The organism is Bacteroides sp. 224 (assembly GCF_010500995.1).
In the GTDB taxonomy this organism is placed as follows: Bacteria; Bacteroidota; Bacteroidia; order Bacteroidales; family Bacteroidaceae; genus Bacteroides.
Window position 1 is genome coordinate 1 of sequence record NZ_QVMK01000018.1, and the last position, 51,621, is coordinate 51,621.

Consider the following 51,621-nt stretch of genomic DNA (forward strand, 5'->3'; position numbering starts at 1 on the left):
CTTAATGCTTTCAAAATCAAATTCTTCTTTCATAAAAAAAACTGTGTTAGTAAAGTTAATAATTTATTCTTTACTGACACAGTTTAAATTACAGTCTCCAAAGACACAGAGTTTATATTCTTTCTCTGTGTCTTTGTGACTCTGTGTTCAAATAAAAAAAATCTGCCAAAACCTTAAAGTGCTCTGGCAGATCCTTCTTATACATTATTCAACTATTTATTTCTCCAACAATTCCTTTAGGAAATCGTCAAGTTCTTTATCCAATCCTTTCAATAGCTCCTCATTTACCAACATCATATCATCATCAATAATGAGTAGTTCGGCGATGGTTTCTTTTTCTTCATCTACCAAAACAAAAGAATAAGGTTGCAGAATGGATGGCTTATCGAAGATACATTTCTCTTTCATCCTGTTCAGGATAGAAGTGAATACTCGTTCCATATCTTTAAAGAAGTCGGAACCATTGTAATCTATCCATTCTTTGATTATGCAGTTAGCCAATACCTCGTCTTCATCATTAAAAATGACTAATTCGCCGGCACTTTGGTTGGCCTGCAAATAAATATCAGTGACAATAGACCGCTCGCATCCACACGGAAAATTGTCCATAGCTTTTTGAATGGTTGATTCAATGAGTGATTGCGATTGTTGACTTAGTTTCATAGATCCTCCCTTGTTATTTGTTTCAAAGGTATAAAAAAAACAATTATCTATTCTTTATTTTCTGTTTTTTCCTCATTAAAGCGACCCATTTGTATCTCTAAATAGCTGTTTGCTTTGTTTCTTTTGTTTAATTGTCCGCCATAATACCTGTACATAACCTGGTTGGATGTTGTACTGTGCTGGTTTATTGCAGGAACATATCTATGATCTATAATCTCGGCTGCCAGTTCTATTGCTTCCTTCAGCCATTTCTGTGCTTCCGGAATGCTATCGCTCATTTCATGGTATAATGCGATGTTGAAAGCAGCGAACATCCTCTTTTTATTCTTCTTCTTGCTGTTTTTGTCATAAAGTTGTTTCCAGCGGGCGTATGCTTTATCCCATTCTTCGTGCTTTACCATGATGGCAGCATCGCGCAGGTATGAGTTTCCTCCCGAATAATAGAAGCGGGCACCCTTCGTCCAATGCGGCAGAAGATACTTAATGGGAATGGACCCGGCATATTCGGAAGCCTCTTTAATGATTTCCTCATCGGTTATTTTCAGCGTACTAAGGCGTGAGTGGTTAACGCCGGAGTCTTCCCAGAAAATGCTGTCCGATTTGCTGACCTGTACCAACGGTAGTGTGCGCTGTGGAATATACAGTGTGAGCAAAGGCTGAATCTTGGCATCGATGGTGCCCCAATAGCCACCTTGTGCTGCTGCACTGATAACTCTTGAGATTTTTATTTGTAGATTCTCTAAAGCAATGAGCATGTCAACCCCAAGGTCTTTGGTTAACTCCTGAACTTCTCTTTTTGAGAGTGTTTCTTCTCTGGGAATTCTATCATTAGCGCGCAAGGCCGAGTCGCAGATGATTACAACATCGAAATAGTTTTGTTCAGCGAGAGCTTCGGCAAAACTTTCTGTGGCAATTACCGGGTCGCCGTTATGGAAAGTAACCCTACGTGCGTTTTCATACCTTCTGAGGATTGTGTCTTTAGATACAATGCGATGATTATCCGGTGTATTACTCATATTATTAACTATCCCTACCTTTTTGATTTGGGCGGGAAAGTTTACATCGGCAGGAAGCAGATAATCAATAGACATTTGTTCCAGTGAGTAGCAGGAACTTAATGCAATAAGGCATGATGATATCATGCAGATGGTGAACAGCTTCTTCATAGCTTGTGGCTTTAGTTTTGGACAAAAATAAAAAAAATCCCGAATAAAAGACAATTATCCGGGATCCTTTTTTATGTAGTGGTGTATTATACTTTACCGTGACAGTTTTTGAACTTCTTACCGCTACCACAAGGGCAAGGGTCATTGCGTCCTACTGTCTTCTCTGCACGTATAGGTTCACGTTTTACTTCGCGGGTATCTTGTTGGGCAGCAGCCTGTTGATTAGGATCATTCAGGTCTTGTTTGCTCTCGCGATACTTGCTCATGTCTGAGCGTTGTTCGGGGGCAGCCTGACGAACCTGGCTTGGCTCCTGGATAGGAATTTGTCCGCGCATTAAGATAGCAATGGTTTGGTTGTTCAGCTTGTTAACCATTGTATCGAACAGCGTTACCGATTCGAGCTTGTAAATCAACAGCGGATCTTTTTGCTCATAGCTGGCATTCTGTACGGAGTGTTTCAGGTCGTCCAGTTCGCGCAGGTTCTCTTTCCAACACTCGTCGATTACGTGTAATAAGATAGACTTTTGGAAGGCTTTGATTACCGCTCTACATTCGGTGTCGTATGCTTCTTTCAGGTTGCAAGAGATGTTATATACACGTTTACCATCTGTAATAGGAATCATGATGTTTTCGTACATGTGTCCTTGGTTCTCGTATACTTGTTTAATAACAGGGTAAGCTACCTGAGCCAACTTATCGGTTTTGCGCTTAAAGTTTTCCATGGCAATATCGAATGCTTTCTCTGCCAGATTCTCTTTCTTTTCGCTGCGGAATTCTTCTTCATCGAATGGAGCATCCATAGCTAAGGTTTGCAGCATGTCGATTTTGCATCCTTCGTAATCGTTGTTTTCGATAGATACGGCACACCTGTCCCAAATCATATTGGCGATATCCATACCGATACGTTCACCCATCAATGCGTGGCGACGCTTGGTGTAAACTACGGTACGTTGTTTGTTCATTACGTCGTCATACTCAAGCAAACGTTTACGAATACCGAAGTTGTTTTCTTCCACCTTCTTCTGGGCACGTTCGATAGAGTTGGAGATCATTTTGTGCTCAATCATCTCACCTTCTTTGAATCCGAGTCTGTCCATTACGGAAGCAATACGATCGGAAGAGAAAAGACGCATCAAATCATCTTCCAAAGAAACGAAGAATATAGAAGAACCCGGGTCACCCTGACGACCGGCACGACCACGCAACTGGCGGTCTACGCGGCGAGACTCATGACGCTCTGTACCGATGATGGCCAAACCGCCTGCATCTTTCACTTCCTGACTCAACTTGATGTCGGTACCACGACCCGCCATGTTGGTAGCGATGGTAACAATACCTTTCATACCGGCTTGAGCTACGATGTCGGCTTCTTTCTGGTGCAACTTGGCATTCAATACGTTGTGTTCTATCTTACGCATAGCCAGCATCTTACCCAGCATCTCCGAGATTTCTACCGAGGTGGTACCTACCAGTACGGGGCGTCCGGCTTGTACCAGGCGTTCAATCTCTTCGATAACGGCCTTATATTTCTCGCGTTTGGTTTTGTAAACGCGGTCGTTCATATCAATACGGGAAATTACACGATTGGTAGGAATTACCACTACATCCAGTTTGTAGATATCCCAGAATTCGCCTGCTTCTGTTTCGGCAGTACCCGTCATACCCGATAACTTGTGGTACATACGGAAGTAGTTCTGCAAGGTGATGGTGGCAAACGTCTGTGTAGCAGCTTCTATCTTTACGCGCTCTTTAGCCTCGATAGCTTGATGCAGACCATCGGAATAACGACGACCTTCCATAATACGACCGGTTTGCTCGTCTACGATTTTTACCTGTCCGTCGATTACTACATATTCATCATCCTTTTCGAACATGGCATAAGCCTTCAATAACTGATTGATGGTGTGCACACGTTCCGACTTGATGGCGTAGTTAGTCATCAAAGCATCTTTCTCTTCGAGCTTTTGCTCTTCTGTTAAACCTTCTTTTCCTTCGAGGGCAGATAGTTCGGCAGCTATATCGGGCAAAACAAACAGTGTTTGATCTTCGGCGTTTCCGGTAATCATTTCGATACCTTTATCGGTAAGGTCTACGCTGTTTATCTTTTCGTCGATTACGAAGTATAGAGGTTCTGTTACTTCGTGCATACGTTTGTTGTTCTGCTCCATGTAGATTTCCTCTGTTTTGAGCATACCGGCTTTTATACCTTGCTCACTGAGGAATTTGATAAGTGCTTTGCTCTTTGGCAAGGCTTTATGGCTACGATACAGGGCAAGGAAACCTTCTTCCTGTTCTTTCTTATCCGATGAGGCAATTAATCTTTTCGCTTCGGTCAGGTATTTGGTAGCCAGTCCTTTCTGGGCTTCCATTAGTTTTTCTACCAACGGACGGAGCTGTTCGAACAGTTGATCTTCTCCTTTAGGAATCGGACCGGAAATGATAAGCGGTGTACGGGCATCATCAATCAATACGGAGTCAACCTCATCAACGATGGCGTAGTTATGCTGGCGTTGTACTAAATCTTTCGGGCTGATAGCCATGTTATCGCGCAGGTAGTCGAAACCGAATTCATTGTTGGTACCGAATGTAATATCGGCAAGGTATGCTTGGCGACGTGAATCGGAATTAGGTTGATGCTTGTCGACACAATCTACACTCAATCCGTGGAACATGTACAGAGGTCCCATCCATTCGGAGTCACGCTTAGATAGATAATCATTAACAGTTACCACATGAACACCGTTTCCGGTAAGTGCATTCAGGAATACGGGGAGCGTGGCTACCAATGTTTTACCTTCTCCTGTTGCCATTTCGGCAATCTTGCCTTTGTGCAATACAACTCCACCAAACAACTGTACATCATAGTGAATCATGTTCCAGGTAATCTCGGTACCTCCGGCTAACCAGTGGTTTTGGTAGATGGCTTTATCGCCTTCTATGCGAACGAAATCTTTGGTTGCTGCTAAGTTGCGGTCGAAATCGGTAGCGGTAACTACAATCTCGCTGTTCTCTGTAAAGCGGCGAGCTGTATCTTTAACGATAGAGAAGGCCACCGGAAGTACTTCGTCCAATGCCTTTTCGTAGATTTCGAGTATTTCTTTTTCTATCTTATCGATTTGTGCGAATACTTCCTCACGATCTTCTAATTCGATGTTTTCGATTCCTGCCTTAAGTTCGTCTACTTTGGCTTGTTCTTTTGCAGCCGAATTGCGGATATATTCCTGTAGTTCTTTTGTCTTGGCACGCAGTGCGTCATTATCCAGCTTTTCTATTTCGGGGTAAGCAGCTTTAATCTTGTTTACCCAGGGCTGAATCTCTTTCATATCTCGCGCGGCTTTGTTTCCAAAGAGTTTGCCTATAAATTCGTTGAATCCCATTATATATTTAATTTATTATATTTTAAAAATAAGTTTAGAACACAGACGTACAAAGTCTTTTCTTGTATTAATTCTCTGTGTCTTTGCGTCTCTGTGTTCTATTTAGATGTTTCACGCAAATCTGTCAGAGGAGTAGCTCTCGATGCATTCGGTGCACGTATCCTCATGAAGTAAGCCAGTGTAGGTGCTATGTGATCTACGTTGGTAGGCTCGTGAATAATCTCGGGCTTTACGTGACTTCCCATAAATACCAATGGCATGGGAGTATGCGTATTTCGTACTACCTGATTGGTGGTGGAGTTCTCGTCAACGATGGTCCATCCGGGAAGTACGTCGATTACCAAGTCGCCCGAGTGTTTGCGATTAAAACTATTTCTGATTTTATGTATTTCGGGAGTCCAAGCTCCTAATAGCAATCTGTGGGCGGAGTACACCTCATTCACGCCACTAAATTGAATCAGGAAATCTGCCGATTTATTCTGTATCTCAACAAGATTGAGCTGTTTTTGTTCTATCAGCTTATGGTCCAGATAAATTTGCTGGTTATGATAAGCTTCTACATACTGCCCTTCTCCGTAGGTTGCCATTAAATACATATTGAGCAAGGCAGCGCATCTGTTCAGGTGAAAGTCTCCACCGGGAACGCGATATCTTTTCAGGTCGGGGCTGTCGGAATCAGTATATCCGGTAGATGTAATGAATAACAATACATTACTTAAACCGACTTTAGCATCCAGTAAATCAAGCAGTTTGGCAATGCTCTGGTCTAATCTTATATAAGTGTCTTGTATTTCCAGCGGGTATTCCTGTATGCTTTGCCTGTTGAAGTTGCCTGCGTAATAAGTTACAGACAGAAAATCCGGGATGCGATCTACCCCAATGGAGCTATTTCTAAGGCATTCGTCAACTAATTGGTTGACTTCATCATTCACAAACGGGCTGGTAATGAATCTCTTGAATTTATTCCTTCGGGCATCATCGAATTTATGCTTAAATGCTTCTTTAGCACCTTCGGCAGTAATGTAGGTATAGCTTTCTGTGGGGAGTAAGGGCTCCCAGGTCATTTCTGTTATTCGGAAGTCAACGGCTTTTCTGTCGTTGTATTGACTTACCCACCAGGGAAACTCGCTGTAGTAGGTGCTGCTACACCACTTACCGGTGATGTCGTTAATCCAGAAAGCACCGTCGGCAGCATGTCCGGCACTAATTACGGCGGCATCTCGAAAAGGTGCAATGGCATAAACCAATCCTTTGCCTTGGGTGGCTATTTTAAGTTCGTCGGTAATAGTAGACGTTAAAAGTTTGGCGGCCGAAGAGTATTCGGCAGTATTGTAACCCATAAATTCGGAATCCTCCACACATTCTACGGGGCGCAGGGTAGATGCATCCAGCCATATATTACCAACAATGCCATTTACCGCAGGCGTAGTGCCTGTATAAATGGCAGCTATGGCAGATGATCTGTCAGGGTTTGCAAATTGATGTTGCGCATTGCGAAATACTTTCCCTTCTTTCCAAATTCGCTTAAAACCTTTATCGCCGTATAAAGTAGAAAAGGCTTCTATGTAGTCTGTACGCAATTGGTCTACCGTAATCCCCACTATCAACTTAGGGGATGCAGGAACCGTTTGAGCTTGTAACCCGGTAAAGGTTAGTACAGTAATAATCGAAGTGAGAAGTCCTTTCATCTATTTTTTTTATAAGTCAGAATAAGATTGCTTGCCGAACGTACCAACAAACAAAGTGCCAAAGGTAATACTGCTAAGTTGAAAATTTGCGGAATTGCCCACCAAAGTAGTATAAAGAGTGTTAAAACCAGAGCGTTTATTGTGTGATAGATGCTTCTACGACCCTTTCTCTCTTTTCGCAATACCCAAGGAAGCAAAAGTAGATGCAGGGGATGAAATACAATGATCAGGAAATTAGAGTCTACCGCCGGATGCTCGGAGAAGAACATCAAAAAGAAGATAATAGATCCTGCCAATCCGGCTGCTGTAAAGAGAATCAGGTCGATGCCCCAAAGCGATTTTCTTTTTTTGATGCCATAGATGGTTGCTGCGGCTACAATTATGAAAAGCAGCAGAAACACTCTCATGGGGGTGAAAAACTTCGAAGGTACCTGGTGTTCTTCTTGTTCCAGTAAAACCTGTTTTTCGGATATTAATGCACGACTATCTCCTTTGCTATCAGTGATATGAGCTTCATCGAATATCGTTTCCAGAAGAAAGGGAGCAAACATTTCTTCATAATACTGAATTGGCTGGTCGGCATCTGCCCCAATGCAGAAGTCCATGCCGAATTGTTCCCATTCATAACCTTTGGTATGTCGATGCACAATGCTGCGAAAGGTTCTTCCAATTTTACGGGGTGGATTGTTGTATTTCAACTGCTCTTGCTGCTTGCTGATAACCTGTTCTATTTTATCCCTTGGGCGGGTAGAACAATTGTCGTAGAAAAAGCTATATCGGTAAATCCGGTTCTCGGGGCGATAGTTGTCGATGAGTAAGCGATACAGTTCTTCTTTCTCTTCAAGAGTCAGGTTGAGGGTTTGCTGAATAATTCCTCTGCCGTGAAAAGCATATTCTCTTTTGAAGTCGTCGAAATGATTGATACCCAGTTGATAATCAGTCTCTCCCTTCACAAATCTCCAAATGAAATTGGGGGTCTTAAAGCTGAATATCCCGTAGTTGAATACATAATCAACTCCTTTCCGAAGGTCTTCGTAGCGGATAGCCGTATGCCCGAAAAGAGAATAAATCTCTTCTCCTGCCGTACAGGTAAGCAAGCTCACTCGTATGGAATCGGTTTTTGTTTCTTGCTCTTGCGCCTGGATACCCGAAGCCACGAACAGGAAAAGTAAGACTATTATGTGTTTGATATACGTACTCATTCAATGCCTGATGAAATATTCCAGACAAAGATATAGCTTTTTCCTGGGATGGGCAAATGGGGGCAGAGAGGATTTGTGGCGGATTTTGTAAAGCCGGTAGCAATTGCTCTCAATGCCGGTTGCATTTGTTCTTGGTGCCAGTATCATTTGCTTTTAGTGCCGGTAGTATTTATTTGTAGTTTGAAAATATATTGATTTTAATTTTATTTTTTATTGTTAGTTACTACTACTACAGTAGTATCATTATATATTGTTATAGGGTCGTTATAACGAACGCTATTTGGGGAGTAGTGCTTTTTGTTTAGTTTTTTATTAGGGATGGGTACGCGGAAAAAGCGGAATGAGCGGATGAACGCGGAAGATAGATTTTCGTTCTTAGCGGTGCAAGGAAAAGAATTCCGTGTTCATCCGCTCATTCCGCTCATTCCGTGTATCTATCCCCTTTTACTTTGATTTCACTTTTTTTCAAATCATTGCAATGCAGATATTGAAATGACTTTAGTTGAAATTTACACATCACAAATTAGTGAGAATTGGCGATTTTTATTTAAGTTTGTCGGTCGATATCTGAAAAATAAGTGGATGAATTTAATAATTGATGTAGGTAACAACCGCGTAAAAGCTGCGGTTTTTGAAGGTACTGCCTTGGTGGAGCATGTAAATGAAAAGGGGCACGAATTGTTGTTTTTAGATGATTTATGCGGCAACTTTGCTATCAGCAATGCCATTATAGCCACTACCATTGATCTGTTACCTCACACTGTTGAGCGCTTAAATCAAAAGCTCCCTTTCCTGCTTTGGCTAAACGATAAAACGCCATTGCCAATTATTAATCTTTATGAAACACCGCAAACCTTGGGTCCCGACAGAATAGCTGCTGCCGTAGGAGCCAACGATCAGTATCCGGGGCGTAATATCCTTGTTATTGATGCAGGAACGGCCATCACTTACGAATTTATAGATGCAGAAGGACGATACCAGGGAGGCAACATCTCGCCCGGCATACAAATGCGTTTTAAAGCCCTGAATCAATACACGGGGCGTTTGCCGTTGGTAAATCCCGAAGGGCGTTTGCTGCAGATAGGCAAAGATACCGATACCGCCATTCGGGCAGGGGTCTTAAAAGGAGTTGAATATGAAATACAAGGTTATATAACGTATCTAAACCATAAATATCCTGACCTTTTGGTTTTTTTAACGGGTGGAGATCAATTTTCTTTTGATACAAACGTAAAAAATATCATCTTTGCAGATAGTTTTTTAGTGCTGAAAGGATTAAATAGAATCTTAAACTTCAATAATGGTAAATTATAAACCGATAATAGGGGTGCTTTTGCTCACTATATCAACACTCTTTGCTACTGCTCAGAATAATACAAACTCTCCTTACACGCGGTTTGGTTATGGGGAATTATCTAATCAAAGTTTCGCCAATAGCAGAGGAATGGCAGGCGTAGCTTATGGAATGCGCGATAGATATCATATAAACGCGGTGAATCCGGCGTCTTATACGGCAGTAGACTCGTTGACTTTTCTTTTTGAAGGTGGAGTTTCTATTCAGAATACCAATTTTGTAGATGGAATAACCAAATTGAATGCAGGTAATTCCAGTTTCGATTATGTAGCTATGCAATTCAGGTTGCACCCCCGGTTTGGTATGTCTTTGGGATTATTACCTTACTCCAATGTGGGGTATAGTATGAGCCAAAGCAATGAAGATGCAGAAGGCGTAAAAAACACAGAAAGCTATTATGGCGAAGGAGGATTGCACCAAGCGTATCTGGGTTTAGGGTTTAAAATTCTTAAAAACTTTTCGGTTGGAGCAAATTTTTCCTACTTTTGGGGAGATATAACAAGAACACGACAAGTAGTTATTGACAATGTGACGGATGCTTATCCTTTTCAGGAGGTGAATTATTTGGACGTAAAAGATATTAAACTGGACTTTGGAGCTCAGTACACACATAATTTCGATAAGAAAAGAGAATTGACTTTGGGTGTTGTGTTTTCTCCGAAGCATGATTTGAATAATGATGCTTATTTGGTTAGAACAACAAGCGTTTCAGAAAAAGAAGATACACCGGCTACGTATGAAATCCCCATGTCTTTGGGTGCGGGGCTTTCTTATCGCTACGACAGAAGATTGACTGTAGGGCTGGATTATAACCTTCAAAAATGGGGAAGTGTAACATATATGAATCAGAAGAATGCTTTTTACGATCGTTCAAAAATTGCAGTCGGATTGGAATTCTTGCCTACACTTTATCCTCGCAACTTCTTTTCTGCAATTAAATATAGAGTAGGAGCTTATTATGCTACACCTTATTATAAATTGAAAGATGCAAACGGAGCAGAATTCCGGGCAACTAAAGAGTATGGAGCATCAGCAGGACTTACTTTACCTATACCAAAATCATTATCAAGAGTAAGTTTAGCTGCACAATATGTCAGAATCGACGGACAACGTGGAATGATGAGCGAAAATTGCTTTAGATTATCCATTGGAGTAACATTCAACGAACGTTGGTTCTTTAAACGAAAAGTAGATTAACAAGTCTAACTAATAAATACACACTAATATCACTATTGAAATGAAAATGAAAATGTTTGTCGTTACACTACTTCTTTCGGCCGGAGTAATGACTGCTTTTGCGCAAGACGACGACCAATGTAAAACAAACAGTAGTATATCACACGAAGCTGTTAGAGCCGGAAACTTTAAAGATGCCTATACACCTTGGAAAGCTGTATTGAAAGATTGTCCTACCCTCCGCTATTACACCTATACGGATGGTTTCGCTATCTTGAAAGCTCTTTTAAAAGAATTGAAAAAAGATTCTCCCGAATACAAAGCTTACTTTGAAGAGTTGATGGCAGTACATGATCAGTTGATACAATATCAACCGGAGTTTGCTAAAACGTTAAGAGGTGTTGCTTCGCAAGCCAGACTAACATCGAACAAAGGGATGGATTATATGAATCTTGCTCCCGAAGTAGATGCTAATTTTATCTATGATCTGTTTAAGAAATCGGTAACAGAAGAAAAAGAAAAAGCTTCTGCCGCCGCTCTTTTCTACCTGATGCAAACTTCGTACAACAAACTGCAAGCAGACGAAAACCATAAAGAAGAATTTATTCAGGATTATCTGAATATTACCGAATGGACAGACCAAGCACTTGCTGCTGCTGAAAAAGAAACTCAAAAAACAGCTTACGAAAGAGTAAAGGGTAACCTGGATGCGCTGTTCGTAAACAGTGGAGCTGCCGATTGTGCATCTTTGCAAGGTATTTACGGACCTAAAGTAGAAAGTAATAAAACAGATCTTGTGTACCTTAAAAAGGTAATCATTATCATGAAGAATATGAAGTGTACAGAATCTGAAGCTTACTTCCAAGCATCTACTTATGTGCATGCTATTGAACCTTCTGCCGAATCGGCTGCCGGATGTGCTGCTATGGCATACAAAAAAGGCGATTTAGATACAGCCGTTAAATTCTTCGACCAAGCAGTGAGCCTGGAAACAGATGAAGCCAAAAAAGCAGATATGGCTTACAGAGCAGCAGCTATCTTGTATACTGCCAAGAAGTTCGGACAATCAAGAACGTATGCTCAAAAAGCTCTTAATGCTAATCCTAATTTGGGAGGTGCTTACATCCTGATTGCTACACTGTACGCAAGCAGCCCAAAATGGAGCGATGAACCAGTACTGAACAAATGTACCTATTACCTGATCATTGATAAATTGCAAAAAGCGAAAGCGGTAGATCCGAGTTTGACCGATGAGGCTAACAAGTTGATCAATTCATACTCAGCTCATTTACCTGCTGCTTCTGATTTATTTATGTTGGGTTATAAAGCCGGAGACACCATCACTATTGGTGGATGGATTGGCGAATCAACCAGAATCAGATAAATAGAGATATGTTGCGACGAAAGCGGGATAGCAAATTCTGTTGCAAGAATATATATAGCATAACACCAGCCTTTATGGTCGGTGTTATGCTTCTTTCTTTTCTTTCTTGCATCGGACAGAAAAAAGAAATAGGAGAGGCAATAACTGAACGAGACTCTTTACCCGTGATGAAAACCGTTGGGGTTACTACCTTTATTTCGGACTCGGGCATTACACGCTATCGCGTTGATACAGAGGAATGGGCGATCTTTGATCGTAAAGAACCATCTCATTGGGCCTTCGAGAAGGGAGTTTATTTGGAGAAATTTGACACCTTGTTTAATGTAGATGCCAGCATTAAGGCTGATACTGCCTATTATTACGATAAACAGAAACTCTGGAAACTAATTAGTAATGTAGAGATTCAGAATATCAAAGGAGAGAAATTTAATACGGATTTGTTGTATTGGGATGAAAACAAAGAAAAGGTTTATTCAGATCAATATATCCGTATTGAACAAACAGATCGTATAATAGAAGGATATGGCTTTGAGTCGGATCAGCAAATGACCTCATACAAGATATTGAATATACAAGGTATTCTTTATTTTAAAGAACAACCGGCTCCAATGGATACTACTTCTAATCCTGTAACTACATCCTCAGACTCATTATAGAATTTTATGGATACGTTTGTGTACCTGATTATTACTATCTTACTTTCCGCTTTTTTCTCCGGAATGGAAATCGCCTTTGTTTCCGTTGATAAACTAAGGTTCGAAATGGAGAAAAAGAATGGACTATCAGGTACGATACTTTCTTATTTCTTCAGGCATTCCAATAACTTTATTTCTACCATGTTGGTAGGGAATAATATCGTATTGGTGGTGTATGGTATTTTGATGGCTCAGGTCATAGAACAAAAATTGTTGGCCGGAATTATTCAAAATCATGGTTTGATGGTATTGGTACAAACCATTATTTCTACCTTAATTATTTTGGTTACGGGAGAGTTTCTGCCCAAGATGCTGTTTAAACTGAATCCCAACCTGATGCTTAAAATATTTGCTATACCACTAACTGTATTTTATATTCTTCTTCTTCCTTTTTCTTATCTGGCATCTGGCATATCTTCGCTTATCTTGCGGGTTTTCGGAGTGAAAATAAATCGGGAGACATCTACTCGTGCTTTTACGAAGGTTGATTTGGATTACTTTGTTCAATCCGGTATCGACAATGTAGAGAATAGGGAAGACTTGGATGCCGAGGTTAAGATTTTCCAGAATGCGCTCGATTTCTCTAATATAAAAATCAGAGATTGCATGATACCTCGTACCGAGATTGTTGCAGTTGATTTAACTACCTCCTTGGAAGAGATTAAGATAAAGTTTGTAGAATCGGGCCTTTCTAAAATCATTGTTTATGAAGGTAATATAGACAATGTGGTGGGTTATGTGCATTCTTCGGAGATGTTTCGTAATCCTAAAGATAGCAAAGACTGTGTAAAAGACCTGCTCTTTGTGCCTGAAACAATGACTGCCTTGAAGTTGATGAAAAGACTATTGCTGCAAAAGCGTAGCATGGCAGTGGTGGTAGATGAGTTTGGAGGAACGGCAGGTATTGTAACCTTAGAAGATTTAGTAGAGGAGATTTTCGGTGATATTGAAGATGAACATGATAATACATCCTATATCTGTAAGCAAATCAACGAAGACGAATATGTATTATCCGGGCGTTTGGAAATAGAAAAAGTGAACGAAACGTTTGACCTGAAACTCCCCGAATCGGATGATTATATGACAGTGGGTGGACTGATCCTTCATCAGCATCAAAGCTTTCCGAAGCTGCACGATGTTATTGCAGTAGATAATTTTCAATTTAAAATAATTAAAGTAACAGCAACCAAAATAGAACTTGTACGTTTGAAAGTTACAGAATAATAGAACAATGGCTTATTTTTTTAATAGATAGGTAGATACATATCTGCATTTTTTGTATCTTCGTGCGCTTTTAAGTTAAACTCAAAGAACTTAAAACAAATAAACTCAAAAACTTAAAAACTTAAATAAAAATGGCAACATTACAAAACATTCGCTCTAAAGGACCTCTATTGATCATTGTTATTGGTCTGGCGTTGTTTGCCTTTATTGCGGGCGACGCATGGAAAGTTATTCAGCCACATCAATCACAAGATGTAGGAGAAGTTAACGGCAAAGCTGTTTCAGCACAAGACTTTCAGGCTTTGGTGGAAGAATATTCTGAAGTAGTTAAAATGACAAATAACTTTAGTTCATTAACCGACGAACAGACTAATCAGATAAAAGATGAAGTATGGCGTTCTTATGTAAACAATAAGCTGATAGAAGCTGAAGCCGCAAAAATTGGTCTTGTTGTTTCGAAAGAGGAAGTACAAGCAATGATTGATGCGGGAACAAACCCAATGTTGCAGGCAACTCCCTTCCGTAATCCTCAAACAGGTGCTTTCGACAAAGATATGTTGAAGAAGTTCTTGGTTGATTACGCTAAAATGGATAAAAACACGATGCCTACTCAGTATGTATCTCTCGGCAAGTTATGGGCTTTCGTCGAAAAATCGTTAGTGCAGAATCGTTTAGCCGAAAAATATCAGGCATTGATTTCGAAAGCACTCTCTTCAAACTCGGTTGAAGCAAAAGCTGTATTTGATGCAAGAGTAAACCAGATGGACTTAATGCTTGCTGCCATTCCTTACTCTTCTGTTCCTGATACTTTAGTTGGAGGAGTGAAAGTTTCGGAAGTGAAAGAACTTTATAACAAAAGAAAAGAACAATACAGACAGTATGTTGAATCCAGAGATGTGAAATATATCGACGTACAGGTTGTAGCAAGCGAAGAAGATAAAGCTGCTCTTCAGAACGAAGTAACCGAAGCTGTAGAACAATTGAATGAAGCGACTTCTGATTACGCATCTCTTGTTCGTTCGGCCGATTCGGAATATCCTTATATGGATTTGTTTTGCAACCAAGCGGCTTTCCCGGCTGATGTAGCTTCTCGATTGGATTCTGTAGGTATGGGCGAAGTATATGGTCCTTACTTCAATGCTGCTGACAATACTTTAAATGCTTTCAAAAAAATAGCTAAAGTAACTGCTGCCGACTCTGTGGAGTATCGTCAAATTCAAGTATATCATCAGGATATGCTTAAAACCAAAGCTCTGGCAGACAGTATTTACGATGCCTTGAAAGGTGGAGCTAAATTTGAAGACTTAGCAACTCTTTACGGACAACCCGGAACTAAAACATGGCTTACTGCTCCAAGTTATGAAGGTGCACAACTTAACAGTGATGACCTTAAATATATCACAGCTATTACCAACTTAAGTGTAAACGAAACTGCGAATGTGTCTATTGGTGTGGCTAATGTAATAGTGCAGGTTACTGCTAAAAAAGCAATGAAAGAAAAGTATAAAGTAGCTGTAGTGAAACGTACTATTAACTTCAGTAATGATACATACAATAAAGCTTATAACGATTTCAGTCAATTTGTTGCTGCTAATTCTACATTAGAACAAGTAGAAGCTAATGCCGAAGATGCTGGTTATAAATTATTAGACAGAAGTGATCTTAATAGCGCAGAATATGGTATTGGTAGCATCAAAGGAACAAAAGAAGCTTTAAGATGGGCTTTTGCTGCAAAACCAGGCGAAGTTTCGGGCTTGTATGAGTGCGGTAATAACGACAGATTGCTGGTAGTAGCTTTAAGCAAAGTAAACAAAGAAGGCTATCGCTCATTAGAATCAGTTCAATCGCAGTTGAGAGCTGAGGTTATTAAAGATAAGAAAGCTGCTTTGATAATGAACAATATGAAAGCTGCCGGTATTAGTTCATTCGATCAATACAAAGCAATGGAAAATGCGGTAAGCGATTCGGTTAAACATGTATCATTCTCTGCACCTGCTTATATATCTTCTTTATACAGTAGCGAACCTCTGGTAGGTGCTTATGCTTCGGTAGCTCAACTTAACCAATTGAGTGCTCCGATTAAAGGTAATGCCGGTGTAATGGTGATGCAGGTTTATAATAAGGAAACACAAAACGAAACGTTTGATGTTGAAAAAGAAAAGCAAACTGTAAATGGTATGCATGAACGTATGTTGAGCCGTCTTATAAACGATCTTTATCTGAAAGCAAACGTAAAAGACAATCGTTATTTATTCTTCTAAGCTTTGTCTTTCAAATTGATATACAAAGAGGGTGACTTTTAAAGTTATCCTCTTTTTTTATACATGTAATAGCTGATAATTTGCGGAATAGTTGTACTTTTGTCAAATATGGAATGAAAGAAACGTTATGGTTGAATCGGAAAGAAAACAAATCATTGAACTGATAAAGAAGGAAGTTATTCCTGCTATCGGTTGTACAGAACCCATCTCTGTAGCATTGTGCGTTGCTAAAGCAACTGAAACATTGGGCGTGAAGCCTGAAAAAATCTCATTATATTTAAGTGCTAATATCCTTAAGAATGCCATGGGAGTAGGTATCCCGGGTACGGGCATGATTGGCCTTCCCATAGCCATTGCTTTGGGAGCACTGATTGGTAAGTCGGAATATCAACTGGAGGTGTTGAGAGATTGCACGCCCGAAGCTGTGGCACAGGGAAAGCAATTTATTGATGAGAAGCGTATAAACATCTCGCTAAAAGAAAACATCACCGAGAAACTTTATATTGAAGCTGTTTGCGAAGCAGGAAATGAAACGGCTACCGCTATTATAGCAGGTGGGCATACTGCATTTGTGTGCATCACAAAAGGGAAAGAGGTATTGCTGGATAAGCAATGCGCTGCGGAAGTTGAAGCCGAAGATACTGCCCCCGAACTTACCCTTCGCAAAGTATATGATTTCGCTTTGACTACTCCACTCGATGATATTCGTTTTATTCTTGAAACGGCTCGCCTGAATAAAGCCGCTGCCGAACAATCTTTTAAAGGAAACTACGGACATGCCTTAGGAAAGATGCTTCGCGGAAACAAGGAATGCAAGTTAATGGGCGATACTACCTATACGCATATCCTTTCTTATACTTCGGGTGCTTGTGATGCCCGTATGGCAGGTGCCATGATTCCGGTGATGAGCAATTCGGGCAGTGGAAATCAAGGTATATCCGCCACTTTGCCTGTGGTAGTATATGCCGAAGAGAATGGAAAGAACGAAGATGAATTGATTCGGGCGTTGGCTATGAGTCATCTGACGGTTATCTATATCAAGCAAAGCTTAGGCAGACTCTCTGCTTTGTGCGGTTGTGTGGTAGCAGCCACAGGTTCCAGTTGTGGTATAACATGGCTGATGGGAGGAGAGTACGCCCAAGTAGCTTATGCTGTTCAGAATATGGTGGCCAACCTTACCGGTATGATCTGTGATGGAGCCAAACCAAGCTGTGCCTTGAAAGTGGCCAGTGGAGTATCTACTGCTGTGCTTTCTGCTATGATGGCTATGGAAGAAAAATGCGTGACCTGCGTAGAGGGTATCGTAGACGAAGACGTAGATCAGAGTATTCGTAACCTGACAAAGATTGGCTCGCAAGCCATGAACGAAACAGATAAGATGGTATTGGATATTATGACGGGGAAAGCATAAAGTAACCAAACGAACTATATATATGCCGATGCAAGGGAAGAAATTCTCTGCATCGGCATTTGTTTTTAGTGTATGTTAAGTAGCAATCTGTCAATACTTTAGTGCGATACTGCCAACTACCTTGGATAAAATTGTCTTTTTTCTCCGATTATTTTAATTATTTTGGTTAATTTTGCTGTTTTCCCTAAAAAGGGATAAAACAGCAAAAACTTTTAAAAAGAACATTTATGAAGAAGAACTTCAAAACAATTGCACTGGCAATTGCTACTATTGGTGTGCTAACAGCATGCGATAGCAGCAGCGAGGAGTCTGGCATATCGCCGGATAAAACGCCTGTTACAGTGGGCAATTTAGCAGTAGGCAATCAGCCGACGAGGAGTGGTGTTCAACAGGTAACAAAAACTCGTGCTATAGCCGATTGGACAAGCGAGTATGAGGCTTTTTTGCCCGGAGATCTCCTGAAAGTAGTTGGCTCGGTTAGCGGAACTACTACTTATCAGTATCGTGCAGATGCTACCTGGGTAGCAGCACCCGGCGAAGGCGAGGGTTTTCTCTATAAAGAAAACATTGCCCCTACCGAACAATTTACAGCTCAAAGAGGTTCTGCCAATCTTATGGCAGATCAAAGTAGTTTAGCCGGTTATCGTGAGGCCGATTACATAGAAGGAAACCTCATGTTTAATGGCACTCAATTAGTGAACGAAACCGGTACTCAACTGCAACATCAACACGTTGATGTAGTAATTCATGTAACTCCAACCCCCAACAGTATCAACTGGGAAGGAGTAGATTTTGTAGCTCACATGGCAGCAGCAACCGTGCGAATCTACACCGGTGACGCTACTCCCGAGGAAATTGCCCCTTATGTAGCCACCCTTACTCCACAAGCAGCTACTTATCGCGCAGTAATACCTGTAGAGCAAGTACCGGCTTCTGATAGTCAGATCATATCTATACAAATCGACAATCGGACGCTTGTAGGGAAATATACCACAACGGCTACTATCGAAGCCGGCAAACGCCTTGTTATAACTATGGATTACGATAACAAACATCTGTTAACCGTAACCAACATAACCGTAGATGCTTGGACAGCCGCTCCCGGATATGAAGCCGAATACAGTCCCTATAACATGATTGTACGTACAGCCGACGACCTCCGCGCATTTGCTAAGTTGGTAAACGAAGACGGACTGACCAAACTTACTGCTATACAAGTGGCACCTATCGACTTAAGTGCTAAAGAATGGTTGCCTATAGGAACTACTTCATTTGCAGGTATTTACAATGGAGGAGGTCATGCAATCTCAGGGCTTGTGATTAACACGGAAAACGATAATCAAGGTCTTTTTGGCAAAACCGATAATGCTAAGTTAATAGGCATCAACCTGAAGAATGTAAGTGTAAAAGGAGCTTCTAATATAGGTGCATTGGTAGGTCACGCTAACGGTACAATCATTACCAATTGCAATGTAGAGGGAGGTAGCATAACAGGAACAAGTAACACTAACGCCTTAGTGGGACTTAATGAAGCTGCCATCTTAACCAATTGTAACGAAGCAGGGGTAATTGTAAACAACTAATTACCGGCATCAAAACAAAAAAACGGAGAATTTACTCCAAAGCTTAAATGGTAGTAGTCTACCACCGGGTATACGCAAACCCGTTAGATAGCAAAAATTTATAATACATCATGATAATGAATGCAAAAAACTTCAGGCAATTAACGTTGATGCTTACCATCGCCCTAACAATAGTTGCATGCGAAAGCGGTCATGAACCGCAACATTCAAATTCACAAGGGGAATTTGCAAACTTTACAATAGAAACCCGAGGTATGAACCCCGGAAATACGTTTTCTATTAATCTTAATGTAACAGGAAAGATTAATGATACCAAAACGTATGAACTCACTACCGCCGAAGATGGCAGTGTTGCCACTTTTGAACCTATCGGCGAGGCTGATAAAACTTACATCGTTCCCGGAACTAACCTCCTACCTGTATATGCTTGGGGAGAGGTGACGTATAACGACGTTCGTATGCCTGTGTTTTACACCAACCCAACTGCCAGCGCAACTTGGAACAACGGATTTCCAACCATTGCCATGAAACTAAGTCCGGCTACAGCACGTGTTAAGCTCGAGGTAAAGAATAACGCAGGAACAACGATTATTCCCAGTGCAGCCACCTTGTATGGTATAAGTACACCTAATTATACATGGGATGCCACTACTATGCCTCCAGCTCTCGAAGCCGCAAGTAACACAGTAAATCTGTTGGTTAAGAACGATTACAAAACTGGCGGTTATGTTCAGGTTATACCCGGTGTTATAGCTACCAATGCACACCTGTTGAACATTACTGCCAATAGTAAAAAGTATACTGTTATAGCCAATCGTCCATATACCTTTTTGGCAGGTTCCGAATATATGCTAACAGTAACCATCAACCAACAAGGAGAAGCAGAGGTTACCCATTTCAATATCTCTGATTTTGAAGAGGGGGGAGCAATAACTGTAGGCAGATAGTAATTATACTTATCAGAAATAGAATAACATTTACGTAAATGAGAAAGAACATCATAAAGCGATGGGCAATTGACTATATGCAATTGGCCATGGTAGCAGCAATCGCATTGCTGTTTTTCGCATGCTCGGAAGAAACTGATTTATCTCAAACAGGTGTAGCACCGGTGTCAATAACCGCAGCAACTCCTGCATGGAAATCTTCTTCGCAAGTAAAGCAAGGAATCGGAACCCGAACTGCCACCAACATAAAAACATGTTTTGTGGCCGGCGATGAGATAGATATCACTGTTGGCAACATTACCACCACAGCCACCTTACAGCCCGATGGTACTTGGCAGATTGCCGATGCCCTCAACCTGCCTGTGGAGGATAGTGAAGTTACCTTAACGGCCGGATACGACCCTGAAGGCGTAGACCCTCTTGTAGCCCAGGCCGGCACCACCGATGGTAGCATGATTTTAGGAGTAGACGCTAACGGACGCCCCGTATGGAATGTTACTCTGAACTTTACCCATCGGAAAGCGTTGATTAACGTAACTGTGAAAGATACCGACGACAACGATATTACCTCGCAAATGCAATCTATTAGTTTTGTTGGCAATACCAGCAATACTCCAACTAATATATTGCTATATCCTACCGAAAACCTGGGAAATATTACTGTTACTGTGGGAGATATTGTCTACGAAGCCAATAGTACAGCCCGACTTAAAGCCAATACCCGATACAGCTTAACATTTGTTTGTAGTACCATGGCATCAATCGTTGATGTAATAGAGGATACCGATACTCCCGAATGGAATGACGGGAAAGAGGTGTATATGTCTATGGGATATGACTATGTGATAAAAACTGCCGACGATCTTATAGACTATATGGAAGCAATGAAAGTTCCGGAGAACTTAAATAAGAAAGCCATACAAATAGCCGATATCGATATGTCTGCTGAATCAACCCCTTGGGTGCCCATAGGAATATATGACAATCCTTTTGCAGGAGTTTACAACGGAAACGGATACACCATAACAGGATTTAATATAGAAGCAACTTGTAGTGGTACCAACTACTACGCTGCCATGTTTGGGTCTGTTAAGGATGCTTTGTTAGTAGGTGTAAATCTACGGAATTGTATTAGTAAGTATTCAGATACCGACAAGGATTCAGGAGGCACGACTCACCTCTCTTTGTTAGTAGGGAATAGTAGAGGCAAAACTACCATCACACTGTGTAGTGTTCAAGGTAAACTTATTTGTGATAAGCAGGATAAAAGTGCTACGTATGTAGGTGGGCTGTTAGGGAGCGCTGTTCTTGATTCTTATACTCATATTAGTCGTTGTTTTGCTGATATAACTGTAACAGGAAAACTGGGCCAACAAGCGAATAATTATATAGGTGGATTGTTAGGGATGTCAGCCGGCAGTAATAATAACTGTAATATAGTGGCAAGTGGTGCCAATATCAACGTCGATATGTCAAGTACTTTCGATAGCATAGGCGGAATTGCAGGAAAAATACAACCTGTTTTTTTCCCTTCTTACGTCACTTATTGTTACACTACCGGGACAATAAAAAAAACAATTTCAACTCCAAATCTAGAACAGATAGGCGGAATTGTGGGATGGAAAGCGGCGTGTGAGTTTAAATACAACTACTCTACCGTCGATATTGAAACAAAGGATAATGGTGGAAAATTAACAAAATTAGGATCGCTGATGGGAGAGACACAACTTATTACCCCATCAATCGATGCATGCAATCATGCCGTAGGTCTGGTAAATGGTAAAACCGATTACGCTATTGGATTCGCAAGAGAAGGAAAAAATATGTATCAGAATCCTAAAGTCAACTTTGTATCTACCATCGACACAAAAGAAGATCGCTACAACAATATAACTCAGGCTTCTTCAGGGAAAGTACGTACCGTTATCCTCAATACCGTAGGAGATACATATAGCATCGAAATCGTAGAACGCGCTTTCGAAGGTAAAGATGTATGGGATTGGAGCACCGGAGCAACTCCCAAAATCAACTATGCTTATAATGGAATCGAATAATTACATTATTATACCAACAATGAGAAGAAATATCATAAAACAATGGGCAATTGACTATGGACAATTGACTATGATAGTAGCATTTACTTTGCTACTTGCTGCGTGCAACAATGAGATGCCCGATTTAAACATCCAAGATGATGCACGTGTTACGATCTATACTCCTGCCACACCACCCACGTGGCAATTATCTACTCGTTCTACTATCGATGATTCTGATATGGCCGAATGGGTTGCCGGTGATGTGAGAACCGATTTCTTTACTGTTACTTATCTCAGTGGAGAGCAAACCACTACTGTGCATCAAGCCATCTACAATGGAAGTACATGGGAATTTCACGGTACGCCTCCTCTTTGGCCAACATCCGGCGGTATAGTAGTAAATGCTAGTATTACCTCTTGGTTTGGAGTTAAAGATGCTAACGGTACTCGTGTATCCGATACCGAACCTATCTATAAAGCCACTACTGGCGAAGGACTTCCTATACCACCTATACCTCCTTTACCTCCCGAAGAAGAAATAGAGATCATAGAACCCGAAGATCTTTCTCTAGTGAGGTTTGTGGGTTCTCCTCTTCATCTAACATTCGGTACCGACGCACATGAAACTGCACAAGTAGCCTTTGTTGGGTTTCCGGTAGGTTCTATTATTACTATCAATGGTCTTACTAATACCCATGTGGTGGAAAACAACGAACCTTTAATTTTGTATCCACGCTTGGCTGCTGATTGTACTAAGATAACCGGTAGTGTAAACTACAACTCTTTTACCATCAGTGGAAGCGACCTGTTGGGGAAAAAACATCAGGTGTTTGTGGGATATGGTTCAGGCAATTCGGGTCCCGGGAGTGTAGTGGTTGGAGATACAACAAGATAGTGGTAGACATCGAAACATACTTCAAACCTGAGTGCTTAGGTTAAGTACTTAAAAATTCAAAATAATGAAGAATAGTAAACAATTAATAATGATAACTGCCGCAGCATTGTTGCTAACAACAACATCGTGTGGCAGCGACAACGAGCCTGCTTCCGGCAACCCAACAAACCAAGTTGGCATAGGCAATCTTACTGTGGCAGGTCAAACCTCTACTCGGGCCGGTGAGGGTGCTGAAACATTGCAACCATTTTACGCAGGAGATGTGTTGAAAGCCGAATACTTTGCATCCAACGGAACCGATGGAGTTATTGGGCATTACACCCATACCGCCCAAGGCACTTGGACACCACAGGCCGATGTGCTTTCAACCGGCGAGGTGCCGGCTGATGGTCGCTACAGTCTCACTAAAGAGGCCGATGCTCTTCCTAACCAAAGCACTTGGCAGCAGTATCATAATGCCGATCGGATTGGTGGTTCTGTTACCTTCGATTCTACTACCGGACAGCTATATACCGATGCCGGTCAACAGCTCGACCATCTCAATGCCGATTTGGTTATAAAAATCACTCCGGATACCGACCCCAACCAATGGAGCACAAGTGAGTTCGAACAATACATTCGTAGTGCTCGGATAGCGATACACAGCCTTAAAGATAATGGCAATGATACCTACGTTCTTGGTGGCGAAGATTACACCCCTTGGTTGGCTCAGGTAGATGCCACCGGTGTAACCTTGCGCTTGCATATTCATCCTTGTTTAGTAATGTTTGAGGGCGAAGCTCTTATTTCGATTACTCCTGCCGACGGCTCTTCTACCATAGTAGGTAGATACAGTCTTGATGCCGGACAAACCTTCAATCGCGAGGAGAATATTACCAATCAGCGCCTTACAATATCTTTTTCTAATTATAAAAAGAGTCTTACCCATATTTTCGGTCAGGCTACGATAGCCCCTTGGGAAGATGGAGGAACAGTAGAAATTGAAGGTCACCAAGACTAATAATACATAGAATAATGAATGTAAAAACTATCAAAAAAACAACTATCAATATGAATAATATAAAAATAAAGAGATCGTTATCGGTTCTCAGCTCTCATTTTTCGATGATCGTAGCTTTAGTAGCAGTAGCGCTATTGGTTGGCTGTTCTAATGAAGATGACAATACTCCTTCTTCTAACTCTCGTACTCCGTTAACCGTTAATGCCGGGGTGTCGACCCGTGCAACCGACGTTACTTGGCATTCCAACGACCTTATTGGTATATATACCTTGGTAGATGGAACCGATGTAGTGTACAGCAATCAAGCTAATTACAAATATATAAACACCGCTGGTAGTGGAGCTACAGCAACCTTTGATGCAACCGATAAGCAAAATACAGCCTATTATCCCGAAGACGGATCGAAGGTTGATGTATTGGCTTACTATCCGTATGCCGACCAATCAGCACTGGAAACCGGTCTGTTGAAAATTGATGTAAGTTCACAAACCTCGCTTCCGGCTATCGACCTGATGACTTCGGAACGAGCTGCCGGACATTCTACAAGTAACATCAATGTGTCATTAGTTTTCCGTCATCGGTTAGCCAAATTGGCGATGGTTGTTAATACAGATGCAAGTACCACTGGTATAGATGCTTCGGCAGCAACTGTTACCTTGCACGGCACTGCCACCAAAGGTACATACAACTTGCTGACTCAAGAAATTAGCTCTACCACCGATGTGGCCGATATTAACTTGGTGGGAGGTACTGCTATTGTAATGCCTACTGCTGCCGGTAGCGGAGTTGCGTTTACAGTAAGCGTTGGCGGAAAAGACTTTACCGCTACATTGCCCGACGATATAGCATTGCAAGCCGGCAAGGTTACTACCGTTGTAATAACACTTAAGCAAGAAACTATTGCAGATATCAGTGCTACTATTGAGGAGTGGGGAAATGGTGGTACAGCTACGGCAAATGCCATCAACGTTGTTACCCCCAATAATCCGCTAACAGGCGAACCCGATGTTAAGAAGTTTACAGTAACCAAAAACGGACTTAATCCTACTGTTTATGAATATGCTAATGGTGCATGGACTGCCAGCCCTAAATTCTTCTTGGTAGAAGAAACCTTGCCGACCGACGTGTTTGCTGCCACCGCTATAGGAGTAGCAGATGCTATAACCAGTATTACCGACGATTTAGCAACAGATGCCGTAACTATGAGCGGAGGTGCTATTGCTCTTGAATTTAAACACACTAAAGCTAAACTTACGCTGAATCTGACAGCAGGAACAGATTTTCCTGCTAACATCAATTTAAGCAATGCCGTAGTAAAACTATTAAATTATACCCAAACGGTAACAGGAAGCGGAAATTCATTCATCATGAATCCCTCTACTACGCTTGCTGCAGGTGCACTGGTAGGTACCATTACCTTGGGAGAATTGACCTACAATGTTAAACTTACCAACGCACTGGAATTGGAAGCCGGTAAGCACGCCACCCTAAACATTACATTGGAACCAACAGACGTAACTGTAACAATAAGTGTGGCCGAATGGACACCCGATACTGCGGAGGCAGGAGCAGCAGTAGCTATAGATGCTGTAAGCTTAAGCGAATTGCCCGGCGATGGAGTACTGACATTAACATACGGAAGTACTACCGCTACTTACAGTTTCGTGAAATTGCCTACCCCTACTCTTACCCTTACATCGGGCACTCCTATTTACTGGGAAAGCATAGTAACAAGAAGTATGGGACAGTTTATGCTAACCTTTACTCCTAATGGTAACGGAACACCGGAGAAAGACATACTTCAGGGAACAGTTACACCAACTGTTTACGGAGCACCGCTATCGTTCACTCTGGGGCACATTAACAGCCGAATCAGTGTAACGCTGAAAAAGGGAGCTCTTTACTCTGATGCTGAATGGGCAGCTATAACAGCCGACTCTAAAACTACAGTAACTTTTGCCGGACTTAGTGCCAATGCTTATACTGCAACATACGATTATACTGTGGCCAATAATAAAGCCGGTTTATCGACCATCTTTACGCCTAAAACAGCTGCCGAGCTTGCTGCTCTCAGCTCGGCTACGGCAACAGTAAGCATACCTGCCGTAAACGGAACACCGCAGGTGGCTGCTACTTCGTTAAGCATCGATCTGAAGAATTACTTCACACAGCTCAATGCAGGTACAGAGTATAATATTACACTTACGGTAGATAAAAACAAGGTAACAGTAGGAGATATTACTGTGGCTCAGTGGAATGAGATTTCCGGTAGCGGAAGCATGAACTATTAATCGAGGTACTCCCTCGCACAAGGAAAAAGTCTTTCAAGCAATTGTTTGAAAGACTTTTTTTGATTTCGGATACTCTGTTCCGGCATTTTCATTTTGGTTTTATGATACACTCGAATATAATCCGTAAGTTTGTAGGGCATACAGATACTTAATATTTAATCAATGGGATATATCATTTTTTTCATAGTCTTAATCCTTATCATTTTCATTCCTGTTCTTAACCTTTATACTGCTGAACGGGGAAGCAAAAAAAAGAAAGTCTACCAGATCTTCACTCAAGATTTTGAGGTTACAGAAGAAGAATATAAAGAGCTTCCCCGGTTAAGGGAAAATATGCTGGTAGCAAACAAGTATTGTCAGGAGCAGATTATTATATTATATATTACCGTACAAAGAGAATTTCCGGAGGAAATGAACTCCTTTTCCGGTAGCCTTTTTACTTTATGCGAATATGCCGCTATACGAGAGTTGGATTATGATGTTCTTGATCTTTTTGATAGCGAAGATTGCGAAGAACAACTGACTACAAAGATTGGGCAAACCATCGATGAGAAAGCGCGCACTGTTGTACGAAAGATAACAGGAACAGAAGACAAAAGATTCTATACCCGTAATGCTGATGCCTGGGAGATTCGGTATAACCATTTACAGGAAAGCTTTACACCAAAACACGTTCAACAGTACTATGAAGATGTGTGTCGGCTGGGCGAAAATAACGCTCAAAGAGTTCCTGTGGAGCGTAAAATATACCTTGAGTCCTATCGCTTTCTGGCAAAGAAAGACCGTGGATACGCCTTACGCTTTTATTTGCACTACCTGAAAGTGAAATGCCTTTCAGACACCTTCAAACATCAGGAAATAGGAGTGAAGTACCGTAAGCTATTGTTTAAAACCCCCGAAGAAGAAAAGCAGTTTGATGCCATTTGCAAAAAACTACTTCGATACAAAAACTGGGAAAAAGCCATAGAGCAGTTCGACGAAATGCAGCTTACCCAACGCAAGAAAATAAAGCTGAACGTACAAGCCATAAAGTCGGCAGCCGAGAAACAATCTAAAGTAGCAGGGGTGCTGGGCAACTTGCTGAGCGAGGAAGAAGAGCTACCGATTTCTACCCCCAAGATTGAAAAACCATCGGCAAAAGCTACGCCCGAATTACCTGCCAATCATAAAGATGCTCTCTTTCAGTTATTTATTAGCAATTCTTTGAAGCTAAATAAAGAAGAAGTTAATATATTTGCACGTCCTCGCGGAATATTTGTCGGTCAGTTTATAGAAAGCATCAATGAGGAGTATTATGAAGAGTTGGATGATGTGCTGATAGAGGAAGACGATGACTACTATGTGATAAACGAAGCGTATTTTCAGCAAATAAACGAAAATGGAAATGAAGGTTAAGCCCAAAGAGGCTACTGCAATTATAAACTCATTGGTGAGTGGAGTTGTACCCAAAATAGGGGTGCAACACATTACCGTAGGGCGCTCCAACGAAGTGGAAATGGTATTGAATGCCCTCGAAGAAGTGAAGAACGGGCACAGCATGATGAAACTTTGGATTGGCGATTATGGATCGGGAAAATCGTTTATGCTTCATCTCTTAACCACTGTTGCCCTGAAACAGAAGTTTGTAGTGGCCGGTGCCGATTTTACTCCCCACATCCGTTTATACTCCAACGATGGGAAAGCCCAAGCACTATACACTGCACTAATGAACAATGTGGCCATTCAAACCAAACCCGAAGGAGGAGCTTTGCATATTCTGTTGGAAAAGTGGATTGAACAGGTTATTGTAAAAGCAGCAACCACTCATGGAGTATCTTTGGTAGAGATACGCAACGAGCAATACTTTACGCTTGTTCAGGATGAAATCATTAAAACCGTAAATCAAATAACCGAAACGGGAGGCTTCGACTTTGGATTGGCCATCATTAAATACTACGAAGGTTTTATTAAAAGCGATGACCTGTTGCGCAAAAACGCCCTTCGTTGGCTAAAAGGAGAATACACCACCAAAACAGAAGCAAGGCGAGATTTGGGAGTAAGCGAAATTGTGAACGATCGCAATTACTATGATATGCTGAAAAACTTCGGCCGTTTATTCGTAAGCATCGGCTATAGCGGATTGGTAATAAACCTGGATGAAGCGGTAAACCTGTTTAAGATAGCAAACCCCGGAATGCGTCAACGAAACCATGAAACCTTGTTGAGTATGTACAATGATTGCTTTCAGGGGAAAGTAGAGAACCTGTTTCTGAATGTAGCCGGAACCACGGAAACACTTGAAGACGATAAAAAAGGTTTCTACAGTTATGACGCTTTAAAAACCCGGCTTAAAGTCAATAAGTACGAAACGATGGAACGCCGCGATTATTCGCAACCCGTAATCCGCTTGATGCCGCTGAGCCATGACGAAATCTTTGTGTTGCTATATAACCTGAGAACCATTTTCAATTTCAACTATAAGTGCGAGGTCGATCTCTCCGATAAAGACATTCACACCTTTATGGAAGAAATCTATAATAAGCCGGGAGCCACAGAGTTCCTGACTCCGCGCGAAGTAATTCGTGATTTTCTGAATATCCTAAACATCCTCCGCCAGAATCCTACTGCCGATAAGCAAGTACTCTTTGATGAGATAAAAATAGAAGAACGCGTAGAAGACGACGAGCCCATTGTAGAATCGGAAGAGGAAATCAAGCAGCGAAGAATAAAGCGCATAGAAAAACAATCGAAGAATGTGCTTCTTCCTCCCGAGATATTGGAAGAACTGGCCAATATACTACTCGATGATGAAAACCTACTGAAAGCCATCTCGGCTTCCTTTAATAACGAGGCAGGGATGTTGGTTGCCTCCGAGAAAAGATTGATCTTTATCAGCAAGCGCCGCAATGTAAAATCGTTTCCCTATGGGCGTATCAATGAGATGAGCTATAAAAGCGGTCCGCAGTACAGCACGCTTCAGGTAGTGTTAGATGCCGAGAAACTGAACATCGATTTTATTCCAAACAGCCGCATCAAGCAGTTGGTGCATTTGCTGGAAGCACAGATTGATATTATCGAGCGCAAAACACTGGCTGCGGAACTGAAATATTGGGAGAAAGAAATAGAAACTCCGCGAGTGAAAGCACAATTAAGCCGCATGAGCCAGATTGCTTATATGATTCAGGAGAAGGATCATACGGCAGGCGAGGTTTTTGCTATGCGTCATACAGATACGGTTATTAAACTCTTGCAGCAGCTCAAAGCTCTGGAGGTGTCGGGAATTACTTCCGGAGAGATTCTGGAATCTCGCAACCGCATTATAGCTTCGTTGGATTTGACTTATCAAGCATTCGAAAACGAATTGATTAGAATGTTTCAAACCGATATGCTGGATATTGATGCAGAATCGATGGCTTATCAACAGAGTTTAAGAAACAGAGGATTAATAAACGAAGAATAAATAAGATGGAAAACAAAATAATAACTGCAGAAGATCAGGAAACCAGACCGGCGTTAACTGCGGAAGAAGAAGCCAGAGTAGCCGAATACAAATCGAAAATCGATATCAGCAATAAGAGTTATGTGATTCAGTATGGCGCTGCTTCTCAGAATAGAATGGTATCCTTTTCGGAAACGGTTCTTACGCAGGTGCGTAATAAAGATATGGGAGGAGTGGGAGAGTTGCTGTCCGGGTTGCTTACTAATCTGAAAACATTCGACCGGACGATGAACAGCAAAGGACTCTTCTCCATCTTCATGAGCCTGAAAAAGAAGTTGATACATCTTAAAAGCCAGTACTCGAAGGTGGAAACCAATGTGGTGCAGGTAGAGCGCCAGTTGGAGAAACATTATCAAACCTTGCTGAAGGATATACACCTTTTCGATCAGCTATATAAACAGAATGAGGGTTATTGCAGAGATTTGTCTTTATATATCTATGCCGGCGAGGATAAGATACAGGAACTTCGCTCTAAAGAACTCTCGAACGAAGAAACACAGCAGCTCCATTACTTCGAGAAGAAGCTGCACGACTTGAAAATCAGCCGTATGATTTCCTTGCAGATGGCTCCCCAGATACGGATGATACAGAACAACAGTGCCATGCTGATGGATAAAATACAATCGAGTATTGTAAACACGTTGCCTCTTTGGCGCAATCAGATGGTGCTTGCCTTAGGGCTGATTCACTCGCAGCAAGCCTTAGATGCACAGAAAGCTGTGAACGATGCTACCAACGAAATGCTTCGTCGCAACAGTGATATGCTTCGTTCATCTACCATAGAGCTGGCACGCGAGAGCGAACGAAGTATTGTAGATATGGATACGCTGCACAAAATTAATATCGACCTGTTTGCCACTATCGATGAAGTGATGTCCGTGCAGGAAGAAGGAAGGCAGAAAAGACTGGAAGCCGAGCGCGAGCTGCAAAAGGTGGAGTTGGAATTCCGAACAAAGATAAAAGATCTGAGTACATTATAATGAACACAGAGGCACAAAGACGCAGAGATTACAATCTTATTAGAAACAAGATACTCTGTGCTTTTGTGCCTCTGTGTTTATCTCTTTTTAATGACAATGACCACCGCCACAACCGCAATCGCTGCCTTGCTCATCTCCGCAGCCTCCGCAGTCGCCACCATCTTCGCATCCGCAGTTGCATCCACCGCCGCCGGACAGCATAGCTATCATGCCTTGAATTTCTTCCGGAGTAGCAACACGGCTTTCTACCACTTCGCCAACAAAGTTTAAGTCATCTCCTGCCAATGGGTGGTTCATGTCCATCACTACCACATCTTCTTTTACTTCTACTACAGTACCGTTCAGGCGACGTCCTTCGTTGTCCATCAGAGGAACCATGTTTCCCGGAGCAATCATTTTAGCGTCGAAACGACCATCAATCTCGAAAATATGTTTCGGAAGGTCTATTACGTGGTCTTCTTCATAATCTCCGTAGGCTTCGTCTACCGGAATAGTAAAGTCGAATTTATCACCTTTATTTAGTTTCAGAATTTCGGTTTCGAAATAATCAAGTGTAGATCCAAGACCGGAAATGAATTGGAATGGATGTTCTACCGTAGCTTCTTCTACTAATTCTTTTTCTCCCTTTTCATCAGTAGTATATAATTTATATGCTACAGTAATGTACTTGCTTTCTTCTTTCATTTTTGTTTTTGTATATTAATATATGTATTGCTTGAATCCTTTAGGTTCAATTTACAAAGATAGAGGATATAAAGATAAAAGTGAAAAGATAAAAGTGAAAAGTAAAGATAAAAGTGGAAAAAGAATGAAAAAGCCATACTTGGCAAATGCTACTGTCTTCGGGAGGAAATGCTACTGTCTTCGAGGGCAATTGCTACTGTCTGCGAGGGGAAATGCTACTGTCTTTTAATTGCAGTACAGTTTACTTTAAGGTTTTTCTATCTTTAGCTTCTTGCAGTCTGCTTTAGTTAGCTCAACGCCATTAACTTAGAGGCCAACGGCCTCTGTTCAATAGCATAGGGCAAAGCCCTATGTAATCAAAAACCGTGTATATCTCGTGACCCCAACGGGGTCAACCTGTTATATGCAAGATTGACCCCGTTGGGGTCGAAACACACGATATAATCATCCACATAGGGCTTTGCCCTATGCTATTGAGCAAAGGCCGTTGGCCTTTAATTAGAACTTAATGTCAGGTATTGTCACGCCATCTGAACTCCGAATTTGCTTCAACCCTTCAGCGTTGAGAGGCATTTTAGCACCTTACCACCCCCAGTCGCTACGCTTCACTGGGGGTTATTCAAAGTTCAATCCCTTCGGGATTTCTTAAGTTGATGTTATTAAGCTAAAGCAAACGGCAATTGATAAAAATACCCTTTATTGCCCCTATCTCTTTCAATTACTCGTATTTTTTCTCTTTTTTTCTTCTATTTGCTTGTATATTATAAAAAAGCACTTACCTTTGTGACGTATTTGAAATGAGAATATAGCATTATGAATAACAATACATCAATTATTCTTTCTCTATCTATTATTAACCTCGTGGTGGTCACATCAAGAGCGTGAGAAAGGTTTTGTTTGTATTGTCGTAAAGCAATAAGATATTAGTTAGAGCCTTTCTCACATTGTGGGGGAGGCTTTTTTAATTAAATGGAGATAAATATGAAACATCAACTACGCAGTTCTTTAAGCACACAAGGACGCCGCATGGCAGGAGCCCGCGCCTTATGGACGGCCAACGGCATGAAGAAAGAACAGTTAGGCAAACCCATTATTGCAATAGTGAACTCGTTTACCCAATTTGTGCCGGGACACGTGCACCTGCATAAGATTGGACAGCAAGTAAAAACCGAGATCGAAAAACTTGGTTGCTTTGCCGCAGAGTTCAACACCATTGCCATCGACGACGGTATTGCAATGGGGCATGACGGTATGCTCTACTCATTACCTTCGCGCGATATCATTGCCGACAGCGTAGAATATATGGTGAATGCTCATAAAGCCGATGCTATGATATGCATCAGCAACTGCGATAAAATAACTCCGGGTATGCTGATGGCAGCTATGAGGCTGAATATTCCCACTGTTTTTGTATCGGGCGGACCCATGGAAGCCGGAGAATTGAACGGACAACACTTAGATTTAATTGATGCCATGATAAAGTCGGCCGATCAAAGCGTGAGCGATGAAGAAGTGGCACAGATAGAAGCTGCTGCCTGTCCATCCTGCGGTAGTTGTTCGGGAATGTTTACGGCCAACTCCATGAACTGCCTGAACGAAGCTATCGGCTTGGCATTGCCCGGTAATGGCACCATTGTGGCCACCCATGCAAATCGCACGCGCTTATTTGAGGATGCAGCCAAACTAATTGTTGAAAATGCTTATAAATATTACCGCGATGGAGACGAAACCGTTCTTCCCCGAAGCATTGCCACCCGTGCTGCCTTCCTGAACTCCATGACATTAGATATTGCTATGGGAGGCTCTACCAATACAGTACTTCACCTGTTGGCTATTGCTCAGGAAGCCGAAGTAGACTTCACGATGGATGATATTGATATGCTTTCCCGTAAAACGCCCTGCTTATGCAAGGTAGCTCCCAATACACAAAAATACCATATACAAGATGTAAATCGTGCCGGAGGTATCATTGCCATACTCGGAGAACTTGCCAAAGGCGGATTGCTGGATACAAGCGTGCACCGTGCAGACGGCATGACATTGGCCGAAGTCATCGACAAATACGACATCATGAGCCCCAACGTAACCGATGCCGCCACCGGAAAGTACAAGAGTGCCGCGGCAGGTAAGTTCAATTTGGTATTAGGTTCGCAAGATACATATTATAAGGAGTTAGATAAAGACCGTGCCGAAGGCTGCATCCGAGATATGGCGCACGCCTACTCCAAAGATGGCGGACTGGCAGTATTGAAAGGAAACATTGCCCAAGATGGCTGTGTGGTAAAGACCGCCGGTGTGGACGAAAGTATATGGAAGTTTACAGGACCCACCAAAGTGTTCGATTCACAAGAAGCAGCCTGTGATGGAATCCTTGAAGGACGAGTCGTCAGTGGCGATGTGGTCGTCATCATTCACGAGGGGCCTAAAGGAGGACCCGGTATGCAGGAGATGCTTTACCCTACCTCTTATATCAAATCGCGTCACTTAGGAAAAGAATGTGCTTTGATTACCGACGGTCGTTTTAGTGGAGGAACTTCCGGGTTAAGTATCGGTCACGTATCTCCCGAAGCCGCTGCCGGAGGAAATATTGGTAAACTGCAAGATGGAGACATCATCGAAATCAATATACCCGAAAGATCAATCAACGTAAAACTAACAGACGAAGAATTGGCCGCTCGCCCCATGACACCCGTTACCCGGGAACGTTATGTATCGAAGAGCTTGAGAGCATACGCAAGTATGGTGAGCTCGGCAGATAAAGGAGCGGTGAGGGTGATTAATAGTTGAGAGTGGAGAGTTGAGAGTGGAGAGTTACGATGCCGCATGGCTAACTCTCAACTCTCTACTTTCAATTCTCAATTGAATAAAAACTTTCAATAAAACAAGAAATCATGACTAAAAAAGATAACAACAAACCACTCTCAACTCTCAACTCTCCACTCTCAACTGAGATTCTCTCAACAGAGGAGAGAATCTCCGGTGGCGAAGCATTAATGAGATCGTTGGAACATCATGGTGTGAAAACCATATTCGGATATCCGGGTGGCTCCATTATGCCGGTGTTTGATGCTTTGTATGATCATCTGAATACATTAAACCATATTCTGGTTCGCCATGAGCAGGGGGCTGCGCATGCAGCACAGGGGCTTGCCAGAGTATCCGGCGAGGTAGGCGTATGCTTGGTAACCAGCGGACCCGGAGCTACCAATACAGTGACCGGTGTGGCCGATGCTATGATCGACAGTACTCCTATGGTAGTTATAGCCGGACAGGTAGCCACTCCTTTTCTGGGTACGGACGCTTTTCAGGAAGTCGATTTAGTAGGTATCACTCAACCTATCTCCAAATGGAGCTACCAGATACAGCGTGCCGAAGATGTGGCATGGGCAGTAGCGCGCGCCTTTTACATTGCCAAAAGCGGACGACCGGGCCCGGTGGTGTTAGACTTTGCCAAGAACGCACAGGTAGAAATGGTAGATTATGAACCCTTGAAGCTTGACTTTATCCGCAGCTACGATCCTGAGCCGGATGTAGATGAAGAATATTTGCAAACAGCCGCTAAACTAATCAATAGCGCAAAGAAGCCTTTGGTGCTTGTAGGGCAAGGAGTAGAGTTAGGCAATGCCCAACAAGAACTACGCTCGTTTGTAGAGAAGGCAGATTTGCCTTTGGGCTGCACGCTGTTGGGGCTGTCGGCTGTTCCTTCCGATCATCCGTTGAATAAAGGTATGTTGGGAATGCATGGAAACCTTGCCCCCAATGTAAAAACCAATGAGTGCGATGTATTGATTGCCGTAGGTATGCGCTTTGACGATCGTGTAACCGGAAAGTTAGACACCTACGCCAAGCAAGCCAAGATTATACACCTGGATATCGACCCTTCCGAAATAGATAAGAACGTTAAGGTAGACATCCCCCTGCTGGGCGATTGTAAGCAAACATTGGCTCGCTTAACTCAACTGATTCAAGAGAATAAACATACAGCATGGATTGAAAGCTTTGCCGAATATGCCCAACAAGAGAACGAACAGGTTATCGAGAAAGAAATTCATCCGAAAGAAGGTCCGCTGAATATGGGCGAGGTGATTCGTGCCGTAAGCGAAGCTACTCATCATGAAGCTGTTTTGGTGACGGATGTCGGTCAGAATCAGATGATGGCTGCTCGCTACTTTAAGTATAGCAAGAATAGGAGTATTGTAACTTCCGGAGGTTTGGGAACCATGGGCTTCGGGCTTCCTGCTGCTATTGGTGCTACCTTTGGAGCTCCTCATCGTACTGTTTGCGCTTTCATGGGCGATGGTGGTTTGCAAATGAATATTCAGGAGTTGGGCACTATCATGGAGCAACAAGCCCCCGTAAAGGTAATTCTTCTTAATAATAACTATCTGGGCAATGTGCGTCAGTGGCAAGCAATGTTCTTCAACCGTCGCTATTCGTTCACCCCGATGATGAATCCGGATTATATGAAAATAGCATCAGCCTACGGAATCAACTCCCGTCGCGTCGTAAAGCGCGAAGAACTGCACGATGCCATCCGCGAGATGTTAACTACCGATGGGCCATTCGTCTTAGAAGCCTGTGTGATAGAAGAAGGTAACGTATTGCCAATGACACCTCCGGGAAGTAGTATAAATCAAATGTTGTTGGAATGTTGAACGAGTTATACAAGTTACGAGTTACAAGTTACGAGTTACAAGATGTTAGTGTAATCTGTGAACTGTATTTTATAACCCGTAACTTGTAACCTGTAACTTGTAACTCATAACCCGTAACTAAATAAAAATCATGGAGAAAACATTATATACCCTTATCGTTCATTCGGAGAACATAGCAGGATTACTCAATCAGGTGACGGCCGTATTTACCCGTCGCCAGCTTAATATAGAGAGCCTGAATGTGTCGGCTTCTTCCATTAAAGGAGTACATAAATATACCATCACTACGTGGGCTACCAAAGATGTGATAGAGAAAGTAGTGAAACAGATTGAGAAGAAAATAGATGTATTGCAAGCTCATTACTTTACGGACGATGAAATCTACTTCCACGAGATTGCGCTTTACAAGCTGTCTACTCCCGAGTTTCAGGAGAATCCGCTCGCATCTAAAATAATTCGTAGATACAGTGCCCGGGTGGTAGAGGTAAATCCGGTGTTTTGTATTGTCGAGAAGAACGGAATGAGCGAGGAAATCACCTCTTTATATAACGAGTTGCGTGCATTTAATTGTGTGTTGCAATTTGTACGCTCGGGGCGTGTAGCTATCACCACCAGTTGCTTTGAGCGAGTAAATGAATATCTAACCATGCGAGAAGAGAAATACCTTCAAAACAAAAAAGAAGAATGATCTATGAAAGAGAATAAAATTGGTACCTACCATTTTGTAGCCGAGCCTTTCCATGTAGACTTTAACGGGAAGCTAACCTTAGGCGTGTTGGGCAATCATTTGTTGAACTGTGCTGGGTTTCATGCCACCGATCGCGGCTTTGGAATGTCTACGCTCAACGAAGAAAACTATACTTGGGTACTATCCCGTTTGGCTATCGAACTGGATGATATGCCTTATCAATATGAGAAATTTACAGTTCAGACGTGGGTAGAGAATGTGTATCGCTTGTTTACCGACCGTAACTTTGCCATCCTTAATAAAGATGGAATAAAGATAGGCTATGCACGTTCTATCTGGGCTATGATCAATATGAATACCCGTAAGCCGGCCGACTTATTAAGTATGCACGACGGCAGCATCGCCCATTATATTTGCGAGGGAGAAGATTGCCCCATCGAGAAGCCTACCCGTATTAAAGTAGATACCAAAGAAGTGGCGGAAACCCTGGTAGCCAAATATAACGATATTGATGTGAACGGTCATATAAACAGCATCCGTTATATAGAACATATACTGGATTTATTCCCCATAGAATATTATCAAACCATGCGCGTTCGTCGTTTCGAGATAGCCTACATTGCCGAAGGCTACTATGGCGATGAACTGAAATTCTATAAAGAAGAGATTGGCGGTGGGGAATTTAGCGTAGAGATAAGAAAGAACCACGACGAAGTAGTTTGTCGTGCAAAAGTAATATTTGTATAGTCCCCCCAAACTATAAACTATAAACTCAAAACTATAAACTAAAAACTTATAACCCATAAACTCAAAAACTTAAATTAAAATGGCACAAATGAACTTTGGCGGAGTTACAGAAAACGTAGTAACTCGTGAAGAATTTCCATTGGAAAAAGCTCGTGAAGTATTGAAAGATGAAACCATTGCCGTAATCGGTTATGGTGTACAAGGCCCAGGACAGGCTTTGAACCTTCGCGACAATGGATTTAATGTAATTGTCGGACAACGCAAAGGCGGCAAAACCTGGGAAAAGGCAGTAGCCGACGGCTGGATACCCGGCGAAACGTTATTCGATATTGAAGAGGCTTGTCAGCGTGGTACTATTATTCAATACTTGCTGTCGGATGCCGCTCAGATTGAAGTATGGCCTACTGTAAAGAAACACCTTACTGCCGGTAAAGCACTTTATTTCTCGCACGGTTTCGGTATCACTTACAAAGAACGTACACATATTATTCCTCCGGCAGATGTAGATGTAATTTTGGTAGCTCCTAAAGGTTCGGGTACTTCATTGCGTACGATGTTCCTTGAAGGACGTGGCTTGAACTCTTCTTATGCCATCTTCCAAGATGCTACCGGCAACGCATGGAATCGTGTAGTAGCCTTAGGTATCGGTGTAGGTTCGGGTTATTTATTTGAAACTACCTTCGAAAGAGAAGTGTACTCCGACCTTACCGGCGAACGCGGTACATTGATGGGTGCTATTCAAGGAATCTTATTAGCTCAATATGAAGTATTGCGCGAAAACGGACACACTCCATCCGAAGCTTTCAATGAAACCGTAGAAGAGTTGACTCAATCATTAATGCCTTTATTCGCAAAGAATGGTATGGACTGGATGTACGCCAACTGCTCAACCACCGCTCAGCGTGGTGCCCTCGACTGGATGGGACCCTTCCACGATGCCACCAAACCGGTATTTGCCAAATTATACAACGAGGTAAAAGTAGGTAACGAAGCACAACGCTCTATCGACACCAACTCCAAACCCGATTACCGCGAAGGATTGGAAGCAGAGTTGAAAGAACTTCGCGAAAGCGAAATGTGGCAAGCAGGTGCAGTGGTACGTAAGTTGCGTCCGGAGAATAACTAATCACTTTTTAATCAGATAAATAAATGAGAGTGTTTCTGAGCGAGGCACTCTTTTTTTGTATTTTTTCTTCTGCTACTCCTTAAGAATTTGGAAAATTAAAATAAATATGAAACGGAAATTTATTATTACTTTGCATTAGATGGATAACTTGGATAATGCTTATTTGATCTGAATTTTGTTAATTTGTGCATTGAAAATAAATATCGCTCACAAAGATGCGTTTATTGCTAAACATTTTTTTATATTTGCAACGCTATATTATATAGCAGACATTTTATTTTAAGAAGCGTTTAGCTTATTCTATCTGAAGAAATCTGGACAATTTCGAAGACGTATAAGAATAAAATAAACGTTCTACCTCTCGTATATGTTATTGAAATATATACAAGTTGGGTGTGAGCGATTTTTTTTATCCACGTCTTGGGCAGTCCAGAGCCTCTTCAGGGGATAAACTAAGTTGGCTCACACTTCTTTTTTTATATAATCATTCCTCTGAGCCTCGGAATATATACATTATTTTAATTATGAGACAAAAAAGCATGAGAAAATTACGTTTTCTTTTGGCACTTAGTGTGGTTGGTTTAATGACAAGTTGTGCTTCTGTAAGCCGGACTGGAGTAGTTGCTCCTTTCGCTTATACAGAAGTTCACCCTAATGAAATCAGAGCGGAAGTAGATCTATCGGAGAAAAACAAGGTCATTGGGAAAGCTAATCAATGGTATCTCTTAGGAGTGCGAGTAAGCGGTGGTAATAAATATTTTGAGAATAATTCCGAAAAGCCATCTCTTTTTGGTAAAAGGGTAAAAAAAGCTCAGTCGTGTGCAATGTATGATGCATTGGATGGTGGAGAATATGATATAATTGCAAATCCCCAATACCGTAATACAGTTCATAACTATTTCTTTGGATTGGTAAAAGGGTATAAGGTTTCTGTAACTGGTTATGGTGGAAAGGTAAAGAAATTGTATCAACATACTGAACCAACAGACTACCAGACAATACAGAGATAATAGTATTGGTGCGAAACAGATCCGGATTATTGAAAGAATCCGGATCTATGTCTTTAAGGATAAATTTAGTAAAACCGTGATTATCAATTATGAATGAAGATTTAAGAATTGAAGCGCTTCATGCGCTAAACACAATGCCAAATATAAGCAAGAAAGATATACGAAATGTTATTGAAACTATACAAAGATGCTATATTAGTGTTCATCATGAAACTACTTTCGATGAAGTATATTTAAGTCAGGAGTTACAATACTTTATTGATGGTTTGGAATTGGGTGATTAATGAATAAAAACTGATTCATAATACAGCAGGAAAACCACAGGCATATATTCTAATGAACAAAAATTTATTCATTACATGGCTATAGCACATATATGATGCTTCTTATGTCAGGTTTTTCCACGCCCGCGGCAAAATCTTGTCACAGCCGTGATAAAACCTTGCTGCGGCCGTGGCAAAATCTCGTTACGGTCGTGCAAAATCTTGCTAAAGCAATATAGGAATATGTTGCAGGGGAAATTTGTTCAACAAAGATTGGGTAAAATCAGTTAGATGATGTTATCTTTGAACTTTTATTTCACAAAGTGGAATACCAGTAGAGGAGAAGATTGAATAAGACAATGGATAGAGTAGAAGAATCAGGTTTTGCAGTTCCTCATATAGTTTCGCTTTCCTCTCCGATGTCATACTATGTTGGTGAGGGGGTTACAGCTTGTTGCTACAAGGTGAATTATTATGGAAAATGGCTTTTGATGAAACGACTAAAAGAGGAATATCTTCAGAATACATTATACATAGCTGCTTTTAGAAAGGAATTTGAATTAGGAGTTCATTTGGATCATCCTAATATTGTGCGTTATGTGGATATCAAAGAAGATAAGGAAGGGTTATGTATTCTAACAGAATATGTGGATGGACTTACTTTAGATGAATTTCAGAAAGAAACCCCTACTCATTTTAAAAACAAAGTTAACCAAAAGCAATTTATTACAGAGTTGCTTGCTGCCATTGAATATCTGCATCAGCATCAAATACTGCATTTAGATCTGAAACCTGATAATATACTGATAACGAGACAAGGAAATCACGTAAAACTAATTGATTTTGGTTTTGCTTATCAGGATTGTTATCTTTATCAGCCAGCAGGTTCTGGAAAATATGCGGCTCCTGAACAAAAAACTAAAATAGGAAACCTGTCTCCCGCCTGCGATATATATGCAATTGGATGTATTCTTCGGGGTATTGGAGTTGGTTCAAAAGAATTCATTGGCAAATGTACTGCTTTCAATCCTCAAAAAAGATATCAGTCAATTAATGAAATGAGATCTTCAATGTTGTCAGCAATGAAGCGTCGGTATGCTGTAAGTGCTTTCTTATTAATCGTGATGGTATTTGTTTTCTGGGGAGGACAACTCATAGATAAGACTTTTATTACTGCACCCTCACTTCCTCCTGTTGATATGAATATTGAACAGGAGTCAGTGAAAGAAGATGTGTCATCTGCTTTTACATTTGTAATAACCCCCACTCCTTTAGAGGTTTCAATAATAGAAAAGATAAAAAAAGAAAGAGATACTAAAGCTTCTCTTTATGCTCTTTATTATCAACTCATAAGCACTGATGAATTACTTATGGAAGTGAAATTAGAGAATGGAAAATATGTGAAACTTCCTCCCAGCATCTATGAGGAACTCTATAAAAATGCCTTTAGCAAATATGCCCAATGATACTTCCAACCTTAATTTGCCAACTTCTTAAAGAAAAATCAGCTACTCAATTGTTGCGTCCTGCCGATTTTGCTGTATTGTCTGAATGTATTCTTGAAAAAACCGGTGAACGTTTGTCTGTTAATACGCTAAAGCGACTCTTTGGTACTCTTGCTGAAGTAGATCCCACTCAAACAACTTTAAATATTATTGCCCAATACTTGGAGTATCCTACTTGGAGTATCTTACAAAAAGAATTGGAAGGTACTAATTCTGGTTTTGGTGATTGTCCGGATTGCATCTTTCCTAAAGAATTTCATGTAGGGCAACAGCTTTATCTTGTCTATTCCCCAGATAGAGAATTGATTTTAGAAGTACAGCCGGATAAAACTTGCAAAGTTATTCATGTAAATAAAGGAAAATTGTATCCTGGTGATTTCCTTAGAATTGAATCTATTCTTCTTAATGCTCCCTTGGTAGTTAAAGAGGTTGTCAGAGGGGGAGTTTCTTTAGGCACATATACAGGTGCTAAGGAAGGAGGAGTGCTGATGATTACCGTTATTTCTTGATAATTTATTTTCTTAACTATTTCCTTTTGTGGTAAATTTTGTATATATTTGATCGTAAAGAATAGGTAGTTCATGTGATATGAATTACAACACTCTGGCTTTATTCATTTATTTGTTAACTGCCAGAGAAACAATAAGGTCTCCAGAGTGAGCCAAATTAAAAGGAAATAAATGGGTTTTATTATTGTGGCCTTTGCTGGTCGCCTAAAAAAAGAAAATAGAAATGACAACACAAAATATTTAAGAAAGTCAGCAAGAAAGGTATTAGCTCAAACTGTTTTATCAGTTCTTTTTATGATTATGCCATTGTTGGCAATATCACAGAATGTCTTCAGTTTAGAGTTCTCGTTGCCTAACAGGGATGGTGTAAACATTCATTACAGGTTTATTGCAGATTATGAAGTAGCGGTAATATCTAAACGTAGTGTTTCTTATCAAGGAATAATTAACATACCAACTACAGTAAACTATGGTGGAAGAAGTTGCACTGTTGTTAAAATAGAAGAGGCTGCATTTTATAATTGTGCTTTATTACTTGAGATTACTCTTCCTGGCACTATTGTAGAAATTGGTCGCATGGCTTTCTGTGGTTGCAGGAATTTACAGTCAATAAATTTTTCGAGGAATCTTAAGAAACTTGGGGAAGCTTGTTTTGCAAATTGTAGTAGTTTAAAGGATGTTGTATTACCTAACTCGCTAGAATATGTTGGTAAGAGTGCTTTTTATGATTGTGCAAATCTCAAACGTGTAGTTTTATCTCGTCGAATGGTTGAGATAAAATTTAATTCTTTTGGGAATTGCGAGAAGCTGACGGATGTTATTATACCCGAAGGTGTTAAATACATAGACATGGCAGCTTTTGATAATTGTAAGTCGTTGGAAGTTATTTCTCTACCTAGTAGTATACCTCTTATGAATCGGAATGTTTTTATGGAGCGTTTTAATTTAAAGAAGATAAAGGTTCAAGGCAATTCTATCTATATGAAATAACTTGTTAGGATATACTTTATTTATTAAAGTATCATTCTTTCTCTACCAAACCTTCACTTTCGTAGTTAAAATCATACTCTTTGTCTCTTTTTTATATGCTGTGCAAAATAAATGTATACTTTTGCTCCGAATTTGGAACAACAAACAATTAACAACATCTCTTTAAAAGACAAAGACATTAACCAATGACATTAACTAAAACATTCCGTATAATTACGGGCATTCTACTATCTGTTATCTCAATTTCGGTTTCGGCTCAAAACTACAGAGTCACAGGATTGGTTTCCGATGCTAAAACAGCAGAAGCTCTGATTGGCGTATCCATCTATGTAGAGGGGAAGCCAAATGTAGGAACTACTACCGATTCGAAAGGCAGGTATAATCTGTCTCTCTCCAAAGGAAGCCATAAGCTGCACCTGAACTACATGGGCTATGAAGAGAAAGTAGTTAACGTATCGCTTGTTAACGCTGCAATGAAACAAAATATCCAAATGTTGCAAACATCCGTAGAGCTCGAAGAAGTAGTAGTTACTTCTCGCCGGACGGATGCCAATGTAACTGATCCTCAGGTGGGAGTTACTCAATTAGAGCTTCCTCAGTTGAATAAGCTTCCCGTATTGATGGGCGAGCGAGATATTATTAAGTCTTTAGAATTGATGCCCGGAGTAAAGAGTGCCGGTGAGGGTAGTTCCGGTTTCTTCGTGCGTGGCGGAACTTCGGATCAGAACCTGATTATGCTCGACAATGTGTCTATCTACAATGCATCCCATTTAATGGGCTTCTTTTCTACATTCAATTCGGATGTGATAAGAGATGCTGCTTTGTACAAAGGCCCCATTCCGGCGCAATATGGCGAACGCCTGTCTGCCATTCTCGATGTTCAGCAGCGAAATGGCGATATGCAGAACTACGGAGTTTCCGGGGGTATCGGTCTGATCTCTTCCAAACTGAATGTAGAAGGACCTATTCAGAAAGGAAAATCCTCGTTTTTGTTGGGAGCACGCAGAACGTATGCAGATGCCATTGCCCGTTTATCGGGAATAAGCGAAGCACAGAATGCTTATCTGTATTTCTATGATTTGAATATGAAACTCTATTTTGCTCTTTCGGACAAAGACCAACTATCCGTTTCCGGATATCTGGGAAGAGATAAAATGGTGTTGAAAGATGTAGCCGAGATGGGATGGGGAAATGCCTTCCTCAATGCCAAGTGGACAAGGAATATCAACCCTAAATGGCTTTCTACCTCTTCGTTGCAGTTCAGCCAATATTCCTACGGATACGATATGGATATGGGAGGAATGCAAGAAGATGGAAACGCAAAGATCAGAGATTACGGTTTTAAACACGAGCTTCAGTTTACCTCCAATGCAAACAGCACTTGGCGTGCAGGGCTACAGTCTACCTATCATGATATTGCCCCCGGCGATTTTGATGTAGATTCTGATGTTGAGAATAATATCCACCTTCATCACCGCTACTCTTGGGAGAATGGTTTGTATCTTTCCAACCAACTGAAACTGAACAACAGACTGGAATTGCTGTACGGACTCCGACTTTCTACTTTCTCCGCTCTCGGTAAAGGCGAATATTATAAGTTGAACGAACATCGCGAAGTAACGGATAGTATCTGGCACGGTTCGGGCAAATTTGTGAAAACGTATATCAACCTCGAACCTCGTATGTCGGCTGTTTATAAACTGAATGCTACTTCATCTGTTAAGGGCTCTTATGCGCGTACTACACAGAATATGCATTTGCTCACTTACGTATCGGCCGGTACTCCTTTTGATAGGTGGACATCCAGCTCCAACAACATTAAACCTCAGATAGCCGATCAGTTTACACTGGGTTATTTCAGAAACTTTGGCAATAATGTATATGAGTTTAGCGTAGAGGCTTACTATAAGGATATGCGCAATCAGTTGGACTTTAAAGATCATGCAGAGTTTCAAGGCTATGATGTAATCGATACGGAAGTATTGGTAGGCAAGGGTAGAGCATACGGAGTGGAGTTTATGTTGAAGAAACGTACCGGAAGATTAAATGGTTGGCTTAGCTACACACTGGCAAAGTCGGAGAAAAAGATTAACGGCATCAATGAAGGTAACTGGTACGATGCTTATCAGGATCGAACGCACGACATCTCTTTGGTAGGTATCTATGAACTAAATCGCAAGTGGACACTGTCTGCCGCATGGGTTTATTACACCGGAAATGCTATAACCTACCCCAGTGGTAAGTATCAGGTTGATGGAAAAGACGTGATGTATTATGCCGAGCGAAACGGCTACCGGGCACCTGCCTACCATCGCTTGGACTTAGGTGCCACCTGCCTGCTGAAAAAGACTGCCAAGTTTGAGTCGGAATTGGCTTTCAGCCTTTACAATGCTTATGGAAGGAAGAATGCGTATATGATTCAGTTCCGTACAAACGATGATGATCCCGGGAAGACATCTGCCTATCGCTATTCTTTATTTACTTATGTGCCATCTATATCGTGGAACTTTAAATTTTAACCGAACATTATTGAGAATTATGAATAGAAAGATACTTTTTACTGCTGCCGCGTTTCTGTTGGCTTTTACTGCCTGCGAAGATATTATAGATGTAGACTTAAATTCTGTAGAACCTCGTTTGGTGATCGACGCTTCCATCCGTATGGGTGCTCCTGCCGAGGTGCGCATCACCAAAACGAAAGACTTTAGCGATAATACGGCTTATACCCCGATATCGGAGGCTGTTGTGTCTATTAGCGATGATGCCGGAAATACAGAAGTATTGCCTTACGATGCATCGGGCAAGTTTATAGCCACCACCATAAGGGGTGTTGAGCGCAGAACCTATCAGTTGACCGTTACCTATGAAGAAGTGGAGTATACGGCTACCACCTATATGCCTCCCCGGGTGGAGATTGATTCTTTAACTCAATGGAAATTTCCGATACACGACTATCCATTTCCTCAGATTCATTTCAAAGATCCCATAGGAAAGGAAAACGAGTATTACCGGCTTATCATTGGGATTAATGACGAATATCCCCGGTTGAGGGAACCGCTGATTTCTACCGAATTTATGGATGGAAGTATGGTTCATCTGCCCGTATTTGTAAGCTATGAAGACGGAAGAGATGAAGATGCCATTAAGAAAGGTGATAAGATAACTGTAGAAATGCGCTGTATAGACAAAGGCACTTATACCTTCTTCTATACAAGAGATAATATGGAGAATGCATTAGCCAACCCCACAAGCAATATATCGGGTGGTGCATTGGGGTACTTTGGTGCGTATTCGTATACCAGCAAGGAGATTGTAATGGAGTGGTAATAAAAAGAGGGTGTGCCCACAACACGGACACACCCTCTTTTAATCATGAAATTTAAATATGTTAAGTTAGAATGCTATAAGCTGTTTAGATGGTGCCGGCGTAACTTCAAAAGCAACGGCAGCACATCCTTGCTTAATGCCTTTGGGCAAGGTAATAACAATATCTCCATCGTTTGTTTTTGTCCACTTCACTTTTTGTCCGGTAGGTACATACCGAATAGCACTTCCTTTTTTTGGCTCCCAACCTTTCCATGAAATGGTTTCGGGTATAGCTTCTCCCTCTGTCAGACAAGTGATGGAATAGATTTTCTTACCATCTTTGCTTTGGGTAAACCAGGTGTTTCCGTCGTTGTACACTTGGGCATTGCGAGTACCATAGATGGCTTTTCCGTTTTGCGAAGTCCATTCGCCAATGCCTTTCAGTCGGTCTACCACTTCGTTGGGCAGTGTTCCGTCGGGTTTAGGACCTATACCTAATAGTAAGCTTCCGCCTTTGGCCACAATCTCCACCAATTTATGAATAACGGTAGCCGATGATTTATAAGGATCATTGGGAGTAAAGCCCCAGTCTTTTCCTAAGGTGATGCAGCTTTCCCACGGATTGTTTAATTGCTTATCGGGTATCCCTTGCTCGGGGGTTTGGTAGTTTTCGTTTTTGCCGGCTATGGTTCTGTCTACCATAAGCAAGTTTGGCTGATAGCTTCTGGCCATTGCGGCAATCTTATCCATGTCTATTTCCATAGCTCCCAAGAAGCTTGTGCCTAATCGTTCTCTTTCTCCCGGACGTTCGGGACGCACCCAACCACCGTCTAACCAAAGGATATCGATGGAACCGTAATCTCCGTTCATCAGTTCTTCGATTTGATTGTAGGTGAATTTCTCGAACTGCTTCCATCTCCAAGGGTTTTTGGCAATGTTGTAGTTCACTCTTCTGTTGGGGGTAGCGTACCGATCCCACCAGAAATATTGCGAATGCCAGTCCGGCTTAGAGAAGTAAGCACCAATCATATAGCCATCGTTGCGGAAAGCATTGAATACTTCTTTAGCAATGTTGCTGCGTGGATGATCTTTAAAAGCTCCTTTGGTAATGGAGAAGTCGGAGTACTTGGTGTCGAACATCGCGAAACCGTCATGATGCTTAGTCGTGAATACTACATACTTCATACCGGCTTCTTTTCCGTAACGAGCCCATGATTCCGGGTCGAGTTTTACAGGGTTAAAGCGGTCGATGGTAGACCAGTATTGACGTTTGTATTCGTCGTAACAGATGGTTGAGTCACGAGGAATCCAGTCGGCTTCTTCGGCACAGATAGACCATGATTCTACAATGCCTAACTCAGAGTATAGACCGTAGTGAATAATCATTCCGAACTTCAGATCTTGCCATTTATCGAGCTTTTCGAGTACTCCTTTTTCGGTAGGCCAGGTGTAGGATTTCGACATTCCGTGAGCGTGCCCTTGATCTTGGGCAGATAGAAATGCAGGAAAGATAACTGCAAGTAATAATGAATAAAATGCTTTCTTTTTCATGAACTGATTATTAAAATTTAAAGGTTCAGACGCAAAGTTATGAATTTTGTGCGGATTGGAATAACATTTTGTAAAAAGAATGCTTGGTTAGTGTAGAGGCATCTCCCAGTATAACGAGCTTCATACGGGCACGGGTGATGGCTACATTCATTCTCCGCAAATCGTTTAGGAAGCCTATTTGTCCGTCGGTGTTGGCACGTACCAAACTGATAAAAATAACATCTCGCTCCTGCCCTTGAAAACCGTCTACCGTATTAATACTAATTGCGTTGCGATACGGACGAAAGAAATTGTAGCTTCTGAGCTTATTCCTTAAATATTGCACTTGTGCCTTATAAGGTGATATTAAACCGAAGTCAATCCGTTCGTTTACAATGCGTTCCCTGCCGATACGAATAATGTATTCTTGCAATTTCAGGAGTAAGAGATCGGCTTCGGCTTTGTTGATACGCCCAAAAGTATCTCCCACAAATTCTTCTTGAAACTCGTATTCTGAAGTATCTATCCATGTCATAGGGGTATCATAATCCAAGATCCCTCTGTGGCGTACCTCCGGAGCTGCTTCGAGCATTCCCTCATAGAACCAATCGGAGGAAAAACGCATGATGGCTTCGTGCATGCGGTATTGCACCTTCAATAATGAAACAACCGATGGTTTGGTGGCGGCTATTTTTTCCATGAGCGTTTGGCTAAGTCCTTCCCGGGCTGCCTCATAACATTTAATGGTGGGTGGTAGCTGTTGATGATCTCCGGCAAGGATAACACGATCGGCTTTTCGAATAGCAACCCAACAGGCTGCTTCGAGTGCCTGAGCAGCTTCATCAATAAATAAAGAGGTAAAATACCGACCGGTTAATATCCGGTGGTTGGAGCTTATTAAAGTGGAGGCAATTACCCTTGCCTGCGAAAATAAATCTTCGTTAATTAAGATTTCTAATTCGGTGGCTCGGTCTTTCAAACGACTCATTCGGCTGCGCATTCCTTCTCTTTCCGAATAACTGCCTTTCCTCATTCTACCATGCAACTCACGAATGGATTGGCGCACACTCCATAACTCGGTGTAAGCAGGGTGGTTCTCGAATTGGCGTTCGTATGTAAAAGAGAGCATTTTATCATTAACACGGGTAGGATTGCCAATGCGTAATACAGGCACACCTCGATCTACCAGTTTTTCGGAAATCCAATCCACAGCCATATTGCTTTGTGCGCAAACTAAAACCTGGTTCTCTCGATGCAATGTTTCGTAAATAGCTTCTACCAGCGTGGTGGTCTTTCCGGTTCCGGGAGGACCGTGCACAATGGCTACATCTTTGGAGCTGAGCACTTTGTTTACGGCACTTTCTTGTGTGGCATTCAGCCAGGGAAAACGAATAGGGAAGAGATCTCGTTGGCGAGGTGGGAGAGGACCAATCAGGGTATCGCGTAATTCGGCCAATCTGTTTCCTTTGGCTCGTAATACATCGGATAGGGCTTCAAACATGGTTTGATAGCTTGTTTCGTTGAAATAAAGTTGAATACCTAATAAGTCACAAGCTTGTATATCTGTTAATGAATTTGTATGAGGGAGGGCGATAACCATTCGATCATTGTCGACATAGCTAACTTGTGCCGTGAATTTGAAGTAATGTAGTTTCCCGGTTGCATCTTGGGTAAAGAAGCATACAGGCCTGCCGAACTCGAAAGAATGTTCAATCTCTTTGTCTTCTCTCCGCTCTATCTCTACAACTAACTGGTTTAATGAATTATAAAAACTCCGTGTTGCCTTTACCGGAAACCAGCAAAGCCCTCTCTTGATCTTTCTGCCGATTCCCATGATTTCGGTTTGTCGTTGGAATTCCTCTTTTTCATGCTCATACTCCATACGTAGTAAAAGCTGTTGTTTTTGCAAGTTGAGCTCTGCTACTGAAGTTTTTTTATTATTTTTGTCCACAAGTAAACTCTAATGATGATTTTGCCGACAAAGGTAACCAATACTTGTTTTTTAGTATGTTGTTTCAATAATTTGTTTTATAATATAAATTAGTAATCCATGATGAGAAGAAATGAAATGATACGAACGGCAGGCTTTTGCTTGTCTATACTTTTTTTGAGCGGATGTAGCACTGTGGCTGTAACGGGCCGTAAACAATTAAGTTTGGTGTCCGATCAGGAAGTGATGAGCCTGAGCGCACAAAGCTTTTCGGAATATATGAAAGTAGCCCAACCCTCTGCCGATAAGAAAAATACAGCTATGGTGGAGCGTGTAGGGCGGAATGTGGCCAATGCGGTAGAAGAATATCTCCGTGCCAATGGTCGCGAGAAAGAGGCAGCAGAGTTCGTTTGGGAATTTCACCTGGTAGCTGATCCCGAAGCCAATGCCTTTTGTATGCCCGGCGGGAAGATTGTGGTAAATGAGGGAATTTTACCTTATACACAAGATGAAGAAGGACTGGCCGTGGTGTTGGGGCATGAAGTAGCTCATGCAGTGGCGAAGCACTCAGCCGAACGTATGAGTCAGCAAATGGTAATGAATTATGGAGGAGTAGCCGCCGGGTTGTTATTGAGTAAGAAGTCTGAAATGGTTCAAACCTTAGGAATGCAGGTTTACGGCTTAGGCGCACAATATGGCGTGATGCTTCCTTATTCTCGCCTGAACGAAAGTGAAGCCGACCATTTAGGGTTGGTATTTATTGCTATGGCAGGTTATAACCCGGAGGCAGCCATCCCGTTTTGGCAACGTATGTCTCAAGGAGGATCGAAGGTGCCGGAGTTTATGAGTACTCACCCTTCGGATGAAACACGTATAAAGAAGCTGCAAAAATTAATGCCTGATGCACTGAAGTATTATAAAAAGCAAGGAACATCAACAGGGACGATCCATTTTAATTTTTAGGTGTATTGGGAGTTTCACCACAGATTAACGCAGATTTCCACAGATTATTAACTAAAAACTCTGTTCTCTTTGGCTTTGTAATGGAATAATTTGATCTGTGAAAATCTGTGTTAATCTGTGGTGAATTAATTCAAAACAGTTTTGTATTAGTCTTTTAGTCTATCACAGCCCCTCTATCTCCTCTATCGACAGCCCTGTTGCTTGAGCTATAATATCAGCCGCTACTCCAAGCTGCTTGAATTTTCGTGCATTAGCAATTTTTTCTTCTTTTACACCTTCTTCACGACCTTCTTCACGACCTTCTTCACGACCAATTTTCAGACCTTGCTCCATTCCTTTCTGCAAGCCTTGCTCCATTCCTGCTTTTAATCCTCTTCGCTCTGCACTACTGTATAGCGTTTTCTCCACACTAATAATATCCCAAAACTTCTCATAACCCAGCAGTTGAGCATCAGTAAAGGCAGATTCCTCTAAGGCAGTAACAGCCTTCTTTATTTGTGGGTTATCCATTAGCTCTTGCGGAACTTCTCTTGTATGTTGGCTGATTTCCGTAAGATAACGAAGCCACAATACCTGCATTTTCTTAGCAGCGTAGGTGTTGGGTGTAAACTTGGGAAGCTCAACAAATATCAGGTGAAGACCGTTGATTACCTTTTCAGTATGCTCTACGTGCACCAGTTTGTAGTAATGGTAATAGCCCTCTAAATCCGATTCGAATACTTCATTTACCAGGTTGAGTGAATATACCGGTTGCAAAAGCTCATAATGTTCGCCGGTATCTATCTGCCGAACATAAGCCTTGGAGGCATTGAACAATACACGCTGCTTAAACTCGGGCGACCATATCATTTGCATCTCTACAATAAACTGCCTGCCTTGTTTGTCTTTACAGCGAACGTCTACA

Annotated in this window: 38 protein-coding genes; 29 read left to right on the forward strand and 9 right to left on the reverse strand. The window is 41.6% G+C overall.

All coding sequences use genetic code 11. The annotated features are described in order from the left end of the window. Nucleotides 1–216 precede the first annotated feature (216 nt). From D0T60_RS09830 to D0T60_RS09850, 5 genes are all read right to left on the reverse strand, one after another. Nucleotides 217–663 carry a hypothetical protein gene (locus tag D0T60_RS09830; RefSeq protein ID WP_163218010.1) on the reverse strand — a complete coding sequence of 149 codons (447 nt, stop codon included), beginning with the start codon at nucleotides 661–663 and terminating at the stop codon, nucleotides 217–219. 47 nt (nucleotides 664–710) lie between these two features. Next, nucleotides 711–1,829 (reverse strand): DUF6340 family protein, encoded by a 1,119-nt coding sequence (locus D0T60_RS09835; RefSeq protein ID WP_163218011.1) that lies wholly within the window; start codon nucleotides 1,827–1,829, stop codon nucleotides 711–713. A gap of 86 nt (nucleotides 1,830–1,915) precedes the next feature. Beyond that, entirely contained in the window at nucleotides 1,916–5,206 is a 3,291-nt protein-coding gene (gene secA, locus D0T60_RS09840) for a preprotein translocase subunit SecA (protein ID WP_163218012.1), read from the reverse strand. Between the two features lie 98 nt (nucleotides 5,207–5,304). After that, nucleotides 5,305–6,894: an alkaline phosphatase family protein gene (locus tag D0T60_RS09845; RefSeq protein ID WP_163218013.1), complete on the reverse strand. Its 1,590-nt coding sequence runs from the start codon at nucleotides 6,892–6,894 to the stop codon at nucleotides 5,305–5,307. Next, nucleotides 6,891–8,096, reverse strand: coding sequence for a DUF4105 domain-containing protein (locus tag D0T60_RS09850; protein WP_163218014.1), 1,206 nt, complete (start codon nucleotides 8,094–8,096; stop codon nucleotides 6,891–6,893). The genes D0T60_RS09845 and D0T60_RS09850 overlap by 4 nt, the downstream gene beginning before the upstream one ends. Before the next feature lie 582 nt (nucleotides 8,097–8,678). On the opposite strand from D0T60_RS09850, the gene D0T60_RS09855 reads away from it, so the two are divergent. The 16 genes from D0T60_RS09855 to D0T60_RS09930 all read left to right on the forward strand — a co-directional run bounded on the left by D0T60_RS09855 (nucleotide 8,679) and on the right by D0T60_RS09930 (nucleotide 30,811). Beyond that, a complete protein-coding gene (locus D0T60_RS09855; RefSeq protein WP_163218015.1) occupies nucleotides 8,679–9,410 on the forward strand; it encodes a type III pantothenate kinase in 732 nt (243 codons plus the stop codon). Further along, complete coding sequence (locus D0T60_RS09860; RefSeq protein WP_163218016.1) at nucleotides 9,397–10,647, forward strand: porin family protein; 1,251 nt, start codon at nucleotides 9,397–9,399, stop codon at nucleotides 10,645–10,647. The genes D0T60_RS09855 and D0T60_RS09860 overlap by 14 nt, the downstream gene beginning before the upstream one ends. A gap of 40 nt (nucleotides 10,648–10,687) precedes the next feature. Then, entirely contained in the window at nucleotides 10,688–12,010 is a 1,323-nt protein-coding gene (locus D0T60_RS09865) for a lipopolysaccharide assembly protein LapB (protein WP_163218017.1), read from the forward strand. Nucleotides 12,011–12,084: 74 nt separating this feature from the next. Next, nucleotides 12,085–12,666, forward strand: coding sequence for an LPS export ABC transporter periplasmic protein LptC (gene lptC, locus D0T60_RS09870; protein ID WP_370524408.1), 582 nt, complete (start codon nucleotides 12,085–12,087; stop codon nucleotides 12,664–12,666). 6 nt (nucleotides 12,667–12,672) lie between these two features. Beyond that, nucleotides 12,673–13,929, forward strand: coding sequence for a hemolysin family protein (locus D0T60_RS09875; protein ID WP_163218019.1), 1,257 nt, complete (start codon nucleotides 12,673–12,675; stop codon nucleotides 13,927–13,929). A 131-nt stretch (nucleotides 13,930–14,060) separates the two neighbouring features. Continuing rightward, complete coding sequence (locus D0T60_RS09880) at nucleotides 14,061–16,190, forward strand: peptidylprolyl isomerase (RefSeq protein WP_163218020.1); 2,130 nt, start codon at nucleotides 14,061–14,063, stop codon at nucleotides 16,188–16,190. Nucleotides 16,191–16,317: 127 nt separating this feature from the next. Next, entirely contained in the window at nucleotides 16,318–17,601 is a 1,284-nt protein-coding gene (locus D0T60_RS09885; protein ID WP_163218021.1) for a serine dehydratase subunit alpha family protein, read from the forward strand. A gap of 227 nt (nucleotides 17,602–17,828) precedes the next feature. Further along, a complete protein-coding gene (locus tag D0T60_RS09890) occupies nucleotides 17,829–19,184 on the forward strand; it encodes a fimbrillin family protein (protein WP_163218022.1) in 1,356 nt (451 codons plus the stop codon). Nucleotides 19,185–19,300: 116 nt separating this feature from the next. Beyond that, a complete protein-coding gene (locus tag D0T60_RS09895; protein ID WP_163218023.1) occupies nucleotides 19,301–20,131 on the forward strand; it encodes a fimbrillin family protein in 831 nt (276 codons plus the stop codon). Nucleotides 20,132–20,169: 38 nt separating this feature from the next. Continuing rightward, entirely contained in the window at nucleotides 20,170–22,185 is a 2,016-nt protein-coding gene (locus tag D0T60_RS09900; protein WP_163218024.1) for a hypothetical protein, read from the forward strand. Nucleotides 22,186–22,204: 19 nt separating this feature from the next. Beyond that, entirely contained in the window at nucleotides 22,205–23,062 is an 858-nt protein-coding gene (locus D0T60_RS09905; RefSeq protein ID WP_163218025.1) for a hypothetical protein, read from the forward strand. Between the two features lie 64 nt (nucleotides 23,063–23,126). Beyond that, entirely contained in the window at nucleotides 23,127–24,062 is a 936-nt protein-coding gene (locus tag D0T60_RS09910; RefSeq protein ID WP_163218026.1) for a hypothetical protein, read from the forward strand. A 50-nt stretch (nucleotides 24,063–24,112) separates the two neighbouring features. Further along, the gene (locus D0T60_RS09915; protein WP_163218027.1) at nucleotides 24,113–26,353 is read left to right on the forward strand and encodes a fimbrillin family protein; all 2,241 of its coding nucleotides are present in this window, start codon (nucleotides 24,113–24,115) and stop codon (nucleotides 26,351–26,353) included. Nucleotides 26,354–26,515: 162 nt separating this feature from the next. Continuing rightward, nucleotides 26,516–27,748: a tellurite resistance TerB C-terminal domain-containing protein gene (locus D0T60_RS09920; protein WP_163218028.1), complete on the forward strand. Its 1,233-nt coding sequence runs from the start codon at nucleotides 26,516–26,518 to the stop codon at nucleotides 27,746–27,748. Beyond that, nucleotides 27,732–29,792, forward strand: coding sequence for a BREX system ATP-binding domain-containing protein (locus tag D0T60_RS09925; protein ID WP_163218029.1), 2,061 nt, complete (start codon nucleotides 27,732–27,734; stop codon nucleotides 29,790–29,792). The genes D0T60_RS09920 and D0T60_RS09925 overlap by 17 nt, the downstream gene beginning before the upstream one ends. A 5-nt stretch (nucleotides 29,793–29,797) precedes the next feature. Next, on the forward strand, nucleotides 29,798–30,811 hold the full coding sequence (locus D0T60_RS09930) for a toxic anion resistance protein (RefSeq protein WP_163218030.1): 1,014 nt from the start codon (nucleotides 29,798–29,800) through the stop codon (nucleotides 30,809–30,811). A gap of 87 nt (nucleotides 30,812–30,898) precedes the next feature. Here the strand turns inward: D0T60_RS09930 and D0T60_RS09935 are convergent, their stop codons facing one another. Then, nucleotides 30,899–31,495: a peptidylprolyl isomerase gene (locus D0T60_RS09935; RefSeq protein WP_163218031.1), complete on the reverse strand. Its 597-nt coding sequence runs from the start codon at nucleotides 31,493–31,495 to the stop codon at nucleotides 30,899–30,901. Between the two features lie 981 nt (nucleotides 31,496–32,476). Here D0T60_RS09935 and ilvD point away from each other — a divergent pair. From ilvD to D0T60_RS09995, 12 genes are all read left to right on the forward strand, one after another. Continuing rightward, nucleotides 32,477–34,282: a dihydroxy-acid dehydratase gene (gene ilvD, locus D0T60_RS09940; protein WP_163218032.1), complete on the forward strand. Its 1,806-nt coding sequence runs from the start codon at nucleotides 32,477–32,479 to the stop codon at nucleotides 34,280–34,282. 104 nt (nucleotides 34,283–34,386) lie between these two features. Beyond that, nucleotides 34,387–36,150: a biosynthetic-type acetolactate synthase large subunit gene (ilvB, locus tag D0T60_RS09945; protein WP_163218033.1), complete on the forward strand. Its 1,764-nt coding sequence runs from the start codon at nucleotides 34,387–34,389 to the stop codon at nucleotides 36,148–36,150. Between the two features lie 130 nt (nucleotides 36,151–36,280). Continuing rightward, nucleotides 36,281–36,838 carry an acetolactate synthase small subunit gene (ilvN, locus tag D0T60_RS09950; protein WP_163218034.1) on the forward strand — a complete coding sequence of 186 codons (558 nt, stop codon included), beginning with the start codon at nucleotides 36,281–36,283 and terminating at the stop codon, nucleotides 36,836–36,838. A 3-nt stretch (nucleotides 36,839–36,841) separates the two neighbouring features. Continuing rightward, a complete protein-coding gene (locus tag D0T60_RS09955; protein WP_163218035.1) occupies nucleotides 36,842–37,585 on the forward strand; it encodes an acyl-[acyl-carrier-protein] thioesterase in 744 nt (247 codons plus the stop codon). A 79-nt stretch (nucleotides 37,586–37,664) separates the two neighbouring features. Beyond that, nucleotides 37,665–38,711, forward strand: coding sequence for a ketol-acid reductoisomerase (gene ilvC / locus D0T60_RS09960; protein WP_163218036.1), 1,047 nt, complete (start codon nucleotides 37,665–37,667; stop codon nucleotides 38,709–38,711). Between the two features lie 539 nt (nucleotides 38,712–39,250). Beyond that, nucleotides 39,251–39,721: a hypothetical protein gene (locus D0T60_RS09965; protein ID WP_163218037.1), complete on the forward strand. Its 471-nt coding sequence runs from the start codon at nucleotides 39,251–39,253 to the stop codon at nucleotides 39,719–39,721. Nucleotides 39,722–39,810: 89 nt separating this feature from the next. Further along, nucleotides 39,811–40,005 carry a hypothetical protein gene (locus tag D0T60_RS09970; protein ID WP_163218038.1) on the forward strand — a complete coding sequence of 65 codons (195 nt, stop codon included), beginning with the start codon at nucleotides 39,811–39,813 and terminating at the stop codon, nucleotides 40,003–40,005. A 338-nt stretch (nucleotides 40,006–40,343) separates the two neighbouring features. Continuing rightward, entirely contained in the window at nucleotides 40,344–41,450 is a 1,107-nt protein-coding gene (locus D0T60_RS09975) for a serine/threonine-protein kinase (protein ID WP_163218039.1), read from the forward strand. Continuing rightward, nucleotides 41,447–41,998 carry a hypothetical protein gene (locus tag D0T60_RS09980; RefSeq protein ID WP_163218040.1) on the forward strand — a complete coding sequence of 184 codons (552 nt, stop codon included), beginning with the start codon at nucleotides 41,447–41,449 and terminating at the stop codon, nucleotides 41,996–41,998. Before D0T60_RS09975 ends, D0T60_RS09980 begins: the two co-directional genes overlap by 4 nt. Before the next feature lie 171 nt (nucleotides 41,999–42,169). After that, nucleotides 42,170–42,988, forward strand: coding sequence for a leucine-rich repeat domain-containing protein (locus D0T60_RS09985; protein ID WP_163218041.1), 819 nt, complete (start codon nucleotides 42,170–42,172; stop codon nucleotides 42,986–42,988). A 185-nt stretch (nucleotides 42,989–43,173) separates the two neighbouring features. Next, nucleotides 43,174–45,507, forward strand: coding sequence for a TonB-dependent receptor (locus D0T60_RS09990; RefSeq protein ID WP_163218042.1), 2,334 nt, complete (start codon nucleotides 43,174–43,176; stop codon nucleotides 45,505–45,507). Nucleotides 45,508–45,526: 19 nt separating this feature from the next. Further along, nucleotides 45,527–46,315 carry a DUF4249 domain-containing protein gene (locus tag D0T60_RS09995; RefSeq protein ID WP_239059537.1) on the forward strand — a complete coding sequence of 263 codons (789 nt, stop codon included), beginning with the start codon at nucleotides 45,527–45,529 and terminating at the stop codon, nucleotides 46,313–46,315. Nucleotides 46,316–46,381: 66 nt separating this feature from the next. Here D0T60_RS09995 and D0T60_RS10000 read toward each other — a convergent pair whose 3' ends face one another. Then, nucleotides 46,382–47,845, reverse strand: coding sequence for an alpha-L-fucosidase (locus D0T60_RS10000; RefSeq protein ID WP_163218044.1), 1,464 nt, complete (start codon nucleotides 47,843–47,845; stop codon nucleotides 46,382–46,384). Between the two features lie 37 nt (nucleotides 47,846–47,882). Then, nucleotides 47,883–49,775 carry an AAA domain-containing protein gene (locus D0T60_RS10005; RefSeq protein WP_370524409.1) on the reverse strand — a complete coding sequence of 631 codons (1,893 nt, stop codon included), beginning with the start codon at nucleotides 49,773–49,775 and terminating at the stop codon, nucleotides 47,883–47,885. Nucleotides 49,776–49,892: 117 nt separating this feature from the next. Between D0T60_RS10005 and D0T60_RS10010 the strand changes: the two genes are divergently transcribed. Continuing rightward, on the forward strand, nucleotides 49,893–50,717 hold the full coding sequence (locus D0T60_RS10010; protein ID WP_163218094.1) for a M48 family metallopeptidase: 825 nt from the start codon (nucleotides 49,893–49,895) through the stop codon (nucleotides 50,715–50,717). A 162-nt stretch (nucleotides 50,718–50,879) separates the two neighbouring features. Here the strand turns inward: D0T60_RS10010 and D0T60_RS10015 are convergent. Next, on the reverse strand, nucleotides 50,880–51,621 hold a 742-nt coding region (locus D0T60_RS10015; protein WP_163218045.1), incomplete at its 5' end, for an Rpn family recombination-promoting nuclease/putative transposase.

Excerpts from the sequence above, each read along its gene's own strand:
- D0T60_RS09830 (WP_163218010.1), bottom strand. The coding sequence starts at position 663 with ATGAAACTAAGTCAACAATCGCAATCACTCATTGAATCAACCATTCAA.
- D0T60_RS09835 (WP_163218011.1), bottom strand. The coding sequence starts at position 1,829 with ATGAAGAAGCTGTTCACCATCTGCATGATATCATCATGCCTTATTGCA.
- secA (WP_163218012.1), bottom strand. The coding sequence starts at position 5,206 with ATGGGATTCAACGAATTTATAGGCAAACTCTTTGGAAACAAAGCCGCG.
- D0T60_RS09845 (WP_163218013.1), bottom strand. The coding sequence starts at position 6,894 with ATGAAAGGACTTCTCACTTCGATTATTACTGTACTAACCTTTACCGGG.
- D0T60_RS09850 (WP_163218014.1), bottom strand. The coding sequence starts at position 8,096 with ATGAGTACGTATATCAAACACATAATAGTCTTACTTTTCCTGTTCGTG.
- D0T60_RS09855 (WP_163218015.1), top strand. The coding sequence starts at position 8,679 with ATGAATTTAATAATTGATGTAGGTAACAACCGCGTAAAAGCTGCGGTT.
- D0T60_RS09860 (WP_163218016.1), top strand. The coding sequence starts at position 9,397 with ATGGTAAATTATAAACCGATAATAGGGGTGCTTTTGCTCACTATATCA.
- D0T60_RS09865 (WP_163218017.1), top strand. The coding sequence starts at position 10,688 with ATGAAAATGAAAATGTTTGTCGTTACACTACTTCTTTCGGCCGGAGTA.
- lptC (WP_370524408.1), top strand. The coding sequence starts at position 12,085 with ATGGTCGGTGTTATGCTTCTTTCTTTTCTTTCTTGCATCGGACAGAAA.
- D0T60_RS09875 (WP_163218019.1), top strand. The coding sequence starts at position 12,673 with ATGGATACGTTTGTGTACCTGATTATTACTATCTTACTTTCCGCTTTT.
- D0T60_RS09880 (WP_163218020.1), top strand. The coding sequence starts at position 14,061 with ATGGCAACATTACAAAACATTCGCTCTAAAGGACCTCTATTGATCATT.
- D0T60_RS09885 (WP_163218021.1), top strand. The coding sequence starts at position 16,318 with ATGGTTGAATCGGAAAGAAAACAAATCATTGAACTGATAAAGAAGGAA.
- D0T60_RS09890 (WP_163218022.1), top strand. The coding sequence starts at position 17,829 with ATGAAGAAGAACTTCAAAACAATTGCACTGGCAATTGCTACTATTGGT.
- D0T60_RS09895 (WP_163218023.1), top strand. The coding sequence starts at position 19,301 with ATGAATGCAAAAAACTTCAGGCAATTAACGTTGATGCTTACCATCGCC.
- D0T60_RS09900 (WP_163218024.1), top strand. The coding sequence starts at position 20,170 with ATGAGAAAGAACATCATAAAGCGATGGGCAATTGACTATATGCAATTG.
- D0T60_RS09905 (WP_163218025.1), top strand. The coding sequence starts at position 22,205 with ATGAGAAGAAATATCATAAAACAATGGGCAATTGACTATGGACAATTG.
- D0T60_RS09910 (WP_163218026.1), top strand. The coding sequence starts at position 23,127 with ATGAAGAATAGTAAACAATTAATAATGATAACTGCCGCAGCATTGTTG.
- D0T60_RS09915 (WP_163218027.1), top strand. The coding sequence starts at position 24,113 with ATGAATAATATAAAAATAAAGAGATCGTTATCGGTTCTCAGCTCTCAT.
- D0T60_RS09920 (WP_163218028.1), top strand. The coding sequence starts at position 26,516 with ATGGGATATATCATTTTTTTCATAGTCTTAATCCTTATCATTTTCATT.
- D0T60_RS09925 (WP_163218029.1), top strand. The coding sequence starts at position 27,732 with ATGGAAATGAAGGTTAAGCCCAAAGAGGCTACTGCAATTATAAACTCA.
- D0T60_RS09930 (WP_163218030.1), top strand. The coding sequence starts at position 29,798 with ATGGAAAACAAAATAATAACTGCAGAAGATCAGGAAACCAGACCGGCG.
- D0T60_RS09935 (WP_163218031.1), bottom strand. The coding sequence starts at position 31,495 with ATGAAAGAAGAAAGCAAGTACATTACTGTAGCATATAAATTATATACT.
- ilvD (WP_163218032.1), top strand. The coding sequence starts at position 32,477 with ATGAAACATCAACTACGCAGTTCTTTAAGCACACAAGGACGCCGCATG.
- ilvB (WP_163218033.1), top strand. The coding sequence starts at position 34,387 with ATGACTAAAAAAGATAACAACAAACCACTCTCAACTCTCAACTCTCCA.
- ilvN (WP_163218034.1), top strand. The coding sequence starts at position 36,281 with ATGGAGAAAACATTATATACCCTTATCGTTCATTCGGAGAACATAGCA.
- D0T60_RS09955 (WP_163218035.1), top strand. The coding sequence starts at position 36,842 with ATGAAAGAGAATAAAATTGGTACCTACCATTTTGTAGCCGAGCCTTTC.
- ilvC (WP_163218036.1), top strand. The coding sequence starts at position 37,665 with ATGGCACAAATGAACTTTGGCGGAGTTACAGAAAACGTAGTAACTCGT.
- D0T60_RS09965 (WP_163218037.1), top strand. The coding sequence starts at position 39,251 with ATGAGAAAATTACGTTTTCTTTTGGCACTTAGTGTGGTTGGTTTAATG.
- D0T60_RS09970 (WP_163218038.1), top strand. The coding sequence starts at position 39,811 with ATGAATGAAGATTTAAGAATTGAAGCGCTTCATGCGCTAAACACAATG.
- D0T60_RS09975 (WP_163218039.1), top strand. The coding sequence starts at position 40,344 with ATGGATAGAGTAGAAGAATCAGGTTTTGCAGTTCCTCATATAGTTTCG.
- D0T60_RS09980 (WP_163218040.1), top strand. The coding sequence starts at position 41,447 with ATGATACTTCCAACCTTAATTTGCCAACTTCTTAAAGAAAAATCAGCT.
- D0T60_RS09985 (WP_163218041.1), top strand. The coding sequence starts at position 42,170 with ATGGGTTTTATTATTGTGGCCTTTGCTGGTCGCCTAAAAAAAGAAAAT.
- D0T60_RS09990 (WP_163218042.1), top strand. The coding sequence starts at position 43,174 with ATGACATTAACTAAAACATTCCGTATAATTACGGGCATTCTACTATCT.
- D0T60_RS09995 (WP_239059537.1), top strand. The coding sequence starts at position 45,527 with ATGAATAGAAAGATACTTTTTACTGCTGCCGCGTTTCTGTTGGCTTTT.
- D0T60_RS10000 (WP_163218044.1), bottom strand. The coding sequence starts at position 47,845 with ATGAAAAAGAAAGCATTTTATTCATTATTACTTGCAGTTATCTTTCCT.
- D0T60_RS10010 (WP_163218094.1), top strand. The coding sequence starts at position 49,893 with ATGATACGAACGGCAGGCTTTTGCTTGTCTATACTTTTTTTGAGCGGA.